The sequence below is a fragment of the Pseudomonas mangiferae genome (assembly GCF_007109405.1).
Lineage (GTDB): Bacteria > Pseudomonadota > Gammaproteobacteria > Pseudomonadales > Pseudomonadaceae > Pseudomonas_T > Pseudomonas_T mangiferae.
In genome coordinates this window covers 167,933-225,603 of record NZ_VJOY01000008.1, presented here as the reverse complement: position 1 = coordinate 225,603, position 57,671 = coordinate 167,933, and the positions used below count along the sequence as shown (strand labels likewise).

At 70.6% G+C, this 57,671-nt stretch carries 43 protein-coding genes and 1 pseudogene (1 of these 44 cut by a window edge); 35 read left to right on the top strand and 9 right to left on the bottom strand.

What is annotated here, in order from left to right; all coding sequences use genetic code 11:
- On the bottom strand, positions 1 to 1,502 hold the 5' portion of the coding sequence (locus FM069_RS13230) for an ABC-F family ATP-binding cassette domain-containing protein (protein ID WP_143488824.1). It extends 130 nt beyond the left edge of the window; 1,502 of the gene's 1,632 nt are visible here — the first part of the coding sequence; its start codon is at positions 1,500 to 1,502; its stop codon lies off the left edge, out of view.
- A gap of 319 nt (positions 1,503 to 1,821) precedes the next feature.
- Here FM069_RS13230 and FM069_RS13225 point away from each other — a divergent pair, with 319 nt between their 5' ends.
- The gene (locus FM069_RS13225) at positions 1,822 to 2,943 is read left to right on the top strand and encodes a beta-ketoacyl-ACP synthase III (RefSeq protein ID WP_143488823.1); all 1,122 of its coding nucleotides are present in this window, start codon (positions 1,822 to 1,824) and stop codon (positions 2,941 to 2,943) included.
- Between the two features lie 202 nt (positions 2,944 to 3,145).
- Here FM069_RS13225 and FM069_RS13220 read toward each other — a convergent pair whose 3' ends face one another.
- The 5 genes from FM069_RS13220 to FM069_RS13200 form a co-directional block, all read right to left on the bottom strand.
- Entirely contained in the window at positions 3,146 to 4,417 is a 1,272-nt protein-coding gene (locus tag FM069_RS13220; RefSeq protein WP_143488822.1) for an outer membrane protein transport protein, read from the bottom strand.
- Positions 4,418 to 4,677: 260 nt separating this feature from the next.
- Positions 4,678 to 6,114: an isochorismate synthase gene (locus tag FM069_RS13215; protein ID WP_143488821.1), complete on the bottom strand. Its 1,437-nt coding sequence runs from the start codon at positions 6,112 to 6,114 to the stop codon at positions 4,678 to 4,680.
- Positions 6,111 to 6,416: an isochorismate lyase gene (locus FM069_RS13210; RefSeq protein ID WP_143488820.1), complete on the bottom strand. Its 306-nt coding sequence runs from the start codon at positions 6,414 to 6,416 to the stop codon at positions 6,111 to 6,113. Before FM069_RS13210 ends, FM069_RS13215 begins: the two co-directional genes overlap by 4 nt.
- A complete protein-coding gene (locus tag FM069_RS13205; protein WP_143488819.1) occupies positions 6,416 to 7,177 on the bottom strand; it encodes a thioesterase II family protein in 762 nt (253 codons plus the stop codon). The genes FM069_RS13210 and FM069_RS13205 overlap by 1 nt, the downstream gene beginning before the upstream one ends.
- Positions 7,174 to 8,826, bottom strand: a complete 1,653-nt coding sequence (locus FM069_RS13200; protein ID WP_143488818.1) for a (2,3-dihydroxybenzoyl)adenylate synthase — start codon at positions 8,824 to 8,826, stop codon at positions 7,174 to 7,176. The genes FM069_RS13205 and FM069_RS13200 overlap by 4 nt, the downstream gene beginning before the upstream one ends.
- A 240-nt stretch (positions 8,827 to 9,066) precedes the next feature.
- Here FM069_RS13200 and FM069_RS13195 point away from each other — a divergent pair, with 240 nt between their 5' ends.
- From FM069_RS13195 to FM069_RS13150, 10 genes and pseudogenes are all read left to right on the top strand, one after another.
- On the top strand, positions 9,067 to 9,954 hold the full coding sequence (locus FM069_RS13195; RefSeq protein WP_143488817.1) for a helix-turn-helix transcriptional regulator: 888 nt from the start codon (positions 9,067 to 9,069) through the stop codon (positions 9,952 to 9,954).
- Between the two features lie 188 nt (positions 9,955 to 10,142).
- Positions 10,143 to 14,450: a non-ribosomal peptide synthetase gene (locus FM069_RS13190; protein ID WP_143488816.1), complete on the top strand. Its 4,308-nt coding sequence runs from the start codon at positions 10,143 to 10,145 to the stop codon at positions 14,448 to 14,450.
- Positions 14,447 to 19,897: a non-ribosomal peptide synthetase gene (locus FM069_RS13185; protein ID WP_143488815.1), complete on the top strand. Its 5,451-nt coding sequence runs from the start codon at positions 14,447 to 14,449 to the stop codon at positions 19,895 to 19,897. Before FM069_RS13190 ends, FM069_RS13185 begins: the two co-directional genes overlap by 4 nt.
- Positions 19,894 to 20,949 carry a Gfo/Idh/MocA family oxidoreductase gene (locus FM069_RS13180; protein ID WP_143488814.1) on the top strand — a complete coding sequence of 352 codons (1,056 nt, stop codon included), beginning with the start codon at positions 19,894 to 19,896 and terminating at the stop codon, positions 20,947 to 20,949. Before FM069_RS13185 ends, FM069_RS13180 begins: the two co-directional genes overlap by 4 nt.
- The gene (locus FM069_RS13175; protein ID WP_407681585.1) at positions 20,946 to 22,673 is read left to right on the top strand and encodes an ABC transporter ATP-binding protein; all 1,728 of its coding nucleotides are present in this window, start codon (positions 20,946 to 20,948) and stop codon (positions 22,671 to 22,673) included. Before FM069_RS13180 ends, FM069_RS13175 begins: the two co-directional genes overlap by 4 nt.
- Positions 22,670 to 24,451 carry an ATP-binding cassette domain-containing protein gene (locus FM069_RS13170; RefSeq protein ID WP_143488813.1) on the top strand — a complete coding sequence of 594 codons (1,782 nt, stop codon included), beginning with the start codon at positions 22,670 to 22,672 and terminating at the stop codon, positions 24,449 to 24,451. The genes FM069_RS13175 and FM069_RS13170 overlap by 4 nt, the downstream gene beginning before the upstream one ends.
- A 260-nt stretch (positions 24,452 to 24,711) precedes the next feature.
- Positions 24,712 to 26,661 (top strand): annotated as a pseudogene (locus FM069_RS13165) (TonB-dependent siderophore receptor); the annotation flags it as partial.
- The gene (locus FM069_RS13160; RefSeq protein ID WP_143488811.1) at positions 26,661 to 26,918 is read left to right on the top strand and encodes a protein fptB; all 258 of its coding nucleotides are present in this window, start codon (positions 26,661 to 26,663) and stop codon (positions 26,916 to 26,918) included. The pseudogene FM069_RS13165 and the gene FM069_RS13160, both read left to right, overlap by 1 nt.
- A 1-nt stretch (position 26,919) precedes the next feature.
- The gene (locus FM069_RS13155) at positions 26,920 to 28,404 is read left to right on the top strand and encodes a PepSY-associated TM helix domain-containing protein (RefSeq protein WP_233282033.1); all 1,485 of its coding nucleotides are present in this window, start codon (positions 26,920 to 26,922) and stop codon (positions 28,402 to 28,404) included.
- Entirely contained in the window at positions 28,397 to 29,620 is a 1,224-nt protein-coding gene (locus FM069_RS13150; protein ID WP_143488810.1) for a RhtX/FptX family siderophore transporter, read from the top strand. The genes FM069_RS13155 and FM069_RS13150 overlap by 8 nt, the downstream gene beginning before the upstream one ends.
- Before the next feature lie 3 nt (positions 29,621 to 29,623).
- Here FM069_RS13150 and FM069_RS13145 read toward each other — a convergent pair whose 3' ends face one another.
- The 3 genes from FM069_RS13145 to FM069_RS13135 all read right to left on the bottom strand — a co-directional run bounded on the left by FM069_RS13145 (position 29,624) and on the right by FM069_RS13135 (position 31,809).
- A complete protein-coding gene (locus FM069_RS13145) occupies positions 29,624 to 30,481 on the bottom strand; it encodes a sulfurtransferase (protein ID WP_143488809.1) in 858 nt (285 codons plus the stop codon).
- Between the two features lie 166 nt (positions 30,482 to 30,647).
- Complete coding sequence (locus FM069_RS13140; protein ID WP_143488808.1) at positions 30,648 to 31,268, bottom strand: pyridoxamine 5'-phosphate oxidase family protein; 621 nt, start codon at positions 31,266 to 31,268, stop codon at positions 30,648 to 30,650.
- 118 nt (positions 31,269 to 31,386) lie between these two features.
- Positions 31,387 to 31,809 (bottom strand): HPF/RaiA family ribosome-associated protein, encoded by a 423-nt coding sequence (locus FM069_RS13135; protein ID WP_143488807.1) that lies wholly within the window; start codon positions 31,807 to 31,809, stop codon positions 31,387 to 31,389.
- A 184-nt stretch (positions 31,810 to 31,993) separates the two neighbouring features.
- Here FM069_RS13135 and rnd point away from each other — a divergent pair, with 184 nt between their 5' ends.
- The 24 genes from rnd (at position 31,994) to FM069_RS13015 (ending at position 57,659) form a co-directional block, all read left to right on the top strand.
- Positions 31,994 to 33,124 carry a ribonuclease D gene (gene rnd, locus FM069_RS13130; protein ID WP_143488806.1) on the top strand — a complete coding sequence of 377 codons (1,131 nt, stop codon included), beginning with the start codon at positions 31,994 to 31,996 and terminating at the stop codon, positions 33,122 to 33,124.
- A complete protein-coding gene (locus tag FM069_RS13125) occupies positions 33,121 to 33,414 on the top strand; it encodes a YcgL domain-containing protein (protein WP_143488805.1) in 294 nt (97 codons plus the stop codon). The genes rnd and FM069_RS13125 overlap by 4 nt, the downstream gene beginning before the upstream one ends.
- Positions 33,414 to 34,346, top strand: coding sequence for a D-2-hydroxyacid dehydrogenase (locus FM069_RS13120; RefSeq protein WP_143488804.1), 933 nt, complete (start codon positions 33,414 to 33,416; stop codon positions 34,344 to 34,346). Before FM069_RS13125 ends, FM069_RS13120 begins: the two co-directional genes overlap by 1 nt.
- Positions 34,347 to 34,433: 87 nt before the next feature.
- Positions 34,434 to 34,883, top strand: coding sequence for a YcgN family cysteine cluster protein (locus tag FM069_RS13115; protein ID WP_143488803.1), 450 nt, complete (start codon positions 34,434 to 34,436; stop codon positions 34,881 to 34,883).
- Positions 34,884 to 34,955: 72 nt separating this feature from the next.
- Positions 34,956 to 36,191, top strand: coding sequence for a hypothetical protein (locus FM069_RS13110; RefSeq protein ID WP_407681584.1), 1,236 nt, complete (start codon positions 34,956 to 34,958; stop codon positions 36,189 to 36,191).
- A gap of 139 nt (positions 36,192 to 36,330) precedes the next feature.
- Positions 36,331 to 37,773 carry an aminotransferase-like domain-containing protein gene (locus FM069_RS13105; RefSeq protein WP_143488802.1) on the top strand — a complete coding sequence of 481 codons (1,443 nt, stop codon included), beginning with the start codon at positions 36,331 to 36,333 and terminating at the stop codon, positions 37,771 to 37,773.
- A 233-nt stretch (positions 37,774 to 38,006) separates the two neighbouring features.
- Positions 38,007 to 38,414 (top strand): flagellar basal body rod protein FlgB, encoded by a 408-nt coding sequence (gene flgB / locus FM069_RS13100; RefSeq protein ID WP_143488801.1) that lies wholly within the window; start codon positions 38,007 to 38,009, stop codon positions 38,412 to 38,414.
- Positions 38,415 to 38,429: 15 nt separating this feature from the next.
- Positions 38,430 to 38,879, top strand: coding sequence for a flagellar basal body rod protein FlgC (gene flgC / locus FM069_RS13095; protein WP_143488800.1), 450 nt, complete (start codon positions 38,430 to 38,432; stop codon positions 38,877 to 38,879).
- A gap of 16 nt (positions 38,880 to 38,895) precedes the next feature.
- The gene (flgD, locus tag FM069_RS13090) at positions 38,896 to 39,582 is read left to right on the top strand and encodes a flagellar hook assembly protein FlgD (protein WP_143488799.1); all 687 of its coding nucleotides are present in this window, start codon (positions 38,896 to 38,898) and stop codon (positions 39,580 to 39,582) included.
- Positions 39,583 to 39,614: 32 nt separating this feature from the next.
- Positions 39,615 to 40,919: a flagellar hook protein FlgE gene (flgE, locus tag FM069_RS13085; RefSeq protein WP_143488798.1), complete on the top strand. Its 1,305-nt coding sequence runs from the start codon at positions 39,615 to 39,617 to the stop codon at positions 40,917 to 40,919.
- Positions 40,920 to 41,148: 229 nt separating this feature from the next.
- Positions 41,149 to 41,886 carry a flagellar basal-body rod protein FlgF gene (flgF, locus tag FM069_RS13080; protein WP_143488797.1) on the top strand — a complete coding sequence of 246 codons (738 nt, stop codon included), beginning with the start codon at positions 41,149 to 41,151 and terminating at the stop codon, positions 41,884 to 41,886.
- 45 nt (positions 41,887 to 41,931) lie between these two features.
- Positions 41,932 to 42,717 carry a flagellar basal-body rod protein FlgG gene (flgG, locus tag FM069_RS13075; protein ID WP_143488796.1) on the top strand — a complete coding sequence of 262 codons (786 nt, stop codon included), beginning with the start codon at positions 41,932 to 41,934 and terminating at the stop codon, positions 42,715 to 42,717.
- Between the two features lie 66 nt (positions 42,718 to 42,783).
- A complete protein-coding gene (gene flgH, locus FM069_RS13070; protein ID WP_143488795.1) occupies positions 42,784 to 43,479 on the top strand; it encodes a flagellar basal body L-ring protein FlgH in 696 nt (231 codons plus the stop codon).
- A 13-nt stretch (positions 43,480 to 43,492) separates the two neighbouring features.
- Entirely contained in the window at positions 43,493 to 44,593 is a 1,101-nt protein-coding gene (locus FM069_RS13065; RefSeq protein WP_143488794.1) for a flagellar basal body P-ring protein FlgI, read from the top strand.
- Between the two features lie 10 nt (positions 44,594 to 44,603).
- Complete coding sequence (flgJ, locus tag FM069_RS13060) at positions 44,604 to 45,788, top strand: flagellar assembly peptidoglycan hydrolase FlgJ (protein ID WP_143488793.1); 1,185 nt, start codon at positions 44,604 to 44,606, stop codon at positions 45,786 to 45,788.
- Between the two features lie 9 nt (positions 45,789 to 45,797).
- Entirely contained in the window at positions 45,798 to 47,825 is a 2,028-nt protein-coding gene (gene flgK, locus FM069_RS13055; RefSeq protein ID WP_143488792.1) for a flagellar hook-associated protein FlgK, read from the top strand.
- An 11-nt stretch (positions 47,826 to 47,836) separates the two neighbouring features.
- Positions 47,837 to 49,153, top strand: coding sequence for a flagellar hook-associated protein FlgL (gene flgL / locus FM069_RS13050; RefSeq protein WP_143488791.1), 1,317 nt, complete (start codon positions 47,837 to 47,839; stop codon positions 49,151 to 49,153).
- 157 nt (positions 49,154 to 49,310) lie between these two features.
- Positions 49,311 to 50,081 (top strand): glucose-1-phosphate cytidylyltransferase, encoded by a 771-nt coding sequence (rfbF, locus tag FM069_RS13045; protein ID WP_143488790.1) that lies wholly within the window; start codon positions 49,311 to 49,313, stop codon positions 50,079 to 50,081.
- A complete protein-coding gene (gene rfbG, locus FM069_RS13040; RefSeq protein ID WP_143488789.1) occupies positions 50,072 to 51,136 on the top strand; it encodes a CDP-glucose 4,6-dehydratase in 1,065 nt (354 codons plus the stop codon). Before rfbF ends, rfbG begins: the two co-directional genes overlap by 10 nt.
- Positions 51,133 to 52,455 carry a lipopolysaccharide biosynthesis protein RfbH gene (rfbH, locus tag FM069_RS13035; protein ID WP_143488788.1) on the top strand — a complete coding sequence of 441 codons (1,323 nt, stop codon included), beginning with the start codon at positions 51,133 to 51,135 and terminating at the stop codon, positions 52,453 to 52,455. The genes rfbG and rfbH overlap by 4 nt, the downstream gene beginning before the upstream one ends.
- A gap of 65 nt (positions 52,456 to 52,520) precedes the next feature.
- Positions 52,521 to 54,317: a thiamine pyrophosphate-binding protein gene (locus FM069_RS13030; protein ID WP_143488787.1), complete on the top strand. Its 1,797-nt coding sequence runs from the start codon at positions 52,521 to 52,523 to the stop codon at positions 54,315 to 54,317.
- Between the two features lie 13 nt (positions 54,318 to 54,330).
- Entirely contained in the window at positions 54,331 to 55,437 is a 1,107-nt protein-coding gene (locus FM069_RS13025) for an FkbM family methyltransferase (RefSeq protein WP_178106730.1), read from the top strand.
- A gap of 66 nt (positions 55,438 to 55,503) precedes the next feature.
- Positions 55,504 to 56,598 carry an N-acetylneuraminate synthase family protein gene (locus FM069_RS13020; RefSeq protein ID WP_143488785.1) on the top strand — a complete coding sequence of 365 codons (1,095 nt, stop codon included), beginning with the start codon at positions 55,504 to 55,506 and terminating at the stop codon, positions 56,596 to 56,598.
- Positions 56,598 to 57,659, top strand: coding sequence for an NAD-dependent epimerase/dehydratase family protein (locus tag FM069_RS13015; RefSeq protein ID WP_143488784.1), 1,062 nt, complete (start codon positions 56,598 to 56,600; stop codon positions 57,657 to 57,659). The genes FM069_RS13020 and FM069_RS13015 overlap by 1 nt, the downstream gene beginning before the upstream one ends.
- The last annotated feature ends 12 nt before the right edge of the window (positions 57,660 to 57,671 follow it).

Sequence of the window (57,671 nt, the reverse complement as noted above, 5' to 3'; positions counted from 1 at the left end):
GCCAGCACCGCCTCCAGTTCCCGCAGCGAATCCAGGTCGATGTGGTTCTGCGGCTCGTCCAGCATCAGCAAGCGTGCGGCGGGCCGCGCATCCAGCACGCAGGCCAGGGCCACCTTCAAGCGTTCGCCGCCACTCAGGTCGCCACAGGGCAGCAGCGCCCGATCACCCACCAGGCCGGCATGGACCAGGCGCGTGCGCGCCGTGCCTTCGTCGAGGGCCGGGTTGGCCTCCCGCAACTGCTCCAGGGCGCTGCGCTGGGGATCGAGGCGGGTGCCGTGCTGGTCCATGTAGGCCAGGGGCAGCGGCCGACGGCAGTCGCCCGAGTCCGGCGCCAGGTGGCCGGCCAGCACCTGCAGCAGGGTGGACTTGCCGCAGCCGTTGGGGCCGCTCACCACCAGGCGGCAGGGGCCGGCGAGATGCAGGTCCAAGGGGGCGAAGCCAGGCAGGGAATGGGGCATCCGCAACCCTTCGACGTGCAGCACGCCTTGCCCGGGGGCGACCCGGTCGGCCTCTGCGTAGAGGTGCACCGGCAGCGCCGGCGCCACCCGCCGCGCCGCCTCGCGCACGGCCTGGTCCAGCTGTTCAAGGGCCTGGGCCTGGCGCGTGTCGAGGCGCGCGGCGCTGCCCTGGCTGCGTTCCTTCTGCGCGTCCAGCAGGATCTTCGCCTGGTTGCCGTCCCGGGCCCGTTGCTGGCCGTGGGCACTGCGCTGGGCCTGACGTTCCCGCTGCTGGCGCAACTGGCGTTCGCCACGGCTGCGGGCCAGGCGGGCATGGTGTAGCTCGGCTTCGGCGGCCTGGGCTTCGCGCTGGCGGCTGCGTTCGTAGAAGGCGTGGCCGCCGCCATAGCGACGCAAGCCCCCGGGGCCCAGCGCCAGGGTGCAGGGCAGGGTGTCCAGCAGTGCCCGGTCGTGGCTGATCACCAAGGCGCCGTGGCGCCAGTCCGCCAAGCGTCGCTGCAGGACCTGGCGTGCTTCGGCGTCCAGGTGGTTGGTGGGTTCATCCAGCAGCAGGAAGGCCGGTCCATCGAGAAACAGCCCGGCCAGGGCCACGGCCATGCGCTGCCCGCCGCTCAGGTGGGCGCTGGGGGTATCGCTGCGCACGTGCCCCAGACCGGCCTCGTCCAACGCGGCCTGCAGCCGCTCGGGCAGGTCCCAGCGGCCGTCCAGCAGGTCGAAGTCCGCCTGATGCAGGGAGCCGTCCTGCAGCCGGCGCAGCGCCTCGAACACGGCCCCGAACCCGGCCAGGTGGGCGACGCTGGGCAAGTGCCCGGGGTCGAGGGTCTGGGGCAGGTAGCGGACCGTCGTCCAGCGATCGATGCGTCCGCGGCTGGGTGGCAATTGGCCGGCCAGCAGGCGGGCGAGCACGCTCTTGCCGACACCGTTGCGCCCTACCAGGCCGGTAGGGCGGGCATCGAGGCGTTCGGTCAGGTCTTCGAACAGCGGGCTGCCGTCGGGCAGCAGGAACGTCAGCGCGTCGAGCGCGAGCAGGGCGGGGAGGGTCATGGAAGCTCCAGGAAATGCCGTGAGGGGGCCACCGCACGAGGCGGGCGAGTCTCGGGTCGCCAAGGCAGGCAACGGCATCACTGGCGCATCGGACGAACGCTCCTGGAGGAATCGAAGGCGCAGGGTAGGCGCTGTGGCGCTCCCTGGCAACCGCCGGCCAGGCCGCGGACGGGACCTTCCCGGTGTGACGCGGAACGCGCCGGAGCTGTCTCCCGGTGAACAGTGCCTGGCGCGCTGTCCGAGGACAGGTGGAGAATGCGTCCATCGCGCGGCACAATAGCCGCTTAGTCGAAGCCCCGTATCGAGAAGAGGATCACGCGTGCACCAGGCCGTCATCAGTGGCACAGGTCTTTTCACCCCTGCCTACAGCATCTCCAATGAAGAACTGGTCGAGTCCTTCAATACGTACGTCCGGACCTTCAACGCCGAGCACGCCGAGGCCATCGCCCGGGGCGAGGTCGAGGCCCTGAGCGAATCCAGCGTCGCCTTCATCGAGAAGGCCTCCGGCATCAAGAGTCGGTTCGTGGTGGACAAGGCCGGCATCCTCGACCCGGCCCGCATGATCCCGCGCATTCCCGAGCGCTCCAACGACGAGTGGGGCATCCTCTGCGAGATGGCGGTCGCCGCCGCCCGCGAGGCCCTGGCCCGCGCCGGCCGCACGCCGGCGGACATCGACGGGGTGATCGTCGCCTGTTCCAACCTGCAGCGCGCCTACCCGGCGGTGGCCATCGAGGTCCAGGCCGCGCTGGGCATCCAGGGCTGGGGCTACGACATGAACGTGGCCTGTTCTTCGGCCACCTTCGGCCTGCAGGCCGCCTGCAACGCCATCCAGGTGGGCCAGGCCAAAGCGATCCTGCTGGTGGACCCGGAAATCTGCACCGGGCATCTGAACTTCCGCGATCGCGACAGTCACTTCATCTTCGGCGACGCCGCCACCGCGGTGATCATCGAGCGTGCCGACCTGGCCACCTCGGCCCACTGCTTCGACATCGTCAGCACCAAGCTGCTGACCCAGTTCTCCAACAACATCCGCAACAACTTCGGCTTCCTCAACCGCGCGGCGGAAGAGGGCCCAGGCACCGACGACAAGTTGTTCGTGCAGGAAGGCCGCAAGGTGTTCAAGGACGTCTGCCCGATGGTTGCCGAGCTGATCGGCGCGCACCTGCAGGAGAATGCCCTCGAGGTGAACGATGTGCAGCGCTTCTGGCTGCATCAGGCCAACCTCAACATGAACCTGCTGATCGTGCGCAAGCTGCTGGGCCGGGATGCCACCCTCGAGGAAGCGCCGGTGATCCTCGACACCTACGCCAACACCAGTTCGGCCGGTTCGGTGATCGCCCTGCACAAATACCAGGACGATCTGCCCAAGGGCGCCCTCGGCGTGCTCAGTTCCTTTGGCGCCGGCTATTCCATTGGCAGCGTGATCCTGCGCAAGCGCTGATCCTCAAGGCGGGGCGCCCCGGCGGCGTCCCGCTGTCTTCTCCCAGGCCTTTCCGGGCCGAAAGCGTGAACCCGTCCGTCACCCATCTTTCCCTGGGAGGCTGGCGCGTGGGCGTGACGAAGCCTCGCCGAGGCGGAGGAAGAAAAGAAACGCGAGGGGAGAGGGGAAACCGCGTGGCCCGGGCGAGCCACGCGGGAGACGCTTAGAAGCGGTAGGTGACCTGGGCACCCAGGCCGTGGGCGCTGTTGCGGTACTTGGCGTGGTAGGCCGGCTGGAACGCCGACTCTTCCTGATTGATGGGCGCTTCGTTCTCGCGCAGGTAGGAATAGGCCACGTCGATGGTCACTTCCGGGCTCGGCGTCCAGCCGGCACCCAGGGAGAGGATCTTGCGGTTACCCACCGGGATGCGCACGTTGCGGTGCTCGTTAGTGGTCGGTGCGCCGTCGATGGCGAAGCCGGTGCGCAGCACCCATTCGGGGTTGAGCTGGTAGGCGGCGCCGATGGCGTAGGACCAGGTGTCCTTCCACTTCAGCTGCTCGGTGAGGGTGCCGAAGCCCAGGGCCTGGCCGAGGGCCGGCACGCCTTCGTTCTCCACCGCGATTTTTTCCAGGCGGCTCCAGCGGGTCCAGGTGGCACCGCCGTAAAGGGTCCACTGGTCGTTCAGCTTGTGGGTGATGGAGGTATCCACCGACTCCGGCATGGTGATGTCCAGCTTGGCGTCGTACTTGCCGTTCAGGCCCAGGGGAGACGGTGCGTTGGTGACCTTGGTATGGCCTTCCAGGGTGTAGTCCACCTTGGAGTGGTAGGTCAGGCCCCAGGTGGTGTCGTCGGTGACGTCCACCAGCACGCCGACGTTGTAGCCGACCGCGGTGTCGTCGCCCTTGATGTTCAGCTTGGTGTCGCCTTCGCTGCCCAGCAGGCCGTTGGTGGCCAGGTTGTTGGTCAGCTTGCCGTCGATGCGGTTGAAGGTCGGGCCGAAGCCGACGGACACCCGGTCGTTGATCTTGTAGCTCAGGGTGGGCTGGACGGTGATCACCTGAACCTTGCTGTACAGGCCCTTGTAGCGGCCCTGGAAGCTCTTCTCGTAGTCGCTGATCACACCGAAGGGCACGTAGACGCCGAGGCCGAAGTGCCAGTCCTCGTTGAGGGGCATGGCCAGGTAGCCGAACGGCACGGAGGCCAGGGGCACCATGTCACCCTTGTTGGTGCCGGTGGCAGCGCTTTGCTCGTCGTGGATGTCGACGTTGGCGTCGACCACCGCGAAACCGCCGCTGACTTCGTTCTGCTTCAGCTTGGACAGGCCCGCCGGGTTGCCGAAGACGGTGGAGGCGTCCTGGGCGGACGAGGAGCGGCCGGCGAAGGCGGTGCCCATGCCGCTGGCGCTCTGTTCGTTGATGGCGAGACCGTTGGCGAAGGTCTGGCTGGAGGCAGCGGTAATGGCCAGGGCCAGGCTGGTCTTGAAGATTCTTGTCATTGTTATCACGGGTGAACTCCTGGACAGCGTTACGTGGTGCGGGAAACTACCAAGAAACCGTGACCATTGTCACCGTGAAAAAGTTCGGGAAGCGGCGAGATAGACGCATCAGACTGCGGCAAACGAGGTGAAAAGCCCTCGCGCATATAACTGACTGAATGGTCGATGACGGACCTGCCGGTGAATCGCCCGGCCCGTGTGAAAGGGCCGGGCGTTAACGGGTTGCGGGGGCCGCTTGCCGCCGCCGACCCTGCCTTCCTTTATAAGGGGCGCGCTTCCCGGCGGGGGCGTGCCTCCGGGAGCGGCTCGCCGATGTGCAAGGCGGCCTGCATGGCGGCCAGCTTCAGGCAGGTCTCCCGGTACTCCCGGGCGGGGTCGGAGTCGGCCACCAGGCCACAGCCGGCGAACAGCCGGGCCTCGTCCGTGGTGAGCAGGGCCGAGCGCAGCGCCACCAGGAAATCCCCGTTGCCCTCGGCATCCAGCCAGCCCAGGGGGCCGGCGTACCAGCCCCGGTCCAGCGCCTCGTGATGGCGGATGTAATCCAGGGCGGCGTCCCGGGGGTGGCCGCCCACCGCCGGCGTCGGATGCAGGGCCTCCACCAGATCCAGCAGGTCCACGCCGTGGGATGGCCGGCCGCGGATCGGCGTGCACAGGTGCTGCACCCGTGACAGTCGGTGGAGCTCCGGCTCTGCGGCGATCTCGAGGTGCTGGCAGAGCGGGTGCAGTGCCTGGCGGATAGCGTCCACCACCAGGCCGTGTTCCTGGCGCTCCTTCGGGCTGGCCAGGAGCGCCTCGGCCAGCGCGGCGTCCCGCTGCGGGTCGTCGTCCCGGGCGGTGGTGCCGGCCATGGCGTGGGTCTGCAGCTCGCCACCGTTCACCCGCACCAGGCGTTCCGGGGTCGCGCCCAGGAAGCAGGCGGACCCGCGTCGGCAGGCGAACAGGTGCGCGCTGCCACTTTGCTGCCGCAGGCCGTCGAGGAGCTGCCAGGCCGCCGGCAATGCCGTCGCCTCGTAGCGCTGGTCGCGGGCCAGCACCACCTTGCCCAGGCGTCCCGCGCGGATGGCGTCCACCGCACTGGCGGCCCGGGCCTGCCAGGCGCCCGGATCGTCGGGCCGGTGCGAGAGGAGGGAGGGCGCCCCGGCATCCGCGGCCGGTACCCGGTTCAGCCGCAGCAGCAGGGTGCAGTAATAGGTGGCCAGGGCCAGTGGGTCGTCCTCGGCGTCCACCAGGTGCTGACACAGCACCTGGCCGCCGTCGGCGTTGTGCAGCACGGTGAGGTTCGCCAGCATCAGGCTGGCGTCGGCAAAATCCGCCCAGTGGGGGTGCCGCTCGCCGCGGGTGTCGAAGCGAAAGCCGCCGCAGGCCCGCGGCGCCACCGGGCCGTCCGTTACCGCGCTGTCCAGCAGCGTGTGCCAGCTCGCCTGGAGCTGGGCGAAACGCCGGTCGCCGTGGGCGCTGAGTTCCAGGGCGCAGCCCCAGGCGAAGAAGCGGCTGGCGGGTGCGTGGCTTTCCCAGTACAGGCAGGGTGTGGCGCCGTCGTCCCAGGCGGTGAAGACCCGGAAGGGGTCCACGCCTTCCAGGGGAAACGAGGCCGCCGCCAGCACGGGATGGCCGCAGGCCCGTGCCTGGCGAGCCGCCCGGGCGAAGGTGCGGCGCAGCTCATGCAGGTAGCCGCTGAGCGGCGCGACCCGGCTCATGCGGCGCCCCGGGTCTGCCGCCAGTAGGCGATTTGCTCGGCGATGTACCAGTGGATCACCTGGGCGAACAGCGCCTCGACGAACGTGGCGTCGAGGCCGTTCTCCGCCGCCCAGCGGGCGCGCTCCGGCAGCATCGCAGCGACACGTTCCGGGGCGGCGATGCTGGCCTCGTCGGGCTTGAAGCGGGAAGCGGCCTTGACGTACTGCATGCGCCGGCCGAGGGCCTGGACGATCTCCAGGTCGATCCGGTCGATGGCCTCGCGGATATCGGGCAGACCGGTACAGCGTTCGGGGGACTTCATCAGGCGACCTCGCGGGAAAGGGAAGGGGACAGGCAGCGGCCGAGGTGCTCCAGCAGGGGCTGGCGCTGTTCGATCAGGTAGAAGTGGCCGCCCTCGACCCGGGTCAGGGTCAGTGGTCGCTGCGTCGCGGCCTGCCAGCCCTCGGCTTCCGCCCGGTCCACCTCGCGGTCGGCAGTGGGCAGCAGCACTTCAATAGGGCTTGCCAGGGGCAGCGGCGGGGCGCGTCGGTAGGTCTCGATCAGCCGGTAGTCGCTGCGCAGGGCCGGCAGCACCAGGGCGCGCAGTTCCGGGTCGGCCAGGCGCACGGCGTTGCCCGCGTCCAGCCGGGCCACGTCGTCCAGCAGGGCCCGGTCCGGAGCGGCGTGCAGGCGGCCACCTCGCTGCAGGTGCGGCGCCGGGTGGGCCGAGGCGAACAGGCGCAGCGGGACGACCCCGTGGCGCTCCAGGACCCGGGCAGTCTCGTAGGCCAGGGCCGCGCCCAGGCTGTGGCCGAACAGCGCCAGGGGCGCGTCGGCGTAGTCCAGCAAGGCCGGGGCGATGGCTTCGGCCATGGCCTCCAGGGAGGGCGACGGCGGTTCGTCGAAACGCTCCTCGCGCCCGGGGTACTGCACCGCCAGCAGGTCGATGTCCGCCGGCAGGTGCGCAGCCCAGTCGCGGAAGAAACTGGCGCTGCCCCCGGCGTGGGGGAAGCAGGCCAGGCGCAGGCGCGGCATCGGGGTCAGGCGGTAGGCGCGCAGCCAGCGCGCGTCGGAGGGGCTCATGGGCGTGCCTCCAGGCCCCGGCGCAGCTGCTCGCGCAGCGCCTTCTTGCTGATCTTGCCGATGCCGGTCTGGGGGAATGCCGGCACCAGTTCGATGCGGTCCGGGACCTTGAACGCCGCCAGGCCCCGGTCATGCAGGTAACGCTTCAGGGCGAGGGACGAAGGCGGCGGGTCGCGGGGGATGACGAAGGCGCAGGTCCGTTCGCCCAAGAGCGGGTCGGGCATCGCCACCACCGTGGCATCGTGCACCTGGGGGTGGTCGATGAGCAGGTTCTCCACCTCTTCCGCGGCCACTTTCTCGCCACCCCGGTTGATCTGGTCCTTGTCGCGGCCTTCCACCACCAGGTAGCCATCGGCGCTGCGACGCACGCGGTCACCGGTGCGGTAGAAGCCGTCGGCGGTGAAGGCCGTGGCGTTGTGGGCCGGCAGGCGGTAGTAGCCGCGGATGGTGTAGGGGCCACGGACCTGCAGTTCGCCCACCTCGCCGTCCGCCACCGGCTGGCCGTCGTCATCCACCACGCGCACCTCGTCGTCCGCGCAGAGCGGGCGGCCCTGGGTGTGCAGCACCACGTCCGGCGGGTCGTCCAGGCGGGTGTAGCAGAGCAGGCCCTCGGCCATGCCCAACACCTGCTGCAGGCGGCAACCCAGCACCGGCAGGACCCGTTGCGCCGCGCTGCTGCCCAGGCGCGAGCCGCCCACCTGCAACAGGCGCAGGCTGGACAGGTCGGCCTGGCGCTCGGCCTGGGCATCGAGCCAGAGCATCGCCAGGGGCGGCACCAGCGCCACGTGGCTGACGCGTTCCCGGGCGATCAGCGGGAAGCAGCTGTCCGGGTCCGGGCGCGGGGCCACCACCACCCGCCCGCCGCTGAGCAGGGTGCCCACCACCCCGGGGCAACAGAGGGTGAAGTTGTGGGCCATGGGCAGCCCGGCCAGGTAGACCGTCTGCTCGTCGAGGCCGCACAGGCGTGCGCTGGCGGTGGCGTTGTAGAGGTATTCCCGGTGCCGGCGGGGAATCAGCTTGGGCGTGCCGGTGGTGCCGCCGGACAGCTGGAAGCAGGCGATGTCCGCCGCCTCGGGTACGCAGTCCTCCAGGGGCGGCGCATCGTACAGCGGGGCCAGCGCCTGCAGCGGCGCCTCGGCTTCGCCGACGACGAATGCCCGGGGGCAGGCGCCACTCTCCAGCAGGCAACGCGCCAGAGGCCGCGGGTCGAAGTCGTCCAGGCGTTCCGCGGTGAGGTAGGCGCTGGCCTCGGCGAAGCGGCAGAAGCCCTCGATCTCGTGCTGGCGGTGCGCGGGCAACGCCAGCACCGGTCGCACGCCCAACTGGAACAGGGCGAAGCAGACCTCCACGAAGGCGATCCCGTTGGGCAGGTGCACCACCACGTTGTCGCCGGCGCGCAGGCCATGGTGGCGCAGGCCCGCGGCCAGCCGGCGACAGCGGTCCAGCAGCCCGGCGTAGGTCAGCTGACGATCGCCCTCGCACAGGGCGATGCGCCGGGGCGTGCGCGCGGCCTGCGCGGCCAGGGCCTCGGCGAAGGTGCGTTCGCCCCAGTAGCCGGCGGCGCGGTAGCGCTGGACGAAGGATTCCGGCCAGTCTGGCGCGTCGGCGTCGGAGGCGGGGTGCAAGGCAGGGACAGCGGGGGACTTCATGCGAATCTCCGGGGATACGGTCGATTGCCAGGGGATGGAAATGAGATTTATTATCAATGGCAGGAAGCCACCGGCGCTGCAAGTCGGGGGCTTTCGATCGCGGGGATTTTTCATTTGCTGCAGGGCTGCGGCGTACGCCCGGCTCGTCGGCTCCGCTAGAACGGGGCCTTCGCATGCCCCCGCATCCGTATCGAGGATGGCGCCACCGCCCGCGTGGCGCCCGGGCTACAGGAAAACCTGATGACCATCACCATCATCGCCCCTCCGGCGGCGGACGCCGCCGCGCGGGAACCGGGCAACCGCCCCGGCATCGCGCACATCGACCCCCACATGAAGCTGGTCACCGGCACCTTTCGCTCGAACAGCGAGGACTGGTTCGAGGAGCCGCTGGAACGTGGCCTGCGGCTGATCCTGGTGCAGAGCGGCCGCCTGCGCTGCCGCATCCCGGGCCAGCCAGAACACCTGATCGAAGGGCCGAGCCTGTGCACCATCGCCAACGACGGCGACTTCACCTCCGCGCAGGTCTACGGCACCGACACACCGCTGCGCTACACCATCGTGCAACTGGGCATGGAGGCCCTGGACAGTCGCCTCGGCTGGCTGCCGGAACGGCTGATGCGACGCCCCGGCGGCGACCCGCGGATCATGAGCTGCCCGGCGCCGCGGGCCATGCAGGCCCTGGCCTCGCAGATCGCCACCTGCCCCATGAGCGGCCCGACCCGGGACCTCTACCTGGGCGGCAAGGCCCTGGAACTGGCGGCCCTCAGCGCCCAGTTCCTCAGCCAGGGGCCGGCCCGGGACCAGCCGCGCATCACCTGTCCCGACGTGGAGCGCATCCACACCGCCCGCGACCTGCTGGTGGGCGCGTTGCAGGAGCCGCCGTCCCTGGACGTGCTGGCGGCGCGGGTGGGCCTGAACCCGCGCAAGCTCACCGCCGGCTTCCGCAAGGTGTTCGGCACCAGTGTGTACGCCTACCTGCAGGAGTACCGCCTGCGGGAGGCTCACCGCATGCTCTGCGATGAGGAGGCCAACGTGTCCACGGTGGCCTACCGGGTGGGCTACAGCCCGGCGCACTTCTCCATCGCCTTCCGCAAGCGCTACGGCATCTCGCCCCGCGAGATCCGCTGAGTCCGCCGGCGGGCGCGTGCGGTGGCGCCGTCCCGCTGCCGGCCGCGCCGCCCGTCCCGCCGTCTAACGAAACAGTCCGGGCGCCTAAAGGATCGGCGTCCGGGACCTCCGGGAAGTTGAGATAAGGTCGCATTTGATAACCGTTGCCATGGGCGACGACTGACCTTCGACCGCTTTCCGGAGTTTCCATGACCCTGCCCGAATCCCGCCCCGCCCACCGTCGCTGGCTGGTGGCGCAGCTCGCCGAGCTGCTCGCCGAACCCCTGGCGGACGTCGAGGCCCTCGCGGACGACGACGACCTGCTGGGCTGCGGGTTGGACTCGATCCGCCTGATGTACCTGCAGGAGCGGCTGCGTGGCCTGGGCTACCCTGCGGACTTCGCCCTGCTGGCCCAGGCGCCCTGCCTGGGTGCCTGGCTCGACTGGCTGGCGCGGACGACCCGGGTGGCGGAAGCGAGGCCCGCCGTCGCGCCGGTCGCCCCCGACCGCCCCTTCGACCTGACGCCGGTGCAGCAGGCCTACTGGCTGGGGCGCAGCGCCGACGAAGTGCTGGGCAACGTCAGCTGCCACGCTTTCCTGGAGTTCCGCAGCCGGGACGTCGACCCGCAGCGCCTGGAGGCGGCGGTGGCGCGGGTGCAGGCGCGCCATCCGATGCTGAGGGCATGCTTCGTCGACGGCGCCCAGCAGGTCCTGGACGCGCCGTCGTTGCCGGCCTTCGTCTGCGTCGACTGGCGCGGGCGTTCGTCCGCCGAGGCCGAGGCGGCGTGGCAGGCGCTATGGGCCCGGTATTCCCACGAATGCCTAGCGGTGGAGCAGGGGCAGGTGTTCCAGCTGGGCCTGGCGCGCCTGCCGGCGGGCGAGGACCGCGTGTGGTTGAGCCTCGACCTGCTGGCGGCGGACGTGGAAAGCCTGCGCCTGCTGTTGGCCGAGCTAGGCCAGGCCTATGCCGCGCCGGAGGACCTGGCGCCGGCGCCGACCCTGCATTTCGCCGACTACCTGGCGCAGCGCCAGGCCGCCCGCCAGGCGGACCGGGCCCGCGCCCGGGCGCATTGGTTCGACCGGCTGGCACAGCTGCCGGATGCGCCCCGCCTGCCCCTGGCCTGCGCGCCCGAGCAGGTGCGTGAGCCGCGCTGGCGGCGGCTGTCCCACCGCCTGGGCGCCGACGAGTGCGCGTGCCTGGAACGCCAGGCGTCGCGCCAGGGGGTGACCCTGTCCAGCGTGTTCGGCTGCGCATTCGCCTGCGTATTGGCGCGCTGGAGCGAGGAACCGGCGTTCCTGCTCAACGTGCCGCTGTTCGACCGCCATGGCGAGCATCCGGACCTGGGGCGGGTGATCGCCGACTTCACCACCCTGGTGCTGCTGGAGTGCCGGGTCGATCCCGAGGCTCCGTTCCAGCAGGCGGTGAGCGCCTTCCAGGGCGGCCTGCACGCCGCCATCGACCATGCCGCGTTCCCGGCCCTGGAGGTGCTGCGGGAGTGCCGGCGCCGGGGCCAGCCTCGCAGCGCGCCGGTGGTGTTCTCCAGCAACCTGGGGGAGGGCGGGTTCGTCCCGGCGGTCTTTTGCGAGGCGTTCGGCGATCTCCACGGCATGCTGTCCCAGACGCCCCAGGTCTGGCTCGACCATCAGCTGTACCGGGTCGGGGACGGCATCCTGCTGGCCTGGGACGCGGTTGAGCAACTGTTCGCCCCCGGGCTGCTGGAGACCCTGTTCGACGCCTACGTGGGACTTCTACAGAACCTGGCGGACAGCGACTGGACGCAACCCGCCTGCCTGCCCCTGCCCTGGGCGCAGCAGGCGCGGCGGGCGGCGCAGAATGCCCTGGCGCCGCTGACCCGGCCCCGCGGGCTGCACGAGGATTTCTTCGCCAGGGCCCGGGCCGAACCCGCTGCCCCGGCGCTGTGGTACCGCGGCCAGGCCATCGGCCGGGGCGAGCTGGCCGAGCAGGCCCTGCGCATCGCCGCCGGCCTGCGCACCGCCGGCATCGGCCTGGGCGATGCGGTGGAAGTGAGCCTGCCCCGCGGGCCCCTGCAGGTGGCGGCGGTGTTCGGTGTGCTGGCGGCTGGCGCCTGCTACGTCCCCGTGGACATCGACCAGCCGCCAGCGCGGCGGCGGCTGATCGAGACGGCGGCTGGTATCCGTGCGGTGCTGGGTGACCAGGGCGACACTGAGGCGGTGCCGCCGCGGCTGGATGTGGAGGCCCTGCTGGCCCATCCGCCCCTGGCGCAGCCGCTGCCGGTGGCGCCCCGGGCCAGCGCCTACGTGATCTACACCTCCGGGTCCACCGGGGTGCCCAAGGGGGTCGAGGTCAGCCACGCCGCTGCGCTTAACACCCTGGACGCGGTGCGCGAGGACCTGGCGCTGGGCGAGGGCGATCGCCTGCTGGCGGTGTCCGCGCTGGATTTCGATCTGTCGGTGTTCGACCTGTTCGGCGTGCTGGGCGCGGGCGCCAGCCTGGTGCTGCCCACCCAGGAGCAGGCCCGGGACGCCGCCGGCTGGGCCCGGGCCATCGCCAGCCACGGCGTGACCCTGTGGAACTCGGCGCCGGCGCTGCTGGAGATGGCCCTCAGCCTGCCGCCGGAGCAGGCCGACTACCGCAGCCTGCGGGCGGTGCTGCTGTCCGGCGACTGGGTGGCGCTGGACCTGCCGGCGCGCCTGCGCCAGCGCTGCCCGTGCCGCTTGCAGGTGCTGGGTGGGGCCACCGAGGCGGGGGTCTGGTCGAACCGCCAGGAGGTGGCCGACGTGCCGTCCCACTGGCGCTCCATCCCCTATGGCCGGCCCTTGCCGGGCCAGGCCTACCGGGTGGTGGACGTCGCGCTGCGGGATGTGCCGGACGGCGTGGTGGGCGAGCTGCTGATCGGTGGCGACAGCCTGGCGCGGGGCTACCGGAACGACCCGGCGCTCACCGCCCGGCGCTTCATCCTCGACGGCCAGGGCCGCTGGTACCGCACCGGCGACCGCGGGCGTTTCTGGGCCGATGGCACCCTGGAGTTCCTCGGCCGGGTCGACCAACAGGTAAAGGTGCGCGGCCAGCGCATCGAACTGGGCGAGGTGGAAGCCGCCCTGGCTGCCCAGCCCGCGGTCGCGGCTGCCTGCGCGGCGGTGCTGGACGGCGAGACGCCCGCCCTGGGGGCGGCCCTGGTGCTGGAGCGGCAGGCCCTGGCCCAACCCCTCCCAGCCTTGCCGGCGCCGGCGCCGCTGGACACCGGCGCGGCGGAAGCGGCGGTCGTGCGCCGGGTGCTGGAGACGCTGCTGGATTCCGACGCGGTGCTCGAGCCAGGACTGCGCCAGCGCTGGGCGCGCTGGCAGGCGGACGCCCCGGATACGCCGCCCCTGGCTCATGCCCTGGACGCCCTGGAGTGGGCGCCGGACGCACCGGACGCCCTCGTCGAGGCGCTGCGCGCGCTGCCGCTGGAAGAGGCGGGCGCGGCCGCGGGCCTGCTGCTGGGCCCTTGGCTGGCGCCCGACGCCATGGCGGCGCGCCTGCCGGATGGCCGCGAGGCGCTGCAGCGGTTGTTCGCCGCACTGCCCCGCCTCGCGACGGGCGCGTCCCTGCGGGTAGCGGTGCTGGACGTACGCGCCGGGTTCTGGCTGGAGGCGGGGCGGGAGGCTCTGTCCCACTCCGGCATCGAGCTGACGTTGCTGGACCGCAACGGCGCCCTGCTGGAACGTGCGGCCGAGGACTTGCCGAGGCGTCCGGCCCTGCAGGTGCTGGCGGAGGGCATGCTGCGCTTGGATGAACTGGGCCGTTTCGACTGCGTCATCAGCTTCGCCGCGCTGCACACCTACCCGGACCCCCGCCAGGGCCTGCGCCTGGCTGCGGCCCTGCTGCGCCCGGGCGGGCGCCTGCTGCTGGCGGACCTGGTCCAGGGGTCGCCCCTGGCGTTGCTGGGCGCGGCGCTGTTGAGCGACGCGCCGCTGCAACTGGCCCCGCCCCAGGCCCTGCTGGACGCCTGCGCGGCGGTCGGCCTGGCGGCCCGCTGTTCCTGGCGCAGCGAACGGGTGCTGCTGCTGGAGGCCGACGCCGTCGGTGCCTTGCCCGGCCCGGCGGCACTTCAGGTCGGCCTGGCCGAGCGCTTGCCGGCGGCCATGCGCCCCGACCACCTCTGGTGCCTCCCGGGGCTCCCGCTGAACGCCAATGGCAAGCTGGACCGGCGCCGCCTGGCGGCCCTGATGAGCGCCGCCCGCGACGTCGTCGTGGCGCCCGCCGCTCCGGCCGACCCCCTGGATGCCCACGAACGGTGCCTCGCCGACTGCTGGGAGCAGGTCCTGCGGCGTCCGGTGCAGCAGCGCGAGGCGAGCTTCTTCAGCCTCGGCGGTGACAGCCTGCTGGCCACCCGCCTGCTGGCCCTGGTGCGCGAGCGCTTCGCGACGCAAGTGGGCATGGCCGACTTCTACCGGCAGCCGACCCTGGCCGGCCTCGCAGCCCTGCTGCGGCGAGCGGCCCCCGCGAGCGCCGCGCCGGTCCGCGACGCGATCCTGGAGGAGGGCGTGCTATGAGCCTGGCGGACCTGCTGGACACCTGCCGTGCGCGTCACATCGAACTGTGGCGGGAGGCGGACTCGCTGCGCTACCGGGCTCCGGCGGGCGCCCTCGACGCGGACCTGGCGACGCGCCTGCGGACCCAGCGCGACGCGCTGCTGGCGCACTTGGCGGATGCCCATGGCTGGCGCGCCGAGCCCGACGCCGCCCACCAGCGCTTCCCCCTCACGCCGGTGCAGGCGGCCTACGTGCTGGGTCGCAACCCGGCCTTCGACTACGGCGGCAACGCCTGCCATCTCTACGTGGAGTACCGCTGGCTGGCGGACACCGACCCGCAGCGCCTGGAAGCGGCCTGGAACGTCCTGGTCGCCCGCCACCCGATGCTGCGGGCGGTGGTGGAGGACAGCGCCTGGCAGCGGGTGCTGCCCGACGTGCCCTGGCAGACCCTGGCGCTGCACGATGGTCGCGACCTGGACGGGCCGGCTTTCGCCGCCCACCTGGACCAGGTGCGCCAGCGCCTCGATCACGCCTGCCCGGCCCTGGACCAGTGGCCGATCCTGCGTCCGGAGCTGAGCCTCGGCCCGGACCGGGCGATCCTGCACTGTTCGGTGGACTTCACCCTGGTGGACTACGCCAGCCTGCAGCTGCTGCTGGGGGAATGGCGGCAGCGCTATGCCCGGCCGGACGAGCCTCCGCAGCCGCTGGAGGCGACCTTCCGCGACTACGTGGCCTTCGAGGGTCGGCGTCGGGCCTCCGCCGCCTGGCAGCGTGACCGCGACTGGTGGCTGCAGCGCCTGCCGGACCTGCCGGGGCGGCCCGACCTGCCGCTTCGCGCCGCGCCGGAGGACCGCGGGCGGTTCCGCCACCTGCACGGCCGCCTCGACCCGGCCACCTGGGAGACCCTCTGCCAGCTCGCCGGCGAATTCGGCCTGAGCCCGGCGGGCGTGGCCCTGGCGGCCTTCGCCGAGGTGGTGGGGCGCTGGAGCCAGGCGCCGACCTTCTGCCTGAACCTGACCGTTCTCGATCGGCCGCCGGTGCACCCGCAGATCGGCGCGGTGCTGGGCGACTTCACCGCCCTCAGCCTGCTGGCGGTGGACGTGCGCGCCGGCGACGGCTTCGCCGAGCGGGCGCGGCGGATCGGTTCGCAGATGTTCGACGACCTCGATCACCGCGCCTTCAGCGGCGTCGAGCTGCTGCGGGAACTGGCGCGCCAGCGGGGGCGCGGCGCCGACCTGATGCCGGTGGTGTTCACCAGCGGTATCGGCAGCGTCCAGCGCCTGCTGGCCAACGCCGAGGCCCGGGTGGACGCCCCCCAGTACATGCTCAGCCAGACACCCCAGGTGTGGCTCGACTGCCAGGTGACCGACCAGTTCGGCGGCCTGGAGATCGGCTGGGACGTCCGCCAGGGGCTGTTCCCCGACGGCCTGCCCGAGGCGATGTTCGCCGCCTACCAGACGCTGTTGCAGCGCCTGGCGGGTGAGCCGGACCTGTGGCGGGCCGGCGCCGTGCTTTTCCCCGAGCCGCCGGTGACGCTGGCGCCGCCCCTCGCCGAGCACCGTCGCGGGATCGCCGACGGCTTCGCCGAACGGGCCCTGCGTACCCCGGATGCCGTGGTGCTGGTGGACCGCGACGGCGAGTATCGCTACCGCGCCGTCGCCCAGCGGGCCGTCGCGGTAGCCGAGGCGTTGGAACGCCTGGGGGTGAGACCCGGCCAGCGGGTCGCGGTGATGCTGCCGAAGAGTGCCGGGCAACTGGTGGCGGTGCTGGGCATCCTGCGCGCCGGCGCCGCCTACGTGCCCCTGGACATCCGCCAGCCGGCCCTGCGCCGCCGCGCCATCCTCGACAGTGCCGGGGCCGCCGCGCTGGTCTGCCTGGACGCCGAGGCCTTCGAGACGCCGCTGCCGCGGCTGGCCCTCGACCGGCTGGCCGCCGACGACCGCTGGCCACCGCCCGCGCCCCGGCCGGTGGCGGCCGACGACCTGGCCTACGTGATCTACACCTCCGGTTCCACCGGTACGCCCAAGGGGGTGATGCTCAGCCATGGCGCCGTACGCAACACCCTGCTGGACATCAACGATCGCTACCGGGTCGGCTCCGACGACGTGTTGCTGGGGCTGGCGGAGCTGAGCTTCGACCTGTCGGTGTACGACTTCTTCGGCGCCACCGCCGCCGGTGCCCGGGTGGTGCTGCCGGACCCCGACCGGGGCAGCGACCCGTCCCACTGGGCCGAGCTGATGGCGCGCCACCGGGTGAGCCTGTGGAATTCGGTGCCGGCCCAGGGGCAGATGCTGATGGACTACCTGGAGCGCGAGCCCGCCCTGGACGTGCCCGGGCCGCGCTGCGTGCTGTGGTCCGGCGACTGGATACCCACCGGGCTGCCGACCCGCTGGTGGCGCCGCTGGCCGGACAGCCGGCTGTTCAGCCTGGGCGGCGCCACCGAGGCGGCCATCTGGTCCATCGAGCAGCCCATCGAACCGGCCCACACCGCGTTGCCCAGCATCCCCTACGGGCGCGCCCTCCGCGGCCAGAGCGTCGAGGCGCTGGACAGCCTGGGCCGGCGCTGCCCGCCCGGCGTGCGGGGGGAAATCCACATCGGCGGGGTCGGGCTGGCGCTGGGCTACGCCGAGGACCCCGCGCGCACCGCCGAGCGCTTCGTCCGCCACCCCGACGGACGCCGGCTGTACCGCACCGGCGACCTGGGCCGTTACCTGGAGGACGGCTCCATCGAATTCCTCGGGCGCCAGGACGACCAGGTGAAGATCCGCGGCCATCGCATCGAACTGGCGGAGGTCGATGCCGCGCTGCTGGCCGGGCCCGGCGTCGCCCAGGCGGCCACGGTGGTGCTGGGGGACGCCCAGGCCCGCAGCCTGGCGAGCTTCGTGGTGCTGCACCCGGTGGACCCGCCGGCCGACGACGGCCTGGAGCCGGTGCGCCAGCAGGCGCGCCAGGCCCTGCCGCAGGACTGGGGCGACCTGGACGCGTTGCGGGCCGCGGTAGCCGCCCTGGACCGCGCCTGCCTGGCCTCCCTGGCCGCCTGGCTGGCGGGAAGCGGCCTGTTCCGCCAGGCGACGCCTCTGACCGAGGAGGAACTGGGCCGGCGCCTGCAGATACCGGCGGAGCGGCAGCGCCTGCTGCGCCACTGGCTGCGACAGTTGGCCGAGGGCGGCTACGTGACCCGTAGCGAGGCGGGATGGATGGCCTGCCCGGACGCTGACCCCATCGCCCCGGACGAGGCCTGGGCGGCCTTCGCCGCCCAGGCGCCCGCGGCGTTCTGGCCGGCCGACCTGGTGGCCTACTTCCGCGACAGCGCCCTGTGCCTGGCGGAGCAACTGGCGGGCCGGGTGACCCCGGCATCGCTGATGTTCCCCCAGGGCTCGACCCACATCGCCGAGGCCATGTACAGCGACGGCCTGCATGCCCGCGCGCTGCACCAGGCCATGGCGGCGGCGGTGGCGACCATCGTCCGGCGCCAGCCGCAGCGCCGCTGGCGCCTCTTGGAACTGGGCGCCGGCACCGCCGCCGCCAGCCGCGCGGTGATCGAGGCCCTGGCGCCCCTGGTGGAGCAGGGCGTCGCGGTGGACTACCTGTTCAGCGACGTTTCCAGCTACTTCCTGGCGGCGGCCCGCACGCGCTTCGCCGCCCATCCCTGGGTGCGCTTCCTGCGTTTTGACCTGAACGCCGACCCGCTGGCCCAGGGCGTGGCGCCCCATTCGGTGGACCTGCTGCTCAGCTCCGGTGCCCTCAACAACGCCCTGGACACGCCGCACCTGCTTCAGGGGCTGCGGCGGCTGCTGGGGGCGGATGCCTGGCTGGTGATCCAGGAACTGACCCGCGAGCACAACGAGATCGGCATCAGCCAGAGCCTGATGATGGAAAACCCCCGGGACCTGCGGCAGCGGCAGGACACCCTGTTCGTCCACCGCGACCAGTGGCTGGCGTGGCTCGGGCAGGCGCCCGGCGACCGGGCCGTCGCCCTGGCGGAGCCGGGCAGCGCCCTCGACCTGCTGGGCTACGATGTCCTGCTGGCGCGCTGCAAGACCGACCAGGCGCCCCTGGACCTGCCGGCCCTCACCGGCTTCCTGGAGACCCGCCTGCCGTCCTACATGCTGCCTGCCCAGGTGCGGGCCCTGGAGGCGCTGCCGGTCACCGCCAACGGCAAGGTGGACCGCCGGACCCTGGCAGAGATCGCCCAGCTGCGGGAGCCGTCGCCGCCGCGTGGGCGCCGTGACGCTCACGCGCCGGACAGCCTGGAGGCCGCCCTGGTGGCGCTCTGGGAACAGGTGCTGGACCGAAGCGGGCTGGACGCCGAGCAGGACTTCTTCGCCGCGGGCGGCGACTCGCTGCTGATCGCCCAGTTGATCGCCCGGCTGCGGGAAAGCCAGCCCCTGGCGCGCCCGCATCCCTTCGACCGCCTGCTGCGCTGGGCCCTAAGCCAGCCGACCCCGGCCGCCCTGGCCCGGCGCCTGCGGGAGGCGGAGACGGCGGTCGCCGATGTGCCCGTCGCCCCGCCCACGGCGGGCACGGCGCCCGCCGGCCGGCCGCGAACAGCGAAGGTGCGCGCGCCCTGTGGGGCAGGGCGGTGCCTCGGCGACCCCCTGGTGACCCTGGTGCCGGGGAGCGGCATCCCGCGGGTGTTGGTCCACGAGGGCCTCGGCACGCTGCTGGCCTACCGTCCGCTGCAGGAGGCCCTGGGCCGCGAGCGTCCGCTGCTGGGCCTGGCCGTGCACGACAGCCAGGCCTACCTGGACACGCCGGCCGCGCACCTCAACGCCGCCCTGGGCCGGCATTACGCCGAGGCCCTGTGGCGGGCCGGCCACCGCCAGCTGGACCTGCTGGGCTATTGCTCGGGCGGGCTGCTGGCCCTGGAAACCGCCAAGGCGCTGGTGCAGCGCGGCGTACGGGTGCGCGGCCTGGACATCGTCTCCAGCTACCGCATTCCCTACCGCATCGACGATGAGCGCCTAGTCCTCTACACCTTCGCCGCGACCCTGGGCCTGGCCACCGAGCCCCTGGGCTTCCCTCGTGCCGAACGCCTGGGCGAAGCCCTGGCCTCGGCACTGGCCCGGACGCCCGGGCACCTGGGCGAATCGGCGCTACGCGATGCCCTGGCGGACCTGGGCGAGCCGCTGGCGCCCCTGGAGGACGTGGAGGCCCTGCGCCAGCGGGTGCTGGCCGCGGCCTGCGCCGGCGGGCAGCCGCTGGAGGCCCGGGAGACGCTCTACCGGGTGTTCGCCCATTCGGTGTGGGCCAGCCAGTACGCCGAGACGACCCCCTACATCGGCGCGCTCCGGCTGTTCATCCCCGAACGGGGCAGCCCGTTGATCCCCCACCACCGCAGCGCCCTGCAGGACGACTGGCAGGCGCGGGCCCTCGCCGGCTGCACCGCGCAAGCCGTGCCCGGCGGGCATTTCGATTGCCTGGGGCCGGCCCTCGCCGCCCATCTGCTGAAGGAGTCCCGGCCATGAGTCGCGCCCGTTCCGTCGTGGTCGCCGGGTCCCGGTTCGGCCAGTTCTATGCCGCCGGGGTAGCGGCCGATCCGCGCTTCGTCCTGGGTGGCCTGCTCGGCCAGGGCAGCCGGCGCAGCCAGGCCCTGGCGGCTCGCCTGGACGTGCCGCTCTGGCTCGACGTCGAGGCGCTGCCCGAGGGCCTGGAGCGGGCCTGCGTCGCGGTGGGCGGCGCGGCCCGCGGCGAGCAGGGCCCGGCCCTGGCCGAGGCGCTGATGGCCCGTGGCCTCGACGTAGTGATCGAACACCCGCTGCTGCCCCGGGAGTGGCAGGACCTGCTGCGCAGCGCCGCGCGCCTGGGACGGCGCTGCCTGCTCAATACCTTCTACCCGCACCTGCCGGCAGTCGCCCGCTTCATCGAGGTGGGACGGCAGTTGCAGCGGACGCGAGGCATCCGCCACGTCGACCTGGCCTGCGGGGTGCAGGTGGGCTTCGCCGCCCTGGACATCGTCGCCGCGCTGCTGGAGGGCGTCGGCCCCTGGTCCGTGGAGGACGAGCGGCCCTCGGCATCGCCGTTGCACGAGGTCGCCCTGGTGATGGCGGGCGTGCCGGTGTCGCTGCGGGTGCTCAACGAACTGGCGCCCGCCGACGACGGCCGCATGACGCTCCTGCAGCGCATCGACCTGACCACCGACCGCGGCACCTGGACCCTGGCCAGCCCCCATGGGCCGCTGCTGTGGACGCCGGCGCTGGCGGTGCCGCAGGAGGATGCCGAGGGGCTCTACCCGCTGTTCGGCGACGAGTCCGACGCTGCCGAGGCGGTGCCCGCCGTGCAGGCCTGGCACGGGGACGAGACCGACTGGGCGACCCTGCACCGACGGACCTGGCCGGCCGCGGCCGCCGACGCCCTGGCGCTGCTGGACGATGCCGACGCGGTGGACCGCTGCAACCAGCGCAGCCTGGACCTGATGCCCCTCTGGCAGGTGCTGGGCGAGCGCCTGGGCTTTCCCGACCTGCCGCCGTCGGACCTGCGCCCCGCGCGCCTGGAGACGCTGCTGGAGGCGTCCCGGTGAGGGCGGCCCTGGGCACGGTGCTGCGACCGTACCGGGGCCGGCTGGCCCTGGCCATGGGGCTGCAGGCGGTGGCCGGCCTGTGTTCGCTGCTGCCCTGGCTGGCCCTGGCGGCACTCGCCGGTCCGCTGGCCCGGGGCGAGCCGCTGGCCCCGGGGTGGATCGCCATGATCCTGCTGGGGGTGCTGGCCTGGCTGGGTGGCCAGGCCCTGGCCGCCCACGTCGCCCACGGGGTCGATGCCGACCTCTGCGACACCCTGCGTCGGCGCCTGCTGGCCCACCTGCAGCGCCTGCCCCTGGCCTGGTTCATGGGCCGCGGCGGCGACGGTGTGGCGCGGCTGGTGGAGCAGGACGTGCGCGCCCTGCACCAACTGGTGGCCCATGCCCCCACCGACGTCGCCCAGCTGCTGGTGGTGCCCCTGGCGGTACTGGGCTGCCTGGCCTGGCTGGACCCGGCCCTGGCGGTGTTCGCCCTGGTGCCGCCGCTGCTGGCCCTGGCCGGGTTCGCCTGGCTGCGCTCGGCGCGCTACCGGCCGGTGTTCGCCCAGCGCGACGCGGCCCTGGAACGGCTGTCCGGCGACTACGGGGAGTTCGCCCACGACCCGCTGCTGGCCCGGCAGTACCCGGGCGGCGGCCTGCAGGCGCGGGTGGAGGCCTCGGCGGGTGCCTTCGAGGCGGCGTTCGGCGCCTGGGTGGGGCGGGTCGGGCACCTGGGGGCGCTGATCCAGGTACTCCTGGGAACGCCCTGGCTGCTGGCCTGGGTAGCGCTGGGCGCGCTGTGCTGGCCGGGCGGCCTGTCGCCGGCCGGGGCGCCGACCCTGGGCGCGCTCTGCGCCTTCTTCCTGCTGGTACGCGCCCTGGCCGCACCGGTCCAGGCCCTGGGCCACGGCGGCGATGCCCTGCTGGCGGCCCGGGCGGCCGCCCAGCGCCTGCAGGCGGTACTGGACCTGCCGCCCCTGGCGGAAGGCCGCTCCACCGCGGAACCCCGGGACGCGACCCTGGCGGTACGCGGCCTGGCGTTCGCCCATGACGGCCAGCCGGTGCTGGCGGACGTCGACTTCGACCTGGCGCCGGGCACCACCACGGCGCTGGTGGGCCGTTCCGGAAGCGGCAAGACCACGCTGCTGCACCTGCTGGCCCGCTACATGGACCCGGACGCCGGATCGATCCATCTGGGCGGGGTGGAACTGCGGGATCTGCCCGCCAATGTGCTGCACCGGCACCTGGCGGTGGTGCTCCAACAGGCCCCGCCATTGGCGGTGTCCCTGGCGGAAAACATCGCGCTGTTCGACCCGGGGGCGTCGCTGGCGCGCATCCGCGAGGCGGCCCGGGCGGCCTGCCTGGACAGCCGCATCCTGGCGCTGCCGCAGGGCTACGCCAGCGTGCCGGGCCGTGACCTGGCGCTGTCCGGCGGCGAGGCCCAGCGCCTGGCCCTGGCCCGGGCGCTGCTGTCGCCGGCGCCGCTGTTGCTGCTGGACGAGCCCACCTCGGCCCTCGACCCGCAGACCGCGCAGGCCCTGCACCGGGCGATGCGCGAGAGCGGTGCCGGCCGCACCCGGCTGATCGTTGCCCACCAACTGGCTGGCATCGTCGACGCCGAGCAGATCCTGGTGCTGGAGGCCGGGCGGATCGTCGAACGCGGCCGCCACGCCGACCTGCTGGCTGCCGACGGCCTGTACGCCCGGCTGTGGCGGGACCAGCAGGGGTCGGCGGGAGAACGCCCATGACGGGCCTCGACCGTCTGCGGTCGTTGCCGGCCGACAGCCGCCGCCTGTTGCGCCGGGCCCTGGGGTGGAGCGCCTTGGCGGCGGTGCTGGACGGCCTGTGCGGCCTGGCCCTGGTGCCGCTGGTGCTGGCCTGGGCCCACGCGGCGCCGACCCTGGGCGGGACACTTGCGTTGTTGCTGGGCCTGACCCTGCTCCAAGCCGCGGTGCTCTATGGCGCCCTGCGCGCCGGCTACCGCGCGGGCGGTGGCCTGGCGGCGGACGCGGTGCGCGGCCTGGTGCGCCACCTGCCCCGGCTGGCGCCACCCCGGGTGCGGGCGGTGGCCGCACCGGAAGGGCTGCTGCGCGGCCCGGTGTTGCAGAGCATGGGCCTGCCGGCGCACCTGCTGGGTCCGCTGGTGGCTGCCCTGGTGACCCCGCTCACGGTGCTGGCCGGCCTGGCCTGGATCGACCCGTGGATCGCCGCCGGCCTGCTGCTCATGGCCCTGCCCATGGCCCTGGCGCTGCGGGCCGGCGCCCGCCATACCCGTGCCAGCGAGGCTGCCCGCAACGCCGCCGAGCACCGCGTCGCGGAGCAGGTCCGCGCCTTCGCCGAGCACCAGGCCCTGCTGCGCGCGGCGGGCCGGGCCAGCGCCGCCCATGACCGGCTGGACCAGGCCCTGCACGACCTGCATCGGCAGACCCGACACTTACTGCGACGCTCGCTGCCCGCCGGGCTGGCGCTGTCCGCCAGCGTCCAGGGGGCCTTTGCCCTGGTGTTGCTGGCAGGCCTGTGGGCGGTGCAGCACCAGGCCCTGGACGGCCCGCGCCTGGTGGCGGTGCTGATCCTGCTGGCGCGCTTCCTCGAACCGCTGTCCCAGCTGACCCACCTGGACCAGGCCCTGCGCAGCGCCTGGCGGGCCCTGGACACCTGGCTGGCGGTGTTGCGCCTGCCGCCCCTGACAAGCCCGGCCCAGGGCGGGCAGCCGGTGGACGCCGGACTGACCGCCACCCGCCTGGGCTATGCAGGAGAGGGGGCGGACGACCTGCTGGCGGAGGTGGACCTGCGGGTGCCGGCCGGCTCCCTGGTGGCCATCGTCGGGCCCTCCGGAGCCGGCAAGAGCACCTTGCTGGCCCTGCTGGGCCGGTCGTTCGACCCGGACCGCGGCGCGGTCAGCCTAGGGGGTGTCGACCTGCGGCAGCTCAGCGAAACCACCCTGGCGGCGAGCCGCAACCTGGTGTTCCAGGACAACCACCTGTTCCACGGCAGCGTCGCCTGGAACCTGCGCATGGCCCGGCCGGAGGCGGACGAGGCCGCGCTGCGGGCGGCGGCGGAGCAGGCGGGGCTGGCCCCCGACCTGGCCGGCTGGCCGGATGGCTGGGACACCGAGGTGGGGCCCGGCGGGCAGCGCCTGTCCGGCGGCCAGCGGCAGCGGATCTGCCTGGCCCGCGCCCTTCTCTCGCCAGCACCGCTGCTGTTGCTGGACGAGCCCACCGCCAGCCTCGATGCCGCGGCCGAGGCGCGGGTGCTGGACAGCCTGGCGGCGCTGCGGGGGCGGCGCACGGTGATCGTGGTGACCCACCGGCCGGCCCTGGCGCGGCTGGCGGACCAGGTGATGGTGCTGGAGGGCGGGCGTGTCCGGGCGGTTGGCGCCGATTCGCTGCTGCGTCAGCGGGACGCCTGGTACGCCGCCTTCGTCGCCGCGGACGCCGAGGCCGCGCCGATGTTCCCGCATCGGTCGGCCATCGATAGAGAAAGGTCCGGGATCGAAAGTGAGGCCGATCCGCTTCGTTCACAATGATAAGCATTATCAAATGCCATTTTGTACGAGGCCCTCGCGTGAAGACTGCCGTTCCGTTCCGCTCGCCGTTGTCCTGCCCGCCCCACGCCGGGCGCCGTCCTTCCCGCCTGGGCCTGGGGGTGCTGCTGGCCCTCTGTCCCCTGGCGAGTGCCGTCGCCGACGCCGGCTCGGCCCCCACCGAACTGCCTGCCACGCTGGTCAGCAGCGACCGCCGCGGCGAGGCGGATGCGGACGCACCGTCCGCTGCCCGTAGCCTGAGCAAGCTGGGCTTGACGCCCCGGGAAATGCCCCAGTCGGTGAGCAGCATCGAGCGGGAGCGGCTGGACCAGCAGAACCTGTTCAGCCTGGAAGAGGCCCTGCAGCAGGCCACCGGCGTCACCGTCCAGCCGTTCCAGCTGCTGACCACCGGCTACTACGTGCGGGGCTTCAAGGTGGATGCCTTCGAGCTGGACGGCGTGCCGCTGCCCCTGGGGGACACTGCCGCGCCGCCCCAGGACATGGCGGTCTACGAGCGGGTGGAAATCCTCCGCGGCGCCAACGGCCTGCTGCACGGCACCGGCAACCCGGCGGCCACCGTCAACCTGGTGCGCAAGCGCCCGCAGCGGGCCTTCGCCGCCAGCACCACTCTCAGCGCCGGGCGTTGGGACCGCTACCGCGGCGAGGTGGATGTGGGCGGGCCGCTGACCGACAGCGGCAACGTGCGCGGGCGCGCGGTGGCCGCCTACGAGGACCGCGACTATTTCTACGACATCGGCGACCAGGACACCCGCCTGCTCTACGGCACCACCGAGTTCGACCTGACCCCGGACACCCTGCTCAGCGTAGGCGCCCAGTACCAGCACATCGACTCGGTGACCAACATGGCCGGGGTGCCCATGGGCCGTGACGGCTCGGACCTGGGCCTTTCCCGGGACACCTACCTGGACGTGGACTGGGACCGCTTCGTGTGGGACACCTACCGGGTGTTCGGCGCCCTGGAGCAGCAACTGGCCGGCGGCTGGAAGGGCAAGGTCAGCGCCGAGTACCAGGACAGCGACTCGCATATGCGCTACGCCGGCGCCTATGGCGCCATCGACCCGCAGACCGGCGACGGCGGCATGCTGATGAGCGCCGCGTACAGGTTCAAGAACATCCAGCGCAGCCTCGACGCGAACCTGAACGGCCCGCTGCACCTGTTCGGCCTCGACCACGAACTGCTGGGCGGCGTCAGCTACGCCCAGGGCGAGACCCGCCAGGAAAGCGCCTCCCCGCGCACGCCGCTGAACGTGCCGATCAACGTCTACCGCTGGGACCCCCACGGCGTGCCGCGCCCGGCGTTCGGCCCCTACACCTCGCCGGGGACCACCACCACGACCCAGAAGGGCCTCTATGCCCTGGGCCGGATCAAGCTGATGGAGCCCCTGACCCTGGTGCTGGGCGGCCGCGAGAGCTGGTGGGAACAGGACACCCCGAGTCGCGACTTCAAGCCCGGGCGGCAATTCACCCCCTATGGCGGGCTGATCTGGGACTTCGCCGAGGGCTGGTCCTGGTACGCCAGCTACGCCGAGGTCTACCAGCCCCAGGACCGCCAGACCTGGAGCGGCGAGCCCCTGGCCCCGGTGGAGGGCAAGAGTTACGAGAGCGGGGTGAAGACCGAACTGGCGGGCGGCGCGCTGAACGTCTCACTGGCGGCCTTCCGCATCGACCTGGAGAACAATCCCCAGGTGGACCCCGACCATCCCGGCGCCGGGCCCACCACCTACTACGTGAGCGGCGGCAAGGTGCGCAGCGAGGGCTTCGAGCTGGAGGGCACCGGCTACGTGACCCCGGACTGGAGCCTGTCCGCCGGCTACACCTACACCACCACCGAGTACCTCAAGGACAGCGTGGCCGCCTCGGGCAGCCGCTACTCCAGCTTCACCCCGCGGCACATGCTGCGCCTGTGGAGCCATTACGACCTGCCCTGGCAGGACCGCCGCTGGAGCGTCGGCGCCGGGGTCCAGGCCCAGAGCGACTACAGCGTCGACTACCGCGACGTGACCCTGCGCCAGGGCGGCTACGCCCTGGTCAACCTGAGCCTGGGCTACCGGGTGGACGCCCACTGGAGCGTGGCGGCCAACGTCGGCAACCTGTTCGACCGCACCTACTACCAGAGCCTGTCCAACCCCGGCTGGAACAACCGCTACGGCGAACCGCGCAACCTGACCCTCAGCCTGCGGGGCCGCTTCTGATGCGCTCCGCGCTGGCAGGTGCCGCCCTGGCGCTGGCAGGCAGCCTGGGCAGCGCGGTCCTCGGCGCCTGGTGGCTGGCCCGCGACCTGCCCCTGACGCAGCCGCTGGAGCGTCTCTACGCTGCGATCTTCCTGGCCCTGGCCGGCGGCACGGCGTCGCTGGTCTGGTCAGGGCTGGGACGCAGCCCGGCGTCGATGGCCTGGCGCGCCTGCGCCTGGCTGCCGGCGCTGGCCCTCGGCCTCTGGCTGGACGCCTGAGGTGGGGCTCGACCGCGCGCGGCTGGGCCTGCTTCACGGCAGCGCCGGGGCGGCGTTCGGCGTGCTGCTCTGGATGGTGCTGTTCAGCGGCGCCTGGAGCCTGGGCTACGCATCGCTGCAGGACTGGGCGCAGCCGCCGGCGGGGGCTGCCGCGGACCTGCTGCCCCTGGAGCGGCTGCTGGCGCGGGCGACCGGGCAGACCGCGGGCCTCGACGAACTGAGCCTGATCCTGCCCAGCGCCGCCCGGCCGACATTGGACATCTGCACCGGCCGCGAGGGCTGCCCGTGGCGCCTGGATGCCCGGGACGGTCGACCCCTGGATACGCTTTCCGCCCTGGACCTGCCGAGGCGCCTGCACAAGACCGCCTTCATGGGCTTTCCCGGGCGGGTACTGGTGAGCCTGTTCGGCCTTCTGCTGCTGGTGATGGTCCTCAGCGGCCTGCTGCTGCAGCGCCGGCGCCTAGCCAGCCTGGTACGGCTGCGGGGCGCGGGGCGCGCGCGGGTGCTGCACGGCCTGCTGGGCGGCTGGAGCCTGCCCTGGCTGGTGCTATTCGGCGTCACCGGTGCGCTGTCCGGGCTGGGCGCCCTGGGCACGCTGCTGCTGGCGCCGGTGGTCTACCCGCAGCAGCCCCAACGGGTTTTCGCCGAGCTGATGGCGCCCCTGCCGCCGCCCGCCCGCGGCGAACCGGCGGCGCAGCGGGTGGACCTGGACGAGCTGCTGCGCCGGGACGCCGCGCGGGTGCCGGGTTTCCTGCCCCGGGAGGTGCGCCTGCACCATGCCGGGGACGCTGGCGCCAGCGTGGAGATCGCTGGCTTCACCCTGGGTGTGCCCAGCACGCCGCTCTTCGAGCGCCACCTGTATCGCGCCGATGGCACCTGGCTGACGGATGCCACTGCCCGCAGCCGTGGCGCCTGGGTGCGGGCGTTCATCGCCGTGCAGCCGCTGCACTTCGCCCGCTATGACTGGCTGGGCGGGTGGTCGGGGCTGCTGGCCGGCCTGCACCTGGCCATGGGCCTGGCGGCCTGTGCCCTGGTGGCCAGCGGCCTGTGGCTCTGGCTGCAGCGCCGGCAGGGTGAGCGCCGGGCCCGCTGGCTCGCCCGCCTGGCCCTGGGGCTGGACGGCGGCCTGCTGCTGGCGACGGCCGGGTTGCTGCTGGCCGTTCAGCTGCAGGTGCGGGGCTGGCTGCCGGACGCGGTGCCCGGGCGCGTCTTCCTCGGCCTCTGGGGCGCCAGCCTGGCGCTGCCTTGGTGCGTGCCGCTGCGCAGCTGTTGCCGCGCGGGCGCAGCGCTGACCGCACTGGCCTGCATGCTGGCGGCCGCCTCGCACCTGCTGGCCCAGGCCGGGCAGGGCGGGGCCGTCGCCTGGCCGGTGGATCTGTCGCTGCTGCTGGCCGGCCTCGCCTGTACCGGTCTCGCCTGGCGTACCGGTCATTCGCCCGGCGCCGCTTCCCCTTTTTCCATTCCCGTTGGAGATCGTCATGCGTGAGCTGTTTCGTCACCGTCGCCTGGTCGTGGTCCTGGCGCTGCTGTACCTGTCCCAGGGCATTCCCATCGGCCTCGCCATGGATGCGCTGCCGACCCTGTTGCGCCATGCGGGCGCGCCGCTGCAGGCGCTGGCGTTCCTGCCCCTGGTGGGGCTGCCCTGGGTGGCGAAGTTCCTCTGGGCGCCGCTGGTGGACAACCATGGCGGCGCGCGCCTGGGCCGCCGACGCAGCTGGATCGTGCCGATGCAGGGGGTGGTGATCGCCTGCCTGCTGGCCCTGGCGGCCCTCGGCCTCGCGGATGGTGGCGCCTGGGCCGTGGGCCTGCTGGCCCTGGCGTCCCTGGCCAGCGCGACCCAGGACATTGCCACCGACGGCATGGCCGCCGAACACTTCGAGGGCGACCTGCTGGCACGGGTCAACGCCATTCAGGTGGCCGGGGTGATGGTGGGGTTCTTCGCCGGCGGCGCCGGCGGGCTGTACCTCGCCGGGCAGTTCGGCCCGCGGGTGGCGGTCCTCGCGCTGCTGGCGGTGCCGCTGCTGAGCCTGGCCGGGGTGCTTGCTCTGGGTCGCCCCGATGCCCGCAAGCGCCCGCTCGTGGCGGCGCCACGGGCCAGCCTGGCGCGTTTCCTGCGGCGGCCGCTGGCGCCGTCGCTGCTGGCTCTTGCCCTGCTGTCGGCGATGACCGCGGTGTCCGGCTTCGGCCTTTTCAAGCTGTACCTGAACGACGCCGGCTGGGCTCTGGAAGACATCGGCCGCCTGGGCATGGCCGGTGGCGTGCTGACGGTGGTGCTGGGCTGCGGCGGTGGCGCCTGGCTGGTGCGACGGCTGGGAACCTGGCGCAGCTTCGCCCTGGGCGCGGCCCTGGCCGGCGCCTCGGCCGCCCTCTGGTACGGCCAGGCGGCCGGGCTCTGGCCGCTGCGGGTGGAGCTGGCCTGGGGCGGGGTGTTGCTGGGTGCCCTGGCCACCGGCATCACTTCGGTGGCGATCCTCACTGCCGCCATGGGCTTCGCCGGCCGCGGCGACCAGGCCGGCACCGACGTGACCGCGGTGCAGAGCACCCGCGACCTGGGGGAGATGCTGGCGTCGTCGCTGCTGGTGTCCCTCACCGCGCAGATCGGCTACGCCGGCGGGTTCCTCGCCGGCGTGGCGCTGGCGGTGCTGGCGGTCGCCGTGGCCTGGCGCCTGCAGCAGCGGGCCGGCGCTTTGGTCGTGACCTGAGCGTCAGTCGCCGGTGGCCACCGGGCGCGAGGGGTCGGTGATCCATTCGCTCCAGGACCCGGCATAGAGCGGCACCAGGGGGTAGCCGGCGAGGCCCAGGGCGAACAGGTTGTGGCAGGCGGTCACCCCGGAGCCGCAGTAGGCCACCACGTCCTGGGCGGGACGGTCGCCGATCAGCGCGGCGAAGCGCTGGCGCAGGGCGTCGGCGGGCAGGAAGCGGCCATCGGCGCCGAGGTTGTCGGTGAAGGCGGCGCACTGGGCACCGGGGATGTGGCCGGCCACCGGGTCCAGGGGCTCCACGTCGCCGCGAAAGCGCGGCTTGGCGCGGGCATCCAGCAGGGTCAGGTTCTCCTCGCCCAGGCGCTGCCGAAGCCCTGCGGCGTCCAGCACCAGGCTGGCGTCCGGGCGCCCCTCGAAGTCACCGGGGGTCACGGCCGGCTGCTTCTCCCGCTGCAGTGGCAGGCCGGCGTCGCGCCAGGCGGCGAAGCCGCCATCCAGCAGATACACTCCGTCGCGCTTGCCCAGCCAGGCCAGCAACCACCAGGCCCGGGCGGCGAAGGCGCCGGGGCCGTCGTCGTAGAGGATCACCTGGCTGTCGTCATCGAGGCCCCAGCGGCGCAGGGTCTGTGCCAGGCGGTCCGGGTCGGGCAGCGGGTGGCGGCCGGTGACCCCCGGCTGGATCGGCCCCGACAGGTCCCGTTCCAGGTCGGCGAAGTGGGCCCCGGGCAGGTGGCCCTCGGCGTACTGGCGCTGGCCCTGGGCGGGGTCGTCCAGGGCGAAGCGGCAATCCAGGATCAGCAGCCCGGGCGCGTCGAGACGAGCGTGCAGGGTGGCGGAGTCGATCAGGCGGGCGTGGCTCATGGCGGGTTCCAGGTGCGAACGGGATGTCCGCATCATAGGCGTGCTTCGCCCTCGCGTCGCGCCGCCCGGCCAGCCAGGCCCGGCCGCCGGATGGGGGGAGCCGGACTCGATCGCTCGGCGCCCCGGCTCGACCCGGTCGATCATCGGAGGGCGCGCCGCGCCGGGTTCACCAGAGTGTCTGCTGGGCCCGCTCCGGCCAGGTGCGGTCGTAGTCCTCGCCCCCCACCCGGCCGCGGCTGAGTTCGGCGAGGATCTCCCCCGGGGTCGGCAGGCTCGCCGGGTCTACCCGGCGCTCCGGGTCCCACAGGCCGGAGCGGACGATAGCCCGGGCGCACTGGAAGTACACCTGGTCCACCCGGATCACCATCACCGAGCGCGGCGCCCGGCCGTCCACGGCGAAGGACGCCAATAGCGCCGGGTCGGTGTCCAGCTGGGCGCGGCCGTTGACCCGGATCGCATTGCCGATGCCGGGGATCAGGAACATCAGGCTCACCCGCGGATCGCGGACGATGTTGCGCAGGCTGTCGACCCGGTTGTTGCCGTGGCGGTCCGGCAACAGCAGCGTGTCCGGCGCGGCGACCCGGACGAAACCGGGTACGTCACCCCGGGGCGAGCAGTCCAGGCCTTCGGGGCCGACCGTGGCCAGGGCGAGGAACGGCGCGCGTTCCAGGTACTTGCGGTAGAGCGGGGTGATGCGGGTGGCGACCTTGACGGTGGCGGCTTCGGAGAGTTCGTCGGCGCGCCCATAAAGGGCGTCCAACTGGGATAGGTCGCGGATGATCGCCATGGCGGGTCCCTGCTTGGCGGAAGAGACCAGAGGTATAGCGCGGCGATGGAGCGGGGCGCCAGCGGCGCAGACGGGTGGAGCGGGGGAGGGCGCGACGGCGGGCCGCCGCGCCTCGGGATCAGGAGCGCAGGGTTTCCTCGCGCTCGAGGAATTCCTCCTGCAGCAGGGCATCCCGTTCGCTCACCGGGCCGGGCTCCGGCGCGGTGGTCTGCTGGTTGCCGTGCAGGCGCTTGGTCTGCAGCTTGCCGAACAGGTGGTCGAGGGCGTGCAGGAGTTTCTCGGTGGCGCCTTCCACCGCCAGGTCCAGGGCTTCCGCCTTGTGGGTCACGGAGACCGGTTGCAGCCCCTTGGGCCGGGCCTCCAGCTGGCAGCGCTTGTCCTGGGCACCGGACTTCTCGCCGTTCTCGTCGCCCAGGTGGACTTCGATACGGGTGAGCTGGTCGTCGAAGCGCTCGAGGCTCTGCTCCAGGGTGGCACGGATCCATTCTTCCAGGCGGACGCCGCCTTCGATGTGATTGTCGCTGTTGACCTGAATCTGCATGGTCTTTCCTCGTGTGACATGCCTACTGGATAGGAGGCGAGAGGACGACGGGCAGTTCAGCGTTCTCGTCGCGCAATCGGTTGCCCGATGTGTCGGAGCGGCGGAAACCGGGCCTCCCGGCAGCCGGGCGCGCGACGAACGGCAGGCGCGATATATACTCCCCCGATCATCGAGGGAGCACCGCGTGACTATCGACATTCACTGGATTCGCGACGACGAGGCGCTGGCGCGCCATTGCGAGGACTGGAAGCGCCTGCCGTTCGTGGCGCTCGACACCGAATTCATGCGGGTCGACACCTTCTACCCCATCGCCGGGCTGCTGCAGGTCTGCGACGGCGAGCGGGTCTACCTGCTGGACCCCCTGGCCATCCGTACCTGGGGGCCCTTCGCCGAGCTGCTGGAAACCCCGACCGTGGTCAAGGTGCTGCACGCCTGCAGCGAGGACCTGGAAGTCTTCCAGCGCCTGGCCGGCAGCCTGCCGACGCCGTTGTTCGACACCCAGCTGGCCGCCGGCTACCTCAACCTGGGCTTTTCCATGGGCTACTCGCGGCTGGTGCAGGCGGTGCTGGGCATCGAGCTGCCCAAGGGCGAGACCCGTTCCGACTGGTTGCAGCGCCCCCTGAGCGAGCTGCAGGTGCAGTACGCCGCGGAGGACGCCCACCACCTGGCCGAGGTCTATCGCGAGCTGGATGCCCGGCTCAGCGACGACAAGCGTGCCTGGCTGCTGGAGGATGGCGCCGAACTGGTGGCCGGCCTGCGCCGGGAAACCGATCCCCAACTGCTTTACCGGGACGCCAAGCTGGGCTGGAAGCTGTCCCGCCAGCAACTGGCGGTGCTGCGCGCCCTGTACGCCTGGCGTGAGCGCGAGGCGCGCCAGCGCAACCTGCCGCGCAACCGCATCCTGCGCGAGCATTCCCTGTGGCCCCTGGCGCGCTTCCAGCCGGACAACCCCGTGAGCCTGGCGCGCATCGAGGATATGCACCCGCGGACCGTGCGCCAGGACGGCGAGCAGATCATCCGGCTGATCCGCGAGGCCGCCGCCAGCGAACCCGACACCTGGCCCGAGCCCCTCTCCGAGCCGCTGCCGGCGGATTCGGCGACGCTGCTCAAGGCATTGCGGGCGGTGGGCCAGGCCGAGGCGGAGCGGCTGCAGATCGCCCCCGAGCTGATGCTGCGCAAGAAGTCCCTGGAGGCCATGTTGCGCACCGGCTACCCGGCTGGGCCGTACCGTCTGCCGGACGCCTTGCGCGGCTGGCGCCGGCAACTGATGGGGCAGCGCCTGCTGGACGCTCTGGCCCCCAAGGAAACCCCATGAAGCGTATCTGTTCGATCTACCGCAGCCCGCGCAAGGCCGAGATGTACCTGTACGTACTCAAGCGCGATGCGCTGCAACGGGTGCCGGAAGGCCTGCTGGCGGCCTTCGGCGCCCCGGTCCACGCCTTCGACCTGGTGCTCAGCGAGGAACGCCAACTGGCCCGGGAGGACATCCACGCGGTGCTGGAAAACCTCGACCGCCAGGGCTACCACCTGCAGATGCCGCCCCCCACGGACGAGTACATCGAGCACCTGCCCGATGAACTGCTGCGCCTGAACGACCCCGTCTGATGAACGTCCTGATCGTCGAGCGCTACCATGCGGACTACGCGGACGCCCTGGCGCAGGCCGAGCCGGGCCTGGTCCTGCATGCCGGGCCCGACCCCGAGACCCTGGCCGAGGTGGCGCGGGACTGCCCGGTCTGGTTCGGCCAGCCCGACCTGATCGCCGCGCTGCTGCGCCGCGGTGGCCGGCCGCGTTGGGTGCAGTCCACCTGGGCGGGCATCGCGCCGCTGCTGGCCGACGACCTGCCCCGGGACTACCGCCTCAGCCGGGCGGTGGGGGTGTTTGGTCAGGTGATGGCGGAATACGCGCTGACCTACCTACTGCTGCACGAGCGCCAGGTGCTGTCGCGCCTGGCCAGCCAGGTGGAGCAGCGCTGGGACAACCGCCAGCCGCCGAGCCTGGGCGGGCGGCGGCTGCTGATCGTCGGGGTCGGCGATATCGGCCGCAGCGTCGCCGAGTTCCTGGCGCCGTTCGGCCTGGTGCTGGACGGCGTCGCCCGGGAGCCGCGGCCGCTGCCGGGTTTCGCCGAAGTGGCCGGGCTGGACGAGCTGCCCCGCCTGGCGGCGCGGGCGGACTACGTGCTCAACCTGCTGCCGGACACCCCGCAGACCTGCGATCTCTACGACGCCGCGCTGTTCGCCCGAATGAAGCCCACAGCGCTGTTCATCAACGCCGGTCGCGGCAGCTCGGTAGTGGACGCCGACCTGGTCGCCGCCCTGGAAGCCGGACACCTGGCCGGTGCGGTGCTGGACGTCTGCCGGGTGGAACCGTTGCCACCGGGGCATCCGCTGTGGACCGCGCCGCGGCTGCTGCTCACCGGCCACAGTGCGGCGCCCACCCTACGCGGCCCGGTGGCAAGGCTGTTCCTCGACAACCTGGGGCGTTTCCGCCGAGACGAAGCCCTGCGCGGCGAGCTGGACTTTCAGCGCGGCTACTGAGCCGCGCCACGCTCCGTCGGCCGGGCTTGGCCGGCGCGGGCCCGGCGACTAGACTGTCGCGCCCTCGTCGACCCCCTCCGATCCGCCATGGCCGCCAAAGTCGAACCGTTCTGGAAACGCAAAACCCTCGACCAGCTCGACCCCGAGGAATGGGAGTCGCTGTGCGACGGCTGCGGGCTGTGCTGCCTGCAGAAGCTGGAGGACGAGGAGGACGGCAGCGTCTATTACACCCGGGTTGCCTGCAAGCTGCTGGACCTGGACACCTGCCGCTGCAGCCAGTACGCCGAGCGCCGCCGCTCGGTACCGGATTGCATCCAGCTCACCCCGGCCCAGGCCGATGAATTCAAGTGGCTGCCACCCACCTGCGGCTACCGCCTGGTGAGCGAGCAGAAGGATTTGCCGCCCTGGCACCCGCTGGTCTGCGGCGACCCCCAGGCGGTGCACAAGGCGGGCATCTCCCAGGCCGGCCGGATGCTCAGCGAGACCCGGGTGGCCGAGGACGACTGGGAAGACTACATGATCTTCCGCGCCGGCTGAGCCGACGGCGAAACCCGCGGATCGTCGGCCCGCGGTACGGGTCATATGTCACCGCGTCCCCCTACGAAGGAATTGTCCGTGCTCCCGAACCGTCCACGCCTGCTGTGTTCCGCCCTGCTGTTGCTGAGCCTGCCCACCTGGGCGGCCAAGCGCGTGGACCTGGACTACCACGTGCGCTTCCTGCCCCAGAGCGACCAGGCCGAGGTGGTGCTGACGGTCGAGGATGGCAAGGCGATCCATGGTTTCGAGGCGGACCTGGGCTCCCGCGGCGCCTATAGCGATTTCCAGGCCGACGGCCAGTGGCAGCAGGACGATCCCCGCCACGGCCGCTGGCAGCCGCCGGCCGGCAAGGCGCGCCTGAGCTATCGGGTGAAGATCAGCCACCCCCGCGGCAACGACCGCTTCGACGCCCGCATCACGCCGAACTGGGCGCTGCTACGGGGGGACGACCTGGTGCCGGCGGTGGAGGTGCGCCTCGACGAGCGGGTGGAGCTGGTGGCGCGGATGACCGTCGAGCTGCCCGAGGGCTGGAAGACTGTGGAGACCGGCTGGCCGCGGATCGGCAAGAACCGCTTCCGCATCGACGACCCGGAGCGGGTGTTCGACCGGCCCACCGGCTGGATGCTCGCCGGGCACCTGGGCAGCCGCCGCGCCAAGCTGGGCAACACTGACGTCACGGTCAGCGCGCCGGTGGGCGAGGGCATGCGGCGCATGGACGTGCTGACCCTGCTGACCTTCGTCTGGCCCCAGGTGCAGGCGGTGTTCCCCCGGGACCCGGCCAAGCTGCTCATCGTCGGCGCCGGCGACCCCATGTGGCGCGGCGGGCTGTCCGCGCCCAACTCGCTGTTTCTCCACGCCGGCCGGCCGCTGGTGAGCGAGAACGGCACCAGTTCGCTGCTCCATGAGCTGGTCCACGTGTTCAGCCGCATCCACGACACCGATGCCAGCGACTGGGTCAGCGAAGGCCTTGCCGAGTACTACGCCATCGAGCTGATGCGCCGCGCCGGCGGCCTCAGCGAGGACCGCTACCACCGCATCCGTGCCGACCTGCGGCAGTGGAGCAAGGGTGTCAAGAGCCTGCGCGGCGAGCGCAGCAGCGGCCCGGTCACCGCCCGCGCGGTGTTGCTGCTGCAGGACCTGGACAAGGAGATCCGCACCCGCAGCCAGCAGCGCTACTCCCTGGACGATCTGGCCCGTGGCCTGATGCGGCTGGACCGGGTGAGCACCGCGGACCTGGTCCAGGTCAGCGAGAGCCTGATGGGCGGTGCCTCCGAGGTGCTGGACACGGCGTTGCTCAAGGCCAGCTGATCGCGGCTTTTTCATTCCCTCGCTCCCCAGACGGTGCTGGCGCTCGCCTGCGCTTTCGCCGACAATGCCGCAACTGTACTGCTGGCTCGCCAGGTCGCTTCGATACTGTTGTGGTCCAGTTATCCGGGGAAGCGCCGCCATGACCAATCTGTTGCTCTACCAACGCATCGCCCAGCAGCTGGCCGACGATATCCGTCGGGGTGTGTACCAGCCGGGCGAGCGCGTGCCGTCGGTACGCAAGATGAGCGCCCAGCTCAATGTCAGCCATGCCACGGTGTTGCAGGCCTACGCCAACCTGGAGGACCAGGGCCTGATCCGCGCCCGGCCCCAGTCCGGCTTCTACGTGCACCAGACCCCGGCGCTCACCGCGTCCACCCCGGACATCGCCCGGGTCGAGCGGCCCGGCATGGTGACCCGCGGCAGCATCATCCAGCAGATTCTCACCGCCACCCGCCGCGAAGGGGTGTTCCCGCTGGGCGCCGCCGCGCCCCACATCGACTACCTGCCGGTGCGCGCGCTGCACCAGCAACTGGCCAAGGTCACCCGCTTCCACAGCCCGCGGGCGTTCAGCTACATGTTCAGCCCCGGTTTCGAGCCGCTGCGTCGCCAGGTGGCGATCCGCATGCGCGACGCCGGGGTGGCGGTGGACCCGTCGGAAGTGGTGATCACCCACGGCTGCGTCGATGCCATCAACATGATCCTGCGGGTGGTGACCCGGCCCGGCGACCTGATCGCCACCGAGTCGCCGGCCTACTACGGGCTGCTGCAACTGGCCGACCTGCTGGGCCTGAAGGTCATCGAGATCCCCAGCGACCCCACCACCGGCATGAGCCTGGAAGCCTTGCAGCTGGCCGCCAACCAGTGGCCGATCAAGGCCCTGGTGCTCACCGCGCGGCTGAGCAACCCTCTGGGGGGCAGCATGCCGGACGAGCGCCAGAAGCAGCTGATCAAGCTGGCCACCGACTACAACATCCAGATCATCGAGGACGATATCTACGGCGAGCTGATGTTCGAGCAGGGGCCGGTGAAGGCGCTCAAATCCCATGACCGCAACGGCCGGGTGGTGTACTGCTCCAGCTTCACCAAGACCCTCTCGCCGGGGGTGCGCATCGGCTGGATCATCGCCGGCAAGCACCAGGAGGATGTGCAACGCCTGCAGACCTTCACCACCCACTCCGCCTGCAGCGTCACCCAGATGGGGGTGGCGGCGTACCTGGAGAATGGCGGCTACGACCGTCACCTGCGCTACATCCGCCAGGAGTACCGGAAGAACCTCACCGCGTTCCAGCTGGCGGTGCAGCAGTACTTCCCGGAGGGTACCCAGATGACCCGGCCCAACGGCGGCTTCATCCTCTGGGTCAGCCTGCCGGCCAAGGTCAACACCAAGGACCTGCACCTGCGGGCCCTGCGCCAGGGGATCAGCGTCGCCCCGGGGCTGATCTTCAGCAACACCGAGCAGTTCAACCACTGCCTGCGCCTGACCTGCGGGGTGCCCTGGAACCGCGAGGCGGAGCGCGCCGTCATGACCCTCGGCATGCTCGCCAAGCAGCTCTGCCAGGACGTCGAACCCATCGCCGTGTAACGGCCGCGGGCCGTTCGGCCCGCGGCTTTCTTTGCCGCTCCCCGCTTTGCCACTGTCGTGGCCCCTTGCCGCTTTGCCTGGCCCGGGGCGGTAAGCCCTTGCCGCTTTTCCGGCGCCGGCGCCCGCGTGCTTTTGCCAAGCCCTTGATATTGCTGGGTTCTGCTCAGGTGGCACAGGGCTTGCTAATCATCCGGCAAGACCCACGGGAAGCCCCTCGCGGCAAGGTTCCTGACATGAGCATCAGTTTCGAAAATGCCCTCGGCATCCATGAGAAAGCGCTGAGCTTCCGTTCCCAGCGCTCGGAAGTGCTGGCCAACAACATCGCCAACGCCGACACCCCCAACTACAAGGCCCGGGACCTGGACTTCTCCAGCGTGCTGCAGGCGGAGACCGACAAGGCCAACCGCGGCGCCTTCAACCTGGCGGTGACCAACACCAAGCACATCGCCGCGGAAGGCATGCAGGCGGGTGACGGCGACCTGCTCTACCGCATCCCGTTCCAGCCCTCGCTGGATCAGAACACCGTGGATTCCCAGGTGGAGCAGGCGAAGTACGGCGAGAACACCGTGCAGTTCCAGGCCAGCTTCACGCTGCTCAACAGCAAGTTCAAAGGGCTCGTCGGCGCACTGCGCGGCGAATAATCCAGGAGCCTCGCCATGTCCCTCTCCAGCGTCTTCAACATTGCCGGTACCGGCATGAGTGCCCAGACCACCCGTCTGAACACCATCTCCAGCAACATCGCCAACGCCGAGACCGTGTCGTCCAGCGTCGACAAGACCTATCGGGCACGCCACCCGGTGTTCGCCACCGTGATGCAGGGCGCCAACGCCAGCACCGGCGACCAGGGCTCGCTGTTCGCCACCGAGGATCGCTCCGGTGCCGGCGTGCAGGTGCTGGGCGTGGTGGAGGACCAGAGCCCGCTGATGCCGCGCTACGAGCCCAACCACCCGGCGGCGGATGCCAATGGCTACGTGTACTACCCGAACGTCAACGTGGTGGAGGAGATGGCCGACATGATCTCCGCCAGCCGGGCGTTCCAGACCAACACGGAGTTGATGAACACCGCCAAGCAAATGATGCAGAAAGTCCTGACCCTGGGTCAGTAAGGCCGGAGCGAACACCATGGCAGATACCACCGTCGACGGCGCGTCGTCCGTCCTTGCCAACTACGGCTTGAAGGACAATTCCAGCAAGACCCCCACCGGGAGTCAGCTGGGCAAGGACCAGTTCCTGCAACTGCTGGTGACCCAGATGAACAACCAGAACCCGCTGAACCCCCAGGACAACAGCGAGTTCGTCGCGCAGCTGGCGCAGTTCAGTACGGTCGAGGGCATCAGCAACCTGAACACCAGCATGTCTTCGCTGCTGGCCAACACCCAGTCGTCCCAGGCCCTGCAGGCCTCGTCCCTGGTGGGGCGCAAGGTGGTGGTCACCACCAATACGGCGGTCGTCGACACCAGCCAGACCCTCAAGGGCAGCGTCAACCTGACTTCGCCCAGCGAGAACGTCTACGTCAACGTCTACGACAGCACCGGCGCCCAGGTGAACCGGATCAACCTCGGCGCCCAGAGCGCCGGCCAGATCAGTTTCATGTGGGACGGCAAGGACTCCAGCGGCGCCACCGCCGCGCCTGGCACCTACACCTTCGAGGCGCAGGCCTCGGTAGATGGCCAGAGCACCGCCATGACCACCAACCTGCCGGCCAACGTCGACAGCGTCACGCTGGGGCAGAACGGTGGCGAAATGGCGCTCAATCTCGCCGGTCTTGGCAGCATCGCGCTGTCCAAGGTCCAGGTCATCGGTCAGTAACAGCCGCCTCACCGGCGCGCAGGAGAAGTCACATGTCGTTCAACATCGGGCTCAGCGGTATCAAGGCGGCCTCCAGCGACCTCAACATCACCGGCAACAACATCGCCAACGTCGGCACCACCGGCTTCAAGCAGTCGCGGGCGGAGTTCCAGGACGTCTACTCGGCCTCGGTGCTGGGCACCGGTCGCAACCAGCAGGGCAGCGGCGTGCTGCTGGCCAACGTCGCCCAGCTGTTCAACCAGGGCAACGTCACCGCCACCAACAACGCCCTGGACATGGCCATCAACGGCAACGGCTTCTTCGTCACCAGCAACAACGGGGCGATGTCCTACACCCGTGCCGGTTACTTCGGCACCGACAAGAACGGCTACATCGTCGACAACAACGGCTACAACCTGCAGGGCTATTCGGTGGACGCCAACGGCCTGCTGCAGAGCGGGGTGGTCACCAACCTGCAGGTGCAGAGCGCCAACCAGGCGCCCAAGGCCACCAGCAAGATCCTGGAGACGGTGAACCTCAACTCGTCCCTGACGCCGCCCACCACCACGCCGTTCAACCCGGCGGACCCGACCACCTACAACAACTCCACCTCGGTGAAGGTCTACGACACCCAGGGCAACGAGCACGCCATGACCCAGTACTTCGTGAAGACCGGGCCCAATGCCTGGACCATGAACGTGCTGATCGACGGCCGCAACCCGGCGGACCCGACCACCACCACGCCGTATTCGGTAGGCATGACCTTCACCGCCGGCGGCCAGCTGAACCTGCCGCTGACCTCCACCGATTTCACCGCCAACGCCGACGGCACCCTGACCCTCACCAACTGGACGCCGGCCAAGTCCAACGGCGCCACCCCGCCGGTGTGGGAGGCCAACGGCGCCGCGGCCAACCCGGGCGGGGTGACCTTCGACCTGCGCGGCACCACCCAGTACTCCAGCACGTTCGCGGTCAACAGTCAGAACCAGGACGGCTACACCACCGGCCAGCTGGCCAGCCTGGAAGTGGACGATACCGGGGTGGTCTTCGCCCGCTACACCAACGGCCAGTCGAAGATCCAGGGCCAGGTGGTGCTGGCGAGCTTCGCCAATACCCAGGGCCTGACCCCCATCGGCAAGACCGCCTGGGTGCAGTCGTCGTCCTCCGGCGAGGCGGTCCTCGGCACGCCGCGTTCCGGCACCCTGGGGGCGTTGCAGTCCAGCTCCCTGGAGTCCTCCAACGTGGACCTGTCCAACGAACTGGTGAACCTGATCGTCGCCCAGCGCAACTACCAGGCCAACGCCAAGACCATCGAGACCGAGAACGCGGTCACCCAGACCATCATCAACCTGCGTTGATGACGTCGGCGCCGTCCCCGCCCGGGGACGGCCCGCCACCCGGCCGGCCACTTGCCGGCGCCGGCAACTTTTCGCCGGCCTGCCCTCCAAAAAGCCCGTTCCGGGCTTTTTCCGTTCGATAACCCCTTACAGAACAGCCACTTGCCGATTGGTATCGGCATTGGCACATGGCTTGCTATACCTCCGGTAAGCGAACGACGGGCGACAGAGAACCGTCTCGGAGGGACCAATGGACAAGATGCTTTATGTGGCGATGACCGGCGCCAGCCAGAACACCCTGGCGCAGCGGGCCCACGCCAACAACCTGGCGAACATTTCCACCAGTGGCTTCCGCCGCGACTACGAGCAGGCGCGCTCCATGCAGGTGTTCGGCGAGACCTTCCCGGCCCGGGTGTACGCCATGAGCGAGCGCCCGGCCACCGACTTTACGCCCGGCGCCCTGCAGGAGACCGGGCGCGACCTGGACGTGGCGGTGGAGGGTAACGGCTGGATCGCCGTGCAGGCCCCGGACGGCAGCGAGGCCTACGTGCGCACCGGCAGCCTGCAGATCGACGCCCTGGGCATGCTGCGCACCGGCGACGGCTTGCCGGTGCTCGGCAACGGCGGGCCCATCGCGGTGCCGCCGGACGAGAAAATCGAGATCGGCCAGGACGGCACCATCAGCATCCGCGCCCTGGGCGAAGCGCCCAACGTGGTCGCCGAGGTGGACCGGATCAAGCTGGTCAACCCCGATCCCAAGGAGATGGAAAAGCGCACGGATGGCCTGATCCACCACAAGGGCCAGCCGGCCGAGGCGGATGCCGCCGTGCGGGTCACCTCGGGTTTCCTTGAGGCCAGCAACGTCAATGCGGTGGCGGAGATGACCTCGATCCTCTCCCTGTCCCGGCAGTTCGAGTTGCAGGTGAAGATGATGCGCACCGCCGAAGATGACGCCGCCTCCGTGGCCCGTGTCTTGCAGATCAGCTAACAACCAGTCAGGTGACGCCGAGATACCGGCGCCCAGGAGAACGACATGCTTCCGGCCCTGTGGGTGAGTAAAACCGGTCTGTCCGCCCAGGACATGAACCTGACCACCATTTCCAACAACCTCGCCAACGTGTCCACCACCGGCTTCAAGCGCGACCGCGCGGAGTTCGAGGACCTGCTGTACCAGATCCACCGGCAGCCGGGCGCCCAGTCGACCCAGGACAGCCAGTTGCCATCCGGTCTGCAGCTGGGTACCGGTGTGCGGATCGTCGGCACCCAGAAGAACTTCAGCGAAGGCAGCCTGCAGACCACCGACCAGCCCCTGGACATGGCGGTCAACGGGCGCGGCTTCTTCCAGGTCCTGCAGCCGGACGGCACGGTTTCCTACACCCGCGACGGCAGCTTCCACCTGAACTCCGACGGGCAGATCGTCACCGCCAACGGCATGGCGCTGGAGCCGGCCATCGTGGTCCCGGCCGACACCCTGACCTTCACCGTCGGCCAGGACGGCACGGTGTCCATCACCACCCAGGGCAACGCCCAGCCGCAGATCATCGGCAATATCCAGACCTCCGACTTCATCAACCCGGCCGGCCTGCAGTCCATCGGCAAGAACCTGTTCCTGGAGACCGCTGCCAGCGGTGCGCCCCAGGTGGGGACGCCGGGGCTCAACGGCCTGGGCACGGTGGAGCAGCGCACCCTGGAGAACTCCAACGTCAGCGTCGTCGAGGAGCTGGTGAACATGATCACCACCCAGCGCGCCTACGAGATGAACTCCAAGGTCATCTCCACCGCCGACCAGATGCTTTCTTTCGTAACGCAGAACCTGTAACGCCGGCGCCTGGCGAGGCGCCGTCCGCACTCGTGGTTCCGGGTTCTTTGTGTGAGGTACGTCGTGATGAAACGGCTGAACGTGCTCTGCCCCCTGTTCGCCTTCTCTGTTCTGGCCGGTTGCGTGAGCCCGCCGCCGAAGCCGAACGATCCCTACTACGCGCCGGTGCTGCCGCGCACGCCGATGCCCGCCGCCGCCAACAACGGCTCCATCTACCAGGCCGGCTTCGAGCGTAACCTCTACGACGACCGCAAGGCTTACCGGGTAGGCGACATCATCACCATCGCCCTGAACGAGCGGACCCAGGCCAGCAAGAACGCCAACTCCAACATCGCCAAGACCAGCAAGACCAACATGGGCCTGACCTCCCTGTTCGGCGGCGGGGTGAACACCAACAACCCCCTGGGCAGCGGCGACCTGACCCTGGACGCCGGCTACAGCGGCTCGCGCAACGCCGTCGGCAAGAGCCAGGCGGCCCAGGGCAACAGCCTGTCGGGTTCGGTGACCGTCACCGTGGCCGAGGTACTGCCCAACGGTATCCTGGCGGTGCGGGGCGAGAAGTGGATGACGCTGAACACCGGCGACGAGCTGGTGCGCATCGCCGGGCTGGTGCGGTCCGACGACATCGGTACCGACAACACCGTGTCCTCCACGCGGATCGCCGACGCCCGTATCACCTACTCGGGCACCGGGTCGTTCGCCGACGCCAACCAGCCGGGCTGGTTCGACCGCTTCTTCATCAGCCCGCTGTTCCCGTTCTAGCAGGAGCCGATCCATGAAACGTCTGAGTATCCTGCTGTCGCTGCTGCTGTTCGTCGGCGTCGCCCAGGCGGAGCGGCTCAAGGACCTGGCCAGCATCCAGGGCGTGCGCACCAACCAGCTGATCGGCTACGGCCTGGTGGTGGGGCTGAACGGCACGGGTGACCAGACCACCCAGACGCCGTTCACCCTGCAGACCTTCAACAACATGCTGGCGCAGTTCGGCATCAAGGTGCCGGCGGGGGGCGGCAACGTACAGCTGAAGAACGTCGCCGCGGTATCGGTGCACGCCGAGCTGCCGCCGTTCGCCAAGCCCGGGCAGACCATCGACGTGACCATCTCGTCCATCGGCAACTCCAAGAGCCTGCGCGGCGGCAGCCTGCTGCTGACCCCGATGAAGGGGATCGACGGCAACGTCTACGCCATCGCCCAGGGCAACCTGGTGGTGGGCGGCTTCGACGCCTCCGGCGCGGACGGCTCGAAGATCACCGTCAACGTACCGTCGGCGGGGCGCATTCCCGCCGGCGCCACGGTGGAACGTCCGGTGCCCAGCGGTTTCGACCAGGGCAACACCCTGACCCTGAACCTCAACCGCCCGGACTTCACCACCGCCAAGAACATCGTCGACAAGCTCAACGAAATGCTCGGCCCAGGCGTGGCCCATGCCCTGGACGGCGGCTCGATCCAGGTCAGCGCGCCGCTGGACCCGAGCCAGCGCGTCGACTACATGTCGGTGCTGGAAAACCTCGAGGTGGAAGCCGGGCAGGCGGTGGCCAAGGTCATCATCAACTCCCGCACCGGCACCATCGTGATCGGCCAGAACGTCAAGGTGCAGCCCGCCGCGGTGACCCACGGCAGCCTGACCGTGACCATCACCGAAGACCCGGTGGTGAGCCAGCCGGATGCCCTGTCCGGCGGCCAGACCGCAGTGGTGCCGCGCTCCCGGGTGAGCGCCGACCAGGAGGCCAAGCCGATGTTCAAGTTCGGCCCGGGGACCACCCTCGATCAGATCGTCCGGGCGGTGAACCAGGTGGGGGCGGCGCCGTCCGACCTCATGGCCATCCTGGAAGCGCTGAAGCAGGCCGGCGCGCTCCAGGCCGATCTGATCGTGATCTGAGGACGCCACCATGGACCGACTCATGGGCACATCCGGCGGCACGCCCGTCGACAGCGGCGCCTACACCGACCTGAACCGCCTGTCCCAGCTCAAGGTGGGCAAGCAGCGCGACAGCGAGGGCAACATCCGCAAGGTGGCCCAGGAGTTCGAGTCGCTGTTCCTCAACGAGATGCTCAAGTCCATGCGCTCGGCCAACGAGGCGCTGGGGGAGGGCAACTTCATGAACAGCGAGACCACCAAGCAGTACCAGGACATGTACGACCAGCAGCTGTCCGTCAGCCTGTCCAAGCAGGCCGGCGGCGTCGGCCTGGCGGACGTGCTGGTGCGCCAGCTGAGCCCGAAACATGCAGCCGCCAAGCGCGACCCGTTCGCCCAGGTGGGCGAGACCCAGCAGGCCACGTGGCCTGCCAGTGGCGCGGCCAAGCGCCTGCCGGTGCCGGAGGAGGGGCGTGACGACTCCGCCCAGCTGAATCGCCGTCGCCTGGCCCTGCCGGGCAAGCTGGCCGACCGGCTGCTGGCCGGCATCGTGCCGAGCGCCAGCGACACCTTCGCGGATGCCAAGAACCTGGCGGGTACCGACTGGGACGCCGCGCAGAGTTACGCGGCGCCCCAGGACAAAAGCCTGAACGTGGCGGGTGCCGAGGCGACCGTCGGTCGACGCATCGCCCAGCCGCCCCTGGCGCCGGCCAAGTCCGCGTTCGCGTCGGCGGAAGATTTCGTTTCCACCATGCTGCCTATGGCGGAATCAGCGGCCAAGCGCATCGGCGTGGATGCCCGCTACCTGGTGGCCCAGGCGGCCCTGGAGACCGGCTGGGGCAAGTCCATCATCCGCCAGCAGGACGGCACCACCAGCCACAACCTGTTCGGCATCAAGGCCCACGGCAGCTGGAACGGTGCGTCGGCTCGCGCATTGACCACGGAATACACCGACGGCAAGGCGGTCAAAGAAGCAGCGGAATTCCGCGCCTACTCCTCGTTCGAGCAGAGCTTCCAGGATTACGTGAGTTTTCTGCAGGGCAACGCCCGCTATCAAGATGCGCTGGACGTGGCCGATAAACCAGAACGCTTCGTGCGCGAATTGCAGAACGCCGGCTACGCGACCGACCCGAACTACGCACGCAAGATCGGGCAGATCGCGAAGCAGATGCAAACCTACCAGACCGTTGCCGCAGCCGGTACGGTAACGCGGTCGTGAGGTTGAACCATGGCTGACCTACTTTCCATCGGGCTGTCCGGCCTCAAAGCGACCCAGGTCGCGCTGGCCACGACCGGGCACAACATTTCCAACGTGAACACCCCCGGGTATTCGCGGCAGCAGTCGGTGCAGCAGACCAATCTGCCCCAGGCCACGGGCGCGGGCTACATCGGCACCGGCAGCCAGGTGGTGGACGTACGCCGTCTGGCGAGCGAATTCCTCACCTCCCAGCTGCGTTCGGCCACCAGCCAGAACAGCGAATCCCAGGCCTTCCTCGGGCAGATCGAGCAGCTCGACTCGCTGCTGTCCAGCACCACCACCGGGATCAGCCCGTCGCTGCAGGCGTTCTTCACCTCCCTGCAGACCGCGGCGCAGAACCCGTCGCTGGTCGCCGGCCGCGAGGCCGTGCTGACCGCGTCGCAGAATCTGGCCAGTTCCTTCAACACCCTCTACGACCAACTGGACAAGCAGAACTCGCTGATCAACCAGCAGCTGGGCGCCCTGACCGGCCAGGTCAATTCCATGGCCACCAGCGTGGCGAACTACAACCAGTCCATCGCTGCCGCCCGGGCCAACGGCTCCGAGCCCAACGATCTGCTGGACGCCCGCGACGAAGTGGTACGCCGCCTGTCGGAAATGATCGGCGTGCAGTCCGTTGCCCAGAACGACGGCAGCGTCAACCTGTTCATCGGCACCGGCCAGCCGCTGGTGGTGGGGTCCACTCCCTCCCAGTTGCAAGCGACTGCCGGCCAGGACGACCCCTCGCGCTTCCAGATCCAGATGGTCACCAATGGCGTGGCGCAGAACATCACCAGCCAGATCGGTGGCGGGGAAATCGGTGGGCTGCTGGCCTACCGCGACACCGTGCTGGACAAGTCCTACAACACCCTGGGGCAGGTGGCGCTGACCGTTTCGGACACCATCAACAAGCAGCTGGGCCAGGGCCTCGACCTGTCCGGGCGACCCGGCACCAACCTGTTCAGCGACATCAACGAGGCCCAGGCGGCCTCCCTGCGGGTGCTGCCCAACACCAACAACACCAGCAACGTCAGCGGCGTGCTGAACATCACTGATACCGCCAAGCTGACCAGCAGCGACTACCGCCTGGATTACGACGGCACTAACTTCACCGCGCGCCGCGTGAGCGATAACGCGCCCATGACCGTCACGGTGTCCGGCACCTCGCCCTATAACCTGACCTTCAAGGATGCAGCCGGAGTCGACCAGGGCTTCCAGGTGCAGCTGAACAGCCTGCCGGCGGCCAACGACAGTTTCAGCCTGCAGCCCACCCGGCGCGGCGCCAGCACCATTTCCAGCGTGTTGACCCACCCGGACCAGCTGGCCTTCTCCGGGACGGTGAACGCCCAGGCCACCACCAACAACCGGGGCACCGGTACCATCGGCCAGCCGTCCATGGTCACTGGCCCGTCGCCGGTGAACACCGCCGACCTGCAGCGGCTGTTCGGCGCCAACGGCGTGTCCATGAGCTTCGATGCCACCACCAACACGTTGAACACCGGCAACCTGCCGGCCGGCGCGACCCTGAGCTACGTGTCGCCGTCCACCACGGCCCTGGTGCCCGGGCAGAACAACACCCTGCGGCTGAACTACACCGACCCGGTCACCAGCAACGCCTACACCTACGAATTCACCCTGAGCGGCATTCCCCAGAGCGGCGACAGCTTCTCCCTGGCCTTCAATTCCACCGGGGTGTCCGACAACCGCAACGCCTTGGCCCTGGTGGCGTTGCAGACCAAGCCGACGGTGAACGTGGGCAACACCCAGACCACCTACAACAGCGCCTACGGCGCCCTGGTGGAGCGGGTCGGCTCCCTCACCGACCAGGTCCGTACCAACAGCGCGTCCAGCGAAGCCGTGCTCAAGCAGGCCCAGGACAACCGCGATTCCCTGGCCGGGGTGAACCTGGACGAAGAGGCTGCCAACCTGATCCAGTTCCAGCAGTACTACAACGCATCGGCCCAGGTGATTAAAGTTGCGCAGTCTTTGTTCGATACCCTGATTAACGCCTTCAGCTGAGTGACGCCATCATGCGCATTTCCACGATCCAGGCTTTCAACAACTCGGTCAGTGGCCTGCAGAAGAACTACGAGAACGTCACTCGCACGCAGCAGCAGATCAGTACCGGCAAGCGCATCCTCACCCCGGCGGACGATCCGGTCGCCTCGGTGCGCCTGCTCCAGCTGAGCCAGGAAGAGTCGCTGAACGCCCAGTACACCTCCAACGGCATCGCCGCCACCAACAGCCTGCAATCCGAGGACGCCATCCTCACCTCGGTCAACACCGTCATGCAGCGCGTCCGCGAGATCGCCATCCAGGCGGGCGGCGGCGGCCTCGACCCCACCGACCGGGCCTCCCTGGGCACTGAACTGGCGCAGCGCGAAGACGAGCTGATGAGCCTGCTCAACACCAAGGACGCCAACGGCCAGTACCTGTTCTCCGGGTCCACCAGTGGCGTGCAGCCGTTCAACCGCAACCCCGACGGCACCTATTCCTACAGCGGCGACGAAGGCCGGCAGAACGTGCAGATCGCCAGCAGCACCTTCATCGCCCTGGGGGACAATGGCAAGGACCTGTTCGAGAACGTCTTCAACGCCAACCGCGTCAGCACCGCGAAGACCAGCACCGGCACGGGCGCCGACGGCACCGTCAGCACCGGGCGGATTTCCCTGGGCCTGGTGACCGACAAGACCGCCTACGACAACACCTTTCCTGCCAGCTCGCCGCCGGTGGCCACCGATGGCATCGGCATTCATTTCCTCGATTCGCGCAATTACGTGGTGTATAACCCGGCGACCCTGCCGGCCGGCTACGACTGGAACACCTACGACCCGAACACCCCGCCCGCCGGCCAGCTGAGCACCGGCGCGGTGGACAGCAACCCGGACACCTCCGACTACATCACCTACGGCGGCGTGAAGGTGCAGATCGACGGCATCCCGCAGAAGGGCGACGACTACGCCGTCACCCGCAAGCCGGACGAGGAAAAACGCGGCCTGCTCAACGTGGTCTCGGACCTGCGCAAGGCCCTGCAGAACGGCGACGGCTCCAACGAAGGCGCGCTGAAGATCCGCGACCAGGTGGCGGCGGCGGTTTCCAACCTCGATGCGGTGAGCGTCAAGGTACTGGGTGCCCAAGGCTCCATCGGCGCCCGGCTGAACACCCTGGAAACCACCACCAACTTCATCAGCGACGTCAGCCTGGTGAACAAGTCCGTACAGTCCGGCCTGGAAGATCTGGACTACGCCGCAGCGATTTCCAGCCTGGCCATGCAGTCCACCGTGCTCCAGGCGGCTCAGCAGAGCTATGTGAAGATCAGCGGGCTGAGCCTGTTCAATTACCTCTGATGCCATTCCCGGCACGGCCATGACAGGCCGCGCCGGACCTTCCCGTTTCCACGCTTTTCGCCCGCGACTTGGCGGATATTTTGCTTAGCGTCTTCAATGGAACATGACGTTGCCAGAATGTTGACGGCGACGGGTTCCGACGTATCGAGGACATACGATGAAGGCAGTCATCCTGGCGGGTGGGCTGGGCACGCGGATCAGCGAAGAGTCGCACCTCAAGCCGAAGCCCATGATCGAGATCGGCGGACGTCCGATCATCTGGCACGTCATGAAGATCTACTCCCACTTCGGGATCAACGATTTCGTGATCTGCCTGGGCTACAAGGGCTACGTCATCAAGGAGTACTTCGCCAACTATTTCCTGCACATGTCCGACGTCACCTTCGACATGGCGGAGAACTCCATGCACATCCACCGCCGCCACGCCGAGCCCTGGCGGGTGACCCTGGTGGATACCGGCGAAGTCACCGCCACCGGCGGCCGCCTCAAGCGCATCCGCGAGCACGTCGAGGACCAGCGCTTCTGCTTCACCTACGGCGACGGCGTGGCTGACCTGGACCTGCCGGCCCTGCTGACCTTCCACGAGGCCCACGGCAAGCTGGCCACCGTCACCGCGGTGCAACCCCCGGGGCGCTACGGGGCGCTGTCCATCATCGACGACCGGGTCGCCGGCTTCCAGGAGAAACCCCAGGGCGACGGCGGCTGGATCAATGGCGGTTTCTTCGTGCTGGAGCCAGGCATCTTCGACTACATCGAAGGCGATGCCACCACCTGGGAACAGGAGCCGATGGTGGACTTGGCCGACGACGGCCAACTGATGAGCTACCTGCACCGGGGCTTCTGGCAGCCCATGGACACCCTGAGGGACAAGGTCATGCTGGAAGAGCGCTGGCAAAGCGGCCGCGCGGACTGGCACCTATGGCGGTGAATCCGGATTTCTGGCGCGACCGCCGGGTCTTCCTCACTGGCCACACCGGCTTCAAGGGCGGCTGGCTGGCCCTCTGGCTGCACCGGCTGGGTGCCCGGGTCCATGGCTACGCCCTTGAGGCTGAGGGCGAGTCTTCCCTGTGGCGGGCCACGGCCCTGGAGCCGCTGCTGGACAGCCGCATCGCCGACATCCGCGATTCGCAGCGCCTGCGGCAGAGCCTCTGCAAGGCGCGCCCGGAAATCGTCTTCCACCTGGCGGCGCAGCCCCTGGTACGGGCCTCCTACCGCGAGCCGCTGGACACCTACTCCACCAACGTGATGGGCACCGCGAACCTGCTGGAAGCGGTGCGGGCCTGCCCGGAGGTGCGCGCCGTGGTGGTGGTCACCACCGACAAATGCTACGAGAACCGCGAATGGCTCTGGCCCTACCGGGAAACCGATGCCCTTGGCGGCCATGACCCCTACAGCAGCAGCAAGGCCTGCGCCGAACTGGTCTGCGCGGCCTACCGCACCTCGTTTCTCGCCGCCCGCTCGGTCGGCCTGGCCACGGCCCGGGCCGGCAACGTCATCGGCGGCGGCGACTGGTCCGCGGATCGCCTGGTGCCCGACGCGCTGCACGCCTGGAGCCAAGGCCGCGAGGTGGTGTTGCGCCACCCCGGCGCGACGCGTCCCTGGCAGCACGTGCTGGACCCCCTGGCCGGCTACCTGGGCCTGGCCGAAGCCCTCTGGACCTCTCCCGCGGAGCACGCCCGGGCCTGGAACTTCGGTCCCGACGCCGGTGGCGTGCGCAGCGTCGGCGAGGTGGTGGAAGGCCTCGCCACGCATTGGCCAGCGGCCGCGCCCTGGCGGGTAGAGGCCGACGGCACGCTGCACGAGGCGACCCGCCTGACCCTCGACTCCAGCCTGGCCCGGACGCAACTGGGCTGGGTGCCACGCTGGAACCTGGATGAGGCTCTGCGGCGGACCTGCGCGTGGCAGCGCGCCTGGCTGGACGGACAGGACATGCAGGCATTCAGCCAGCGTCAGATCGATGATTACCAAGGTGAGGTGCAATGACCGATTCGAAAGCACAGGCATTGCGTCAGCAGATCGGCGAGCTGGTCGCCGAGTACGCGGCGCTGCAGTATGCCGAGCGGCCGTTCCAGCCGGGAGTCGCCAGCGTCCCGCCGTCGGGCAAGGTGCTCGGCGCCGGCGAGCTGCAGGCGATGACCGAAGCAGCGCTGGACGGCTGGCTGACCACCGGGCGCTTCAACGAGGCCTTCGAGAAGCGCCTGGCCCGCTACCTGGGGGTGCGCAACGTGCTCACCACCAACTCCGGCTCCTCGGCCAACCTGCTGGCATTCTCCGCGCTCACCTCCGAGCGCCTGGAGGATCGGGCGATCCGCCCCGGTGACGAAGTGATCGGTGTGGCCGCGGGCTTCCCCACCACGGTGAACCCGATCCTGCAGTTCGGCGCGGTGCCGGTGTTCGTCGATGTCGAACTGGGCACCTACAACATCGACCCGGCCAAGGTGGAAGCGGCGATCACGCCGAAGACCAAGGCCATCATGCTCGCCCACACCCTGGGCAACCCCTTCGACCTGGGGGTGATCCGTGCGCTGTGCGACCGGTACGGCCTGTGGCTGATCGAGGACTGCTGCGACGCCCTGGGGTCCACCTACCAGGACCGGCTGGTGGGCACCTTCGGCGACATCGGCACCCTGAGCTTCTACCCGGCGCACCACGTGACCATGGGCGAGGGCGGCGCGGTGTTCACCGACAGCCCGAAGCTCAAGCGCATCCTCGAATCCTTCCGCGACTGGGGACGCGACTGTTATTGCGCACCCGGGGTGGACAACACCTGCGGCAAGCGCTTCGGCTGGCAACTGGGGCAGCTACCCGCCGGCTACGACCACAAGTACACCTACTCCCATCTGGGCTACAACCTGAAGATCACCGACATGCAGGCGGCCTGCGGCCTGGCCCAGCTGGACCGGCTCGACGGGTTCATCGCGAAGCGCAAGCGCAACTTCGCCGGCCTCCACGAGCGTCTGGCGGACTGCCAGGAGCGCCTGCTGCTGCCGAGGGCGACCCCGGGCAGCGATCCGTCCTGGTTCGGCTTCCCCATCACCCTGCAGCCGGGCTGCGGCTTCGACCGGGTCGACCTGCTCAAGCACCTGGATGCCCACAAGGTGGGCACGCGCCTGCTGTTCGCCGGCAACCTGATCCGCCAGCCCTACATGCAGGGGCGGCGCTACCGGGTCGCGGAAGACCTGCCGCGCACCGACCGCATCCTCCACGACACCTTCTGGATCGGCGTCTGGCCGGGCCTGGAGGACAGCCACCTGGACTACATGGCGGACTGCCTGCGGGCCTTCCTGGAACATCCCCGCTGAGCGCCGCCCGATCCGCGTGGCGCGAGCGCGCCACGTCTACCGACGAAAGACGATTCAGGACATCCATGAAAACGACAGCCGAACAGATAGCCGACTGGCTGGTGGCCCAGGGGATCGAGCAGGTCTTCGCGGTGACCGGCGGGGGTGCCATGTTTCTCAACCAGGCGCTGGCCAGCCACCCCGGGCTGACCTGCACCTTCATGCACCACGAGCAGGCCTGCGCCATGGCCGCCGAGGGCTACGCGCGCATCAGCGGCAAGCCGGCGGTGGTCAACGTCACCACCGGCCCCGGCGGGATCAACGCCCTCAATGGGGTATTCGGCGCCTTCACCGATTCGATCCCGATGCTGGTGCTGTCCGGCCAGGTGAAGCGCGAGACCAGCCTGGACCACACCCCGGTGCCGGGCCTGCGCCAGCTGGGCGACCAGGAAGCGCCCATCGTCGCCATGGCGGCGCCGGTGTGCAAGGCGGCCGAAGCCATCGGCAGCCCCGAGCACTTGGGCGAGGCGCTGCCGCGGCTGTTCGCCCTGGCCACCGCCGGCCGCCCCGGCCCGGTCTGGCTGGACATTCCCCTGGACGTGCAGTCCGCCCCGGTGGCGGTGCGCTTCGCCGCGGCGCCGGCACCGGCCGCCACGCCACGGGCGGCCCTCGGCGAGGCCTGCGCTGCCGTGGCGGCGCGCCTGGCCCAGGCCGACCGGCCGTTGATCCTGGCCGGCACCGGGGTACGCCTGGGCAAGGCTGAGCAGGCGTTGCTGGCGTTCGCCGAACGTTTCGGCATTCCCGTGGCCACCGCCTGGACCCATGACCTGATCGCCAGCGATCACCCACTGTTTGCCGGCCGGCCGGGCACCATCGGCACTCGCGCCGGCAATTTCGCCCTGCAGAACGCCGACCTGGTGATCGTCATCGGCTCGCGGCTGAACGTCCGCCAGGTCAGCTACAACTGGGCGTCCTTCGCCAATCGCGCCTACGTGGTGCAGGTGGACATCGATCCCCACGAACTGGACAAGCCCCTGGTGCATGCCGACTTGCCGGTGCACGCGGATGCCGGGGACTTCCTCGCCGGCCTGGCACAGGCCCTGGAAGGCGCATCGCTGCCGGATTTCTCCCCCTGGAGCGGCTGGGCCCACGGCCTGCAGCAGCGCTTCCCGGTGCTGCAGGCGCACCACGCCCTGGCGCCTCGGCTCAACCCCTACGCCATCGTCCACCGGGTCTTCGAAGCCCTGCGGGACGACGACATCGTGGTCTGCGGCAATGCCTCGGCCTGCATCCTGCCGTTCCAGGTGGGCCGGCTGCGGGCCGGCCAGCGGCTGTTCAGCAACTCCGGCTCCGCGTCCATGGGCTACGACCTGCCCGCCGCCCTGGGCGCGGCGCGGGGGGCGTCGGCGCGGCGGGTGGTGTGCTTCGCCGGCGACGGCAGCCTGCAGATGAACGTGCAGGAACTGCAGACCCTGCGCACCCTGGGCCTGAACGTGCTGGTGCTGGTACTGGCCAACGAGGGCTACCTGTCCATCAAGCAGACCCACGAGAACTTCTTCGGCCGGGTGGTGGGCGCCGATCCGGCGTCCGGGGTGGACTGCCCGGACTTCGCCCGGCTGGCAGACGCCTACGGGCTGCCGACGCTGTCGGTCACCTGCGAGGCCGACCTGGAGCGCCTGGACCAGGCCCTCGCCGCCGACGGGCCGCGGCTGGTGCAGATCGAGGTGGACCCGGCGCAGTCCTTCGAGCCGCGGATCAAGTCGCGGATCGGCGAGGACGGCAAGTTCCAGACGCCCGAGCTGGATGACATGTTCCCTTTCCTCGACCCGCAGCAGCTGGCCGCGGTGCGCGCCGAAGCGGCCGCCATCCGTGCCCGGCGCTGAACAGGAGGCCGCCATGGTCTATCGCCCCGAACCCGACGATCGCGCCGAACGCCTGCAGGACGCCCTGGCGCGCGCGCGCCGCGATGGCGTGGTGATCCATGGCGCCGGCAACTTCGCCCGGGCGCTGCGCCGAGCCTGTGAAGGGCAGGGCATCCCGGTGCGGCATTTCGCGGTCAGCGCCGCGCCGACCACCGCCGAGGTCGATGGCGTACCGGTGAGCGCCCTGGCCGACGTGCCGGCGGCGCTTCGGCGATCGCCGCTGTGGATCGGCGTCTACAACCGCGGCGCCGACGCCGAGCTGACCGCCCTGCGCCAGGCCGGCCTGGCCGCCGGCTTCGACGAGGTGCGGGTTCCCCAGGAGTATTTCGGCTGGGTCGCCGAGGCCATGGGCTGGCGCTTCTGGCTGGCGCCGCTGCAGGCCTACGCCGGTGCGCAGGCGGCCATCGAGACGGCGTATGGCATTCTCGCGGACGACGAGAGCCGTGCCACCTTCGCCGCGATGCTGGACTTCCGTCGCGCTCTGGCGCTGGAGCGCCCCCTGATGCCGAGCCCGGAATTGCAGTACTTCCCGGCGTCTCTGCGCCGCTATGTGGCCGCCGGCTGCGTCTACCTGGACGGCGGCGCCTACGACGGCGACAGCATCCGCCAGGCTGCTGCGCTGCTGGACCTGGGGCGGGTGTACGCCTTCGAGCCCGACCCGGACAACTATGCGCGGCTCGCCGCCGACCTGGCACGGCAGCCGCTGCCGGCGGTGTGCCTGCCCATGGGGTTGTCCGACAGCAACGCGTTCCTGCGCTTCAACGCCGGCGCGGGGGAGGGCAGCAGCCTCGATCCCCAGGGCGACTCGACGATCCAGGTGACGCGGCTGGACGACCTGCTGGTCCACGAGCGGGTGGACTTTCTCAAGCTGGACATCGAGGGCAACGAGATGCCGGCCCTGGAGGGCGCGCGCCGGCTGATCGCCAGCCAGCGGCCGTTCCTGGCCATCGCCGCCTACCACCGCTGGGACGATCTCTGGCGTATCCCCGCGTTCATCCACGGTCTTGGCCTGGGCTATAAGGTATCGCTCAAGCTGCACGAAACGAATTCCTTCGAATCGGTGTTCTATGCCTACCACTGACGCCGTTTCGTCGATGTCCGGGCCCCTCGCCGCGTGCCGGTGACGAATCAAAGACAGGAAGATCCCATGCGCAATCCAAACGAAATCTTCGAAGACCTGTTCGTCCTGGAACTGGCTAACAACCATTGGGGCCGCCTCGACCGTGGCCTGCGGATCGTCCAGCAGTTCTCCCACCCGGTGCGCTTCAACAACGTGCGGGCGGCCATCAAGCTGCAGTTCCGCGACGTGGAGCGCTTCGTCCACAAGGATTTCCAGGACCGCGCCGACATCCGCTACGTCAAGAAGACCCTGGACACCAAGCTCAGCGAGGAAGACTTCGGTGTGCTGGTGGACGCCATCGCCAAGTCCGGCTGTATCCCCATGGCCACGCCGTTCGACGAGCAGTCGGTGGAGCTGTGCGAGAAATTCAATTTCCCGATCATCAAGATGGCCAGCTCGGACATCAACGACTGGCCGCTGATCGAGCGCATCGCTCATACCCGTCGCCCGGTGATCGCCTCGTCCGGCGGCGCCAGCCAGAAGAACCTCGACGACCTGGTGCTGTTCTTCGAGAACCGCGACATCCCCCTGGCCATCAACCACTGCGTGTCCCTCTACCCGTCGGAGGACCACGAGCTGGAGCTGAACCAGATCGACTTCCTGCGCAACCGCTACCCGGGCCACGTGATCGGTTTCTCCACCCACGAGTACCACGACTGGACCAGTTCCATGCTGATCTCCTACGGCAAGGGCGCACGCACCTGGGAACGGCACATCGACATCGACGCCGACGGCATCCCGGTATCGTCGTACTGCTCCCAGCCGCACCAGGTGGACGAGTGGTTCCGTGCCTACCACAAGGCCCGGGAGATGTGCGGCGGCGCCGGTTCCCAGCGCCGGGTGCTGCCCACCCGCGAGGTGGAATACCTGGACAAGCTGGTGCGCGGCGTCTACGCCCGGCGTGAGCTGGAGGAGGGCTACGTGGTGGACCACGCCAACTTCAACGAGGATTTCTACTTGGCGATCCCGCTGCAGAAGGGGCAACTGTCCTGCCGCGAGGTGCTCAACGGGCTGACCCTGTCCCAGACCCTGCCGCAGGATGGCGCACTGACCCTGGAGCAGGTGGAAGGCCCCTTCATCAACGCCGGCATGCGCGACGTGATCAAACGCCGCGGCCTCTGATGCCGACCCTGTCCCTCGCCAGCCCGCAGATCGCCGCCGATGTGGAGGTGCTGTGCCGGCGCCTGCCGGACCTGCGCCTGCTGCACGGGCAGCGCCTGCTGCTGAGCGGCGGCACCGGCTTCTTCGGCCGCTGGCTGCTGGCGACCCTGGACGGCCTGCGCCGGGACGGGATCGAGGTGGCGGTCACGGTCATTTCCCGCGATCCCGGTCGGTTCCTGGCGGACGAGCCCCATTACCGCGGCGCCGGCTGGCTGGACTGGTGCGCCGGGGACATGCGCGGGGTGGACCTCGGCGGCCGCCCCTTCGACCTGCTGCTGCACGCGGGGACCGATACCTCGGCGGCCGCTCACCGCGACCTGCTGACCGTCTACGACAGCATCCTGCAGGGCACCCGCAATCTGCTGGATGCGGCCGTGGCCGGCAGCGTCCGCCGGGTACTGCTGGTGGGCTCCGGCGCTCAGTACGGGCGCCAGCCGGACGACGTGGCGCGGATTTCCGAGCAGGCCGGCTTCGCCTGCGCCAGCGAATCCGCCGATAGCGCCTACGGCGAGGCCAAGCGCGCCGCGGAAACCCTGGGCGCGCTGTATGCCCGCCGTCACGGGTTCGCCATGACGCACGCCCGCTGCTTCGCCTTCGCCGGCCCCGGGTTGCCCATGGATGGACACTTCGCCATCGGCAACTTCATCCGCGATGCGCTGCAGGGCCAGCCCATTCGCCTCAATTCCCGGGGCGAAGCCCTGCGCAGCTACCTCTATGGCGCCGACCTGGCCGGCTGGCTGCTGACCCTGCTGCTGCGCGGCGTGCCCGGCGAGGCCTACAACGTGGGGTCCGACGCGGCCCTGAGCGTGGCCGACCTGGCCCACCGGGTGGCGGCGCTGCTGGCGCCGGACCTGCCGGTCCGGATCGCCGAGGCGGGCGAGGCGGGGCTACGCTCCCGCTACATTCCGGCCATCGACAAGGCCCGGGGGCTGGGCCTGGACGTCTGGACCGGCCTGGACCAGGCGATCCTGTCCACCGCCCAGTGGTGGCGCGAAGCCCAGCCCGACCGAAGCCGGGCATGAGGGTTGCTATAG

Bases quoted from the DNA above. Each gene is read 5' to 3' on its own strand.
- FM069_RS13220 (WP_143488822.1), bottom strand. From the start codon at position 4,417: ATGACAAGAATCTTCAAGACCAGCCTGGCCCTGGCCATTACCGCTGCC.
- FM069_RS13215 (WP_143488821.1), bottom strand. From the start codon at position 6,114: ATGAGCCGGGTCGCGCCGCTCAGCGGCTACCTGCATGAGCTGCGCCGC.
- FM069_RS13210 (WP_143488820.1), bottom strand. From the start codon at position 6,416: ATGAAGTCCCCCGAACGCTGTACCGGTCTGCCCGATATCCGCGAGGCC.
- FM069_RS13205 (WP_143488819.1), bottom strand. From the start codon at position 7,177: ATGAGCCCCTCCGACGCGCGCTGGCTGCGCGCCTACCGCCTGACCCCG.
- FM069_RS13200 (WP_143488818.1), bottom strand. From the start codon at position 8,826: ATGAAGTCCCCCGCTGTCCCTGCCTTGCACCCCGCCTCCGACGCCGAC.
- FM069_RS13195 (WP_143488817.1), top strand. From the start codon at position 9,067: ATGACCATCACCATCATCGCCCCTCCGGCGGCGGACGCCGCCGCGCGG.
- FM069_RS13190 (WP_143488816.1), top strand. From the start codon at position 10,143: ATGACCCTGCCCGAATCCCGCCCCGCCCACCGTCGCTGGCTGGTGGCG.
- FM069_RS13185 (WP_143488815.1), top strand. From the start codon at position 14,447: ATGAGCCTGGCGGACCTGCTGGACACCTGCCGTGCGCGTCACATCGAA.
- FM069_RS13180 (WP_143488814.1), top strand. From the start codon at position 19,894: ATGAGTCGCGCCCGTTCCGTCGTGGTCGCCGGGTCCCGGTTCGGCCAG.
- FM069_RS13170 (WP_143488813.1), top strand. From the start codon at position 22,670: ATGACGGGCCTCGACCGTCTGCGGTCGTTGCCGGCCGACAGCCGCCGC.
- FM069_RS13160 (WP_143488811.1), top strand. From the start codon at position 26,661: ATGCGCTCCGCGCTGGCAGGTGCCGCCCTGGCGCTGGCAGGCAGCCTG.
- FM069_RS13150 (WP_143488810.1), top strand. From the start codon at position 28,397: ATGCGTGAGCTGTTTCGTCACCGTCGCCTGGTCGTGGTCCTGGCGCTG.
- FM069_RS13145 (WP_143488809.1), bottom strand. From the start codon at position 30,481: ATGAGCCACGCCCGCCTGATCGACTCCGCCACCCTGCACGCTCGTCTC.
- FM069_RS13140 (WP_143488808.1), bottom strand. From the start codon at position 31,268: ATGGCGATCATCCGCGACCTATCCCAGTTGGACGCCCTTTATGGGCGC.
- FM069_RS13135 (WP_143488807.1), bottom strand. From the start codon at position 31,809: ATGCAGATTCAGGTCAACAGCGACAATCACATCGAAGGCGGCGTCCGC.
- FM069_RS13125 (WP_143488805.1), top strand. From the start codon at position 33,121: ATGAAGCGTATCTGTTCGATCTACCGCAGCCCGCGCAAGGCCGAGATG.
- FM069_RS13120 (WP_143488804.1), top strand. From the start codon at position 33,414: ATGAACGTCCTGATCGTCGAGCGCTACCATGCGGACTACGCGGACGCC.
- FM069_RS13115 (WP_143488803.1), top strand. From the start codon at position 34,434: ATGGCCGCCAAAGTCGAACCGTTCTGGAAACGCAAAACCCTCGACCAG.
- FM069_RS13105 (WP_143488802.1), top strand. From the start codon at position 36,331: ATGACCAATCTGTTGCTCTACCAACGCATCGCCCAGCAGCTGGCCGAC.
- flgB (WP_143488801.1), top strand. From the start codon at position 38,007: ATGAGCATCAGTTTCGAAAATGCCCTCGGCATCCATGAGAAAGCGCTG.
- flgC (WP_143488800.1), top strand. From the start codon at position 38,430: ATGTCCCTCTCCAGCGTCTTCAACATTGCCGGTACCGGCATGAGTGCC.
- flgD (WP_143488799.1), top strand. From the start codon at position 38,896: ATGGCAGATACCACCGTCGACGGCGCGTCGTCCGTCCTTGCCAACTAC.
- flgE (WP_143488798.1), top strand. From the start codon at position 39,615: ATGTCGTTCAACATCGGGCTCAGCGGTATCAAGGCGGCCTCCAGCGAC.
- flgF (WP_143488797.1), top strand. From the start codon at position 41,149: ATGGACAAGATGCTTTATGTGGCGATGACCGGCGCCAGCCAGAACACC.
- flgG (WP_143488796.1), top strand. From the start codon at position 41,932: ATGCTTCCGGCCCTGTGGGTGAGTAAAACCGGTCTGTCCGCCCAGGAC.
- flgH (WP_143488795.1), top strand. From the start codon at position 42,784: ATGAAACGGCTGAACGTGCTCTGCCCCCTGTTCGCCTTCTCTGTTCTG.
- FM069_RS13065 (WP_143488794.1), top strand. From the start codon at position 43,493: ATGAAACGTCTGAGTATCCTGCTGTCGCTGCTGCTGTTCGTCGGCGTC.
- flgJ (WP_143488793.1), top strand. From the start codon at position 44,604: ATGGACCGACTCATGGGCACATCCGGCGGCACGCCCGTCGACAGCGGC.
- flgK (WP_143488792.1), top strand. From the start codon at position 45,798: ATGGCTGACCTACTTTCCATCGGGCTGTCCGGCCTCAAAGCGACCCAG.
- flgL (WP_143488791.1), top strand. From the start codon at position 47,837: ATGCGCATTTCCACGATCCAGGCTTTCAACAACTCGGTCAGTGGCCTG.
- rfbF (WP_143488790.1), top strand. From the start codon at position 49,311: ATGAAGGCAGTCATCCTGGCGGGTGGGCTGGGCACGCGGATCAGCGAA.
- rfbG (WP_143488789.1), top strand. From the start codon at position 50,072: ATGGCGGTGAATCCGGATTTCTGGCGCGACCGCCGGGTCTTCCTCACT.
- rfbH (WP_143488788.1), top strand. From the start codon at position 51,133: ATGACCGATTCGAAAGCACAGGCATTGCGTCAGCAGATCGGCGAGCTG.
- FM069_RS13030 (WP_143488787.1), top strand. From the start codon at position 52,521: ATGAAAACGACAGCCGAACAGATAGCCGACTGGCTGGTGGCCCAGGGG.
- FM069_RS13025 (WP_178106730.1), top strand. From the start codon at position 54,331: ATGGTCTATCGCCCCGAACCCGACGATCGCGCCGAACGCCTGCAGGAC.
- FM069_RS13020 (WP_143488785.1), top strand. From the start codon at position 55,504: ATGCGCAATCCAAACGAAATCTTCGAAGACCTGTTCGTCCTGGAACTG.
- FM069_RS13015 (WP_143488784.1), top strand. From the start codon at position 56,598: ATGCCGACCCTGTCCCTCGCCAGCCCGCAGATCGCCGCCGATGTGGAG.